At 54.4% G+C, this 57,671-nt stretch carries 47 protein-coding genes, 1 pseudogene and 1 other annotated feature (1 of these 49 running past the window's edge); of the genes and pseudogenes, 29 read left to right on the top strand and 19 right to left on the bottom strand.

Features of this window, described 5'->3' with window-relative positions:
- Positions 1 to 1,461, top strand: partial view of a sodium-extruding oxaloacetate decarboxylase subunit alpha gene (gene oadA / locus G462_RS0115030; protein WP_026959720.1) — the 3' portion only. 330 nt of this gene lie to the left of the window's left edge; the window shows 1,461 of its 1,791 coding nt (coding positions 331–1,791); its start codon lies off the left edge, out of view; its stop codon occupies positions 1,459 to 1,461.
- A gap of 10 nt (positions 1,462 to 1,471) precedes the next feature.
- Positions 1,472 to 2,605, top strand: coding sequence for a sodium ion-translocating decarboxylase subunit beta (locus G462_RS0115025; RefSeq protein WP_026959719.1), 1,134 nt, complete (start codon positions 1,472 to 1,474; stop codon positions 2,603 to 2,605).
- A gap of 68 nt (positions 2,606 to 2,673) precedes the next feature.
- Here G462_RS0115025 and G462_RS24685 read toward each other — a convergent pair whose 3' ends face one another.
- Positions 2,674 to 2,841 carry a hypothetical protein gene (locus G462_RS24685; RefSeq protein WP_169720175.1) on the bottom strand — a complete coding sequence of 56 codons (168 nt, stop codon included), beginning with the start codon at positions 2,839 to 2,841 and terminating at the stop codon, positions 2,674 to 2,676.
- Between the two features lie 572 nt (positions 2,842 to 3,413).
- Here G462_RS24685 and G462_RS0115015 point away from each other — a divergent pair.
- The 5 genes from G462_RS0115015 (at position 3,414) to luxS (ending at position 9,593) form a co-directional block, all read left to right on the top strand.
- Entirely contained in the window at positions 3,414 to 3,842 is a 429-nt protein-coding gene (locus G462_RS0115015) for a YqaA family protein (RefSeq protein ID WP_035477876.1), read from the top strand.
- Position 3,843: 1 nt separating this feature from the next.
- A complete protein-coding gene (locus tag G462_RS0115010) occupies positions 3,844 to 6,693 on the top strand; it encodes a M16 family metallopeptidase (RefSeq protein WP_035477873.1) in 2,850 nt (949 codons plus the stop codon).
- A 156-nt stretch (positions 6,694 to 6,849) separates the two neighbouring features.
- Positions 6,850 to 8,421, top strand: coding sequence for a glutamate--cysteine ligase (gene gshA / locus G462_RS0115005; RefSeq protein ID WP_035477871.1), 1,572 nt, complete (start codon positions 6,850 to 6,852; stop codon positions 8,419 to 8,421).
- A 16-nt stretch (positions 8,422 to 8,437) separates the two neighbouring features.
- Positions 8,438 to 9,052 carry a transglycosylase SLT domain-containing protein gene (locus G462_RS0115000; protein ID WP_035477867.1) on the top strand — a complete coding sequence of 205 codons (615 nt, stop codon included), beginning with the start codon at positions 8,438 to 8,440 and terminating at the stop codon, positions 9,050 to 9,052.
- Positions 9,053 to 9,083: 31 nt separating this feature from the next.
- The gene (gene luxS / locus G462_RS0114995) at positions 9,084 to 9,593 is read left to right on the top strand and encodes an S-ribosylhomocysteine lyase (RefSeq protein WP_026959714.1); all 510 of its coding nucleotides are present in this window, start codon (positions 9,084 to 9,086) and stop codon (positions 9,591 to 9,593) included.
- A gap of 57 nt (positions 9,594 to 9,650) precedes the next feature.
- Here the strand turns inward: luxS and G462_RS0114990 are convergent, their stop codons facing one another.
- A complete protein-coding gene (locus G462_RS0114990; protein WP_026959713.1) occupies positions 9,651 to 10,931 on the bottom strand; it encodes an HlyC/CorC family transporter in 1,281 nt (426 codons plus the stop codon).
- 148 nt (positions 10,932 to 11,079) lie between these two features.
- Positions 11,080 to 11,874, bottom strand: coding sequence for a cytochrome C assembly family protein (locus G462_RS0114985; protein WP_026959712.1), 795 nt, complete (start codon positions 11,872 to 11,874; stop codon positions 11,080 to 11,082).
- A 251-nt stretch (positions 11,875 to 12,125) separates the two neighbouring features.
- On the opposite strand from G462_RS0114985, the gene ffh reads away from it, so the two are divergent.
- A complete protein-coding gene (gene ffh / locus G462_RS0114980) occupies positions 12,126 to 13,526 on the top strand; it encodes a signal recognition particle protein (protein WP_026959711.1) in 1,401 nt (466 codons plus the stop codon).
- A 75-nt stretch (positions 13,527 to 13,601) separates the two neighbouring features.
- On the opposite strand, the gene G462_RS25125 is transcribed toward ffh, so the two are convergent.
- From G462_RS25125 to hpf, 4 genes and pseudogenes are all read right to left on the bottom strand, one after another.
- Complete coding sequence (locus G462_RS25125) at positions 13,602 to 13,952, bottom strand: CZB domain-containing protein (RefSeq protein ID WP_245579581.1); 351 nt, start codon at positions 13,950 to 13,952, stop codon at positions 13,602 to 13,604.
- Positions 13,953 to 14,027: 75 nt separating this feature from the next.
- Positions 14,028 to 14,240: pseudogene (locus G462_RS25120) on the bottom strand (methyl-accepting chemotaxis protein); the annotation flags it as partial.
- 688 nt (positions 14,241 to 14,928) lie between these two features.
- Positions 14,929 to 16,929: a 3-deoxy-7-phosphoheptulonate synthase gene (gene aroF / locus G462_RS0114970; RefSeq protein WP_026959710.1), complete on the bottom strand. Its 2,001-nt coding sequence runs from the start codon at positions 16,927 to 16,929 to the stop codon at positions 14,929 to 14,931.
- A gap of 15 nt (positions 16,930 to 16,944) precedes the next feature.
- Positions 16,945 to 17,067: a sequence feature (Phe leader region), on the bottom strand.
- A gap of 104 nt (positions 17,068 to 17,171) precedes the next feature.
- Positions 17,172 to 17,534, bottom strand: coding sequence for a ribosome hibernation-promoting factor, HPF/YfiA family (gene hpf, locus G462_RS0114965; protein WP_026959709.1), 363 nt, complete (start codon positions 17,532 to 17,534; stop codon positions 17,172 to 17,174).
- Between the two features lie 290 nt (positions 17,535 to 17,824).
- On the opposite strand from hpf, the gene G462_RS22945 reads away from it, so the two are divergent.
- From G462_RS22945 to G462_RS0114935, 7 genes are all read left to right on the top strand, one after another.
- Positions 17,825 to 20,023: a putative bifunctional diguanylate cyclase/phosphodiesterase gene (locus G462_RS22945; RefSeq protein ID WP_051326777.1), complete on the top strand. Its 2,199-nt coding sequence runs from the start codon at positions 17,825 to 17,827 to the stop codon at positions 20,021 to 20,023.
- An 83-nt stretch (positions 20,024 to 20,106) separates the two neighbouring features.
- Positions 20,107 to 21,339 carry an extracellular solute-binding protein gene (locus G462_RS22940; RefSeq protein ID WP_245579580.1) on the top strand — a complete coding sequence of 411 codons (1,233 nt, stop codon included), beginning with the start codon at positions 20,107 to 20,109 and terminating at the stop codon, positions 21,337 to 21,339.
- An 18-nt stretch (positions 21,340 to 21,357) separates the two neighbouring features.
- Positions 21,358 to 21,879 (top strand): periplasmic substrate-binding domain-containing protein, encoded by a 522-nt coding sequence (locus G462_RS24970; protein ID WP_245579579.1) that lies wholly within the window; start codon positions 21,358 to 21,360, stop codon positions 21,877 to 21,879.
- Positions 21,880 to 21,885: 6 nt separating this feature from the next.
- Positions 21,886 to 22,980 (top strand): microcin C ABC transporter permease YejB, encoded by a 1,095-nt coding sequence (locus G462_RS0114950; protein WP_026959708.1) that lies wholly within the window; start codon positions 21,886 to 21,888, stop codon positions 22,978 to 22,980.
- Positions 22,980 to 24,029, top strand: coding sequence for an ABC transporter permease (locus G462_RS0114945; protein ID WP_026959707.1), 1,050 nt, complete (start codon positions 22,980 to 22,982; stop codon positions 24,027 to 24,029). Before G462_RS0114950 ends, G462_RS0114945 begins: the two co-directional genes overlap by 1 nt.
- Before the next feature lies 1 nt (position 24,030).
- Positions 24,031 to 25,602, top strand: coding sequence for an ABC transporter ATP-binding protein (locus G462_RS0114940; RefSeq protein WP_026959706.1), 1,572 nt, complete (start codon positions 24,031 to 24,033; stop codon positions 25,600 to 25,602).
- A gap of 138 nt (positions 25,603 to 25,740) precedes the next feature.
- The gene (locus G462_RS0114935) at positions 25,741 to 27,666 is read left to right on the top strand and encodes a transglycosylase SLT domain-containing protein (RefSeq protein ID WP_026959705.1); all 1,926 of its coding nucleotides are present in this window, start codon (positions 25,741 to 25,743) and stop codon (positions 27,664 to 27,666) included.
- Between the two features lie 71 nt (positions 27,667 to 27,737).
- Here G462_RS0114935 and pdxH read toward each other — a convergent pair whose 3' ends face one another.
- Positions 27,738 to 28,391 carry a pyridoxamine 5'-phosphate oxidase gene (gene pdxH, locus G462_RS0114930; RefSeq protein WP_026959704.1) on the bottom strand — a complete coding sequence of 218 codons (654 nt, stop codon included), beginning with the start codon at positions 28,389 to 28,391 and terminating at the stop codon, positions 27,738 to 27,740.
- A gap of 185 nt (positions 28,392 to 28,576) precedes the next feature.
- On the opposite strand from pdxH, the gene G462_RS0114925 reads away from it, so the two are divergent.
- From G462_RS0114925 to G462_RS0114895, 7 genes are all read left to right on the top strand, one after another.
- On the top strand, positions 28,577 to 29,599 hold the full coding sequence (locus tag G462_RS0114925) for a LacI family DNA-binding transcriptional regulator (protein WP_026959703.1): 1,023 nt from the start codon (positions 28,577 to 28,579) through the stop codon (positions 29,597 to 29,599).
- 326 nt (positions 29,600 to 29,925) lie between these two features.
- On the top strand, positions 29,926 to 30,750 hold the full coding sequence (locus G462_RS0114920; RefSeq protein ID WP_026959702.1) for an SDR family oxidoreductase: 825 nt from the start codon (positions 29,926 to 29,928) through the stop codon (positions 30,748 to 30,750).
- A gap of 279 nt (positions 30,751 to 31,029) precedes the next feature.
- Positions 31,030 to 32,043, top strand: coding sequence for a low-specificity L-threonine aldolase (ltaE, locus tag G462_RS0114915; protein ID WP_026959701.1), 1,014 nt, complete (start codon positions 31,030 to 31,032; stop codon positions 32,041 to 32,043).
- Positions 32,043 to 33,344: a CinA family nicotinamide mononucleotide deamidase-related protein gene (locus tag G462_RS0114910; protein ID WP_026959700.1), complete on the top strand. Its 1,302-nt coding sequence runs from the start codon at positions 32,043 to 32,045 to the stop codon at positions 33,342 to 33,344. Before ltaE ends, G462_RS0114910 begins: the two co-directional genes overlap by 1 nt.
- Positions 33,345 to 33,433: 89 nt before the next feature.
- On the top strand, positions 33,434 to 34,438 hold the full coding sequence (gene msrP, locus G462_RS0114905) for a protein-methionine-sulfoxide reductase catalytic subunit MsrP (protein ID WP_026959699.1): 1,005 nt from the start codon (positions 33,434 to 33,436) through the stop codon (positions 34,436 to 34,438).
- A 17-nt stretch (positions 34,439 to 34,455) separates the two neighbouring features.
- Complete coding sequence (locus tag G462_RS0114900; protein ID WP_051326776.1) at positions 34,456 to 35,076, top strand: protein-methionine-sulfoxide reductase heme-binding subunit MsrQ; 621 nt, start codon at positions 34,456 to 34,458, stop codon at positions 35,074 to 35,076.
- 536 nt (positions 35,077 to 35,612) lie between these two features.
- Complete coding sequence (locus tag G462_RS0114895) at positions 35,613 to 36,743, top strand: extracellular catalytic domain type 2 short-chain-length polyhydroxyalkanoate depolymerase (RefSeq protein WP_051326775.1); 1,131 nt, start codon at positions 35,613 to 35,615, stop codon at positions 36,741 to 36,743.
- A 35-nt stretch (positions 36,744 to 36,778) separates the two neighbouring features.
- On the opposite strand, the gene G462_RS0114890 is transcribed toward G462_RS0114895, so the two are convergent.
- The 6 genes from G462_RS0114890 to G462_RS0114865 all read right to left on the bottom strand — a co-directional run bounded on the left by G462_RS0114890 (position 36,779) and on the right by G462_RS0114865 (position 41,106).
- Positions 36,779 to 36,982 carry a DUF2897 family protein gene (locus G462_RS0114890; RefSeq protein WP_026959696.1) on the bottom strand — a complete coding sequence of 68 codons (204 nt, stop codon included), beginning with the start codon at positions 36,980 to 36,982 and terminating at the stop codon, positions 36,779 to 36,781.
- 87 nt (positions 36,983 to 37,069) lie between these two features.
- On the bottom strand, positions 37,070 to 37,771 hold the full coding sequence (locus G462_RS0114885; protein WP_026959695.1) for a hypothetical protein: 702 nt from the start codon (positions 37,769 to 37,771) through the stop codon (positions 37,070 to 37,072).
- Positions 37,765 to 38,457, bottom strand: coding sequence for a M15 family metallopeptidase (locus tag G462_RS0114880; RefSeq protein ID WP_026959694.1), 693 nt, complete (start codon positions 38,455 to 38,457; stop codon positions 37,765 to 37,767). Before G462_RS0114880 ends, G462_RS0114885 begins: the two co-directional genes overlap by 7 nt.
- Positions 38,457 to 39,599 carry a succinyl-diaminopimelate desuccinylase gene (dapE, locus tag G462_RS0114875; protein ID WP_035477859.1) on the bottom strand — a complete coding sequence of 381 codons (1,143 nt, stop codon included), beginning with the start codon at positions 39,597 to 39,599 and terminating at the stop codon, positions 38,457 to 38,459. Before dapE ends, G462_RS0114880 begins: the two co-directional genes overlap by 1 nt.
- Positions 39,592 to 39,957: an ArsC family reductase gene (locus G462_RS0114870; RefSeq protein WP_026959692.1), complete on the bottom strand. Its 366-nt coding sequence runs from the start codon at positions 39,955 to 39,957 to the stop codon at positions 39,592 to 39,594. Before G462_RS0114870 ends, dapE begins: the two co-directional genes overlap by 8 nt.
- Before the next feature lie 117 nt (positions 39,958 to 40,074).
- Positions 40,075 to 41,106 carry an AbrB family transcriptional regulator gene (locus tag G462_RS0114865; RefSeq protein WP_026959691.1) on the bottom strand — a complete coding sequence of 344 codons (1,032 nt, stop codon included), beginning with the start codon at positions 41,104 to 41,106 and terminating at the stop codon, positions 40,075 to 40,077.
- Between the two features lie 288 nt (positions 41,107 to 41,394).
- Between G462_RS0114865 and ompW the strand changes: the two genes are divergently transcribed.
- A complete protein-coding gene (gene ompW, locus G462_RS0114860) occupies positions 41,395 to 42,030 on the top strand; it encodes an outer membrane protein OmpW (protein WP_026959690.1) in 636 nt (211 codons plus the stop codon).
- Positions 42,031 to 42,967: 937 nt separating this feature from the next.
- Positions 42,968 to 43,339: a DUF6232 family protein gene (locus G462_RS0114850; RefSeq protein ID WP_026959688.1), complete on the top strand. Its 372-nt coding sequence runs from the start codon at positions 42,968 to 42,970 to the stop codon at positions 43,337 to 43,339.
- Here the strand turns inward: G462_RS0114850 and G462_RS0114845 are convergent.
- The 5 genes from G462_RS0114845 to G462_RS0114825 form a co-directional block, all read right to left on the bottom strand.
- Entirely contained in the window at positions 43,336 to 44,082 is a 747-nt protein-coding gene (locus tag G462_RS0114845; RefSeq protein ID WP_026959687.1) for an ETEC_3214 domain-containing protein, read from the bottom strand. The two genes, G462_RS0114850 and G462_RS0114845, sit on opposite strands and share 4 nt — an antisense overlap.
- A 155-nt stretch (positions 44,083 to 44,237) precedes the next feature.
- Positions 44,238 to 45,356 carry a fatty acid desaturase gene (locus G462_RS0114840; RefSeq protein WP_211234228.1) on the bottom strand — a complete coding sequence of 373 codons (1,119 nt, stop codon included), beginning with the start codon at positions 45,354 to 45,356 and terminating at the stop codon, positions 44,238 to 44,240.
- A gap of 297 nt (positions 45,357 to 45,653) precedes the next feature.
- Positions 45,654 to 46,436: an FCD domain-containing protein gene (locus G462_RS22935; protein ID WP_035477855.1), complete on the bottom strand. Its 783-nt coding sequence runs from the start codon at positions 46,434 to 46,436 to the stop codon at positions 45,654 to 45,656.
- 527 nt (positions 46,437 to 46,963) lie between these two features.
- Positions 46,964 to 49,861: a beta-galactosidase gene (locus tag G462_RS0114830; RefSeq protein WP_026959685.1), complete on the bottom strand. Its 2,898-nt coding sequence runs from the start codon at positions 49,859 to 49,861 to the stop codon at positions 46,964 to 46,966.
- A gap of 218 nt (positions 49,862 to 50,079) precedes the next feature.
- Entirely contained in the window at positions 50,080 to 50,940 is an 861-nt protein-coding gene (locus G462_RS0114825) for an AraC family transcriptional regulator (protein WP_035477850.1), read from the bottom strand.
- A 186-nt stretch (positions 50,941 to 51,126) separates the two neighbouring features.
- On the opposite strand from G462_RS0114825, the gene G462_RS22930 reads away from it, so the two are divergent.
- The 5 genes from G462_RS22930 to G462_RS0114800 form a co-directional block, all read left to right on the top strand.
- On the top strand, positions 51,127 to 52,032 hold the full coding sequence (locus G462_RS22930) for a carbohydrate kinase family protein (RefSeq protein ID WP_157378631.1): 906 nt from the start codon (positions 51,127 to 51,129) through the stop codon (positions 52,030 to 52,032).
- 10 nt (positions 52,033 to 52,042) lie between these two features.
- Positions 52,043 to 53,557, top strand: coding sequence for an L-fucose/L-arabinose isomerase family protein (locus G462_RS0114815; protein WP_026959683.1), 1,515 nt, complete (start codon positions 52,043 to 52,045; stop codon positions 53,555 to 53,557).
- Between the two features lie 27 nt (positions 53,558 to 53,584).
- Complete coding sequence (locus G462_RS22925; RefSeq protein ID WP_051326773.1) at positions 53,585 to 54,424, top strand: class II fructose-bisphosphate aldolase; 840 nt, start codon at positions 53,585 to 53,587, stop codon at positions 54,422 to 54,424.
- A gap of 492 nt (positions 54,425 to 54,916) precedes the next feature.
- Positions 54,917 to 57,184, top strand: a complete 2,268-nt coding sequence (locus tag G462_RS0114805) for a beta-galactosidase (protein WP_026959682.1) — start codon at positions 54,917 to 54,919, stop codon at positions 57,182 to 57,184.
- Between the two features lie 266 nt (positions 57,185 to 57,450).
- Positions 57,451 to 57,671, top strand: a 221-nt coding sequence (locus G462_RS0114800; protein ID WP_026959681.1) for a transposase, incomplete at its 3' end; no start/stop codon positions are given.

Genomic DNA, 57,671 nt, shown 5'->3' with positions numbered 1-57,671 from the left:
ATGGACGTATTCCGTATCTTTGATGCGATGAACGACCCACGTAACTTCCAGGCAGCGGTTAAAGCGGCTATCGAAAACGGTGCACACGCTCAAGGTACCCTGTCTTACACCACCAGCCCAATCCACACGCTGGAGAACTGGGTAGGTCTGGCCAAGACTCTGGAAGACATGGGCTGCCACTCTATCTGTATTAAAGACATGTCAGGTCTGCTTAAGCCTTACGAAGCAGAAACCCTGATTAAGCGTCTGAAAGCAGAAACTGATATGGAGCTGGCACTACACTGTCACGCGACTACCGGTCTGAGCCTGCCAACCCAAATGAAAGCCATTGAAGCGGGCATCGACATTATCGATACCTCTATCTCTTCAATGAGCTGCACCTACGGCCACAGCCCAACAGAAACTGTTGTTGCTATGCTGCAAGGCACCGAGCGCGATACTGGCTTGGATCTGTCTAAACTGGAAGGCATCGCGGCTTACTTCCGTGAAGTACGTAAGAAGTACGCGAAGTTCGAAGGTAGCCTGAAAGGTGTTGATTCACGCATCCTGATTGCTCAAGTACCTGGCGGTATGTTGACCAACATGGAAGCGCAGCTTAAAGAGCAGGGCGCTGCCGACCGTATCGACGAAGTACTGGCTGAGATTCCTAAAGTTCGTGAAGACCTGGGCTACATTCCTCTGGTGACTCCGACCTCGCAAATCGTTGGCTCTCAATCGGTTATCAACGTACTGATGGGCGAGCGCTACAAAACCATCACTAAAGAGACCGCAGGCGTACTGTCTGGCCAATACGGTAAGGCTCCGGGTGAAGTAAACAAAGAGCTGCAAGCACGTGTTCTAGATGGCGCTGAGCCAATCACTTGCCGCCCTGCCGACCTGATTGCTGCCGAGATGGACCAGCTGCAAGAAGAGATCGTTAAGCTGTCTAAGGAAGAAGGCTTCAAACTGGCAGAGAATACCGTTGATGACGCTCTGACTTACGCGCTGTTCCCACAAATCGGTCTTAAGTTCCTGAAAAACCGTGGTAACCCAGATGCGTTCGAGCCAGTGCCAAGCGCTGACGACGTGAAGCCAGCCGCTGCACCTGCTAAAGCTGCTGCGAAAGGTGGCGTAGAGACTTACTCGGTACGTGTTGATGGCCAGCTGTACACCGTAGATGTAGGCCCAGAAGGCTCTATCGAAGGTGTTGCCCCAGCCGCCGCTGCTGCGCCTGCTGCTGCCGCCGCTCCAGCCCCTGCTGCAGGCGCCGGTGAGCCACTGAGTGCGCCAATGGCCGGTAACATCTTCAAAGTAATGGCCAAGCCTGGCGACCAAGTTCAGGAAGGCGACGTGCTGCTGATCATGGAAGCGATGAAGATGGAAACTGAAGTACGCTCCACCACTACCGGTGCAGTAAGCGAAGTGAACGTCAAGGAAGGCGATTCGGTTGCAGTGGGCGAAACCCTGCTGACCATCGCGTAAGGAGCGCTTTGTGGAAGGATTTAAGACCCTTTGGCTAACCACTGGTCTGGCGAACTTTGAGCTGGCCCAGTTGGTGATGATTGCAGTGGGCCTCGGCCTACTGTTTCTGGCCATTGCTAAGAAGTTTGAGCCGCTGTTGCTGTTGCCTATCGGCTTCGGTGCGGTGCTATCAAACATCCCGCTAGCAGGCTTTACCGATCCAGGCGGTGTGCTGTACTACGTGTACTACATGGGTGTTGATACCGGGGTATTCCCGCTGTTGATCTTCATGGGCGTAGGTGCACTGACCGACTTTGGCGCGCTAATCGCTAACCCACGCATGTTGCTGTTGGGTGCCGCAGCGCAGTTCGGTATCTTCGCCACCTTGTTTGGTGCGATCTTGCTGAACTACGTACCGGGCTTCGAGTTCACCCTGGCTGATGCCTCGGCGATTGCGATTATCGGTGGTGCAGATGGCCCAACCGCTATCTTCTTGTCGTCTAAGCTGGCGCCACACCTATTGGGTGCGATTGCGGTAGCGGCCTACTCATACATGGCGCTGGTGCCAATTATCCAGCCGCCAATTATGAAGGCCCTGACCACTGAAGAAGAGCGTCAGATCAAGATGGACCAACTGCGTCCGGTAAGCATGCGTGAGAAGATCATCTTCCCAATTGCGGTACTGACCTTGGCTATCCTGTTCTTGCCAACCGCTACACCGCTGGTAGGTATGTTCTGTCTGGGTAACCTGATGCGTGAATCGGGTGTGGTTGACCGTCTGAGCAAAACTGCGCAGAACGAGCTGATTAACATCGTGACCATCTTCCTAGGTCTGGCAGTGGGCTCTAAGCTGAATGCTGAGCAGTTCCTGACTTGGAACACCATCGGTATTCTGGTTCTGGGTATGATTGCCTTCGGTATCGGTACTGCCTCTGGCGTATTGATGGCGAAACTGATGAGCCGCTTGAGCGGTGGTAAGATCAACCCACTTATCGGTGCGGCCGGTGTATCTGCAGTACCGATGGCGGCACGTGTTGTGAACAAGGTTGGCCTTGAGTCTAACCCACACAACTTCCTGCTGATGCATGCGATGGGACCAAACGTTGCTGGGGTACTGGGTAGTGCCGTAGCGGCAGGTATCCTGCTCTCGCTGGTTGGCGGTTAAGCCGAAACCTGAAACGAAAAAACCTGGTGCGTGCACCAGGTTTTTTTATGTCTGAACGTCACAGAATGCTAACGGGTCAAGTACATCATCAAGCTGAAAAAGCCAATCAGAAAGGTGCTGCCACCGATGATGATGTAGTAGCCAAGCCGTCCATCCTTCATGCTTTTGCCAAAGCGAAACAAGATCAAGGTCCAAAAAACCGACAGAATCAGGGGCAGTAAGAAAAATCTGGCCATGGTGAATTCCTATTGTTTTTATTCAATTTTAGTTCTTTTATACCCGAATAACCTCAAGATGCAGGATTCAGAGGAACTCAATGTCTATAGGGCGGGGCGAAAGCATGAAGGAATGGTGAGCCATTTCAAATGATTTCAACGACGAACTATAGACATTGAGTTCCTCCCAAAGGGCGAGTTTTCCAAACCCTCATACTGCGTTACTATTCCTTGATTTAGACCACTAGATCTGCGGAACAGTGCCTTGTCTGAGGGCTTGGAAAATCTCGCTGAACAAGCATCTTGAGGCTATTCGGGTATACGAGCAAATTCGTCTGCTGGCTTCACAGCAACGGGCTTTCTTTCGCTTGTTGTCGCGGTTTATTCTAGTCGCAAAGAATATTGTGGGAAGCATGTGTGCTCGCGCTGATGGTATTTTAAGCGAATGCGCAGCGCGATAGGCAATCGGGTAGAACATTTTGCTCGCACCGTCGTCTAACTCAACAGCTAAATCAACATCTTGTCATTGAGTTCAGCGCTCGAAACTGGACAATGAGCTCGCCTTACGCTGTTTACAAGGAGTGGCCCATCGGATGTGGTGGTTGATGTTTTTTAGTGCGCTGTCGTCGGCAACGCTATTGCCCGGTAGCTCCGAGGTATTGATTGTCTCGTTGGCGGTACGTGAACCTGAGATGGCCCCAGCGTTGTTGGTGTCAGCGACGCTGGGCAACACCATCGGTGGCTATATCACCTTCTTTATGGGGTGGGGCGCGGTGGTGCTGGGCAGGCGCTATACCGGGTGGCTGCCCTCTGAAAAAGAGCAAGCCAGAGCGATGCCGTGGCTCAAGCGCTATGGTTGGTGGAGCTTGCTACTGAGCTGGACACCGGTGATTGGCGATGCGCTTTGCCTGTTGGCCGGAGCCGCCAAGCTACCCATTATTCAAAGTGGGCTGGCGATGTTAGTTGGAAAGGCGCTGCGTTACGCGGTGCTGTTGTATGTTGCGGGATTTTTGGGAGGATAGTATGCAACGATGGTGGAAGATTGGATTGTTGCTCGGTGTGCTTGCCGGATGTAGTAGTTGGCAGGACAACCCAGCGCAGTCAACGCTGCCATCGGGTGTGACGCTCCTAGAAGACCACCTACCGGAGCAAAACTCTCTCGGAGTACACTATCAAAAGTACCAGCTCGACAACGGCCTGACGGTACTGCTCTATCCTAACGATGACTCACCGCTAACCCATGTTGACGTGACCTACCATGTTGGCTCCAGCCGTGAGGTGCAGGGCAAGTCTGGCTTCGCCCACTTTTTTGAGCACATGATGTTTCAAGGCTCCAAGCACGTTGGCGATCAGGAACACTTCCGCATCGTTAACGAAGCGGGTGGCAGCATGAATGGCACCACCAACAAAGATCGCACCAACTACTACCAAACCGTGCCCTCCAACCAGCTGGAAACTGTGCTGTGGCTGGAAGCCGACCGCATGGGATTTTTACTGGAAGCGGTCAGCGAGCGTAAGTTTGAGATCCAGCGGAATGCGGTGAAAAATGAGCGCGCCCAGCGCGTCGACAACGCCCCTTACGGCTTGATGCTGGAGCGGCTCGACGAAGCGCTCTATCCCCGCGAGCACCCATACTCCTGGCAACCTATTGGCTACGTGGAAGACCTCGACCGGGTTGATGTGAACGACCTGAAGGCCTTCTTCCTGCGCTGGTATGGCCCCAATAACGCGGTACTGACCATCGGCGGCGACTTCGACACCCAGCAAACACTGGAATGGGTTATCCAGTACTTTGGCGGGATCCCGCAAGGCCCTGAGGCAGGCAAGCTGCCTCCGCAGCCTGCCGAGCTTGATGAAACCCGTTATATCACCTTGGAAGACCGCGTCCATATCCCGGTGCTGCTGATGAGCTACCCCACGGTCTATCTCGGCCATCAGGATGAAGTGGCGCTGGATATGTTCTCTGAGGTTCTCGGCGGCGGCAAAAGCTCGCTACTCTACCAGCGCTTGGTGGAGAGCGGAAAAGCCCTGTCTGCCAGCAGCTCCCATTACTGCCAAGAGCTGGCATGTACCCTGAGCGTGTATGTGCGGCTGAACCCGCAATCAGAATACACCCTGGCCGATATCGAGGCCGAGGTGGACTTGGCGATTGCCGAATTCCGCGAGCGCGGCGTGACCGATGAGGACCTCGCGCGGGTGCAAGCCTCGCTGCGCGCTTCGTCGATCTTTGGCATGGAAAGCGTGCCCGATGTGGTGCGCCAACTGGCCTTTGGCGAAACCTTCCTCGATGACCCGCTGTTTGTTGAATCGGTGATTGCACAGTTCGATGCGGTAACCCGCGAGCAAGTCGATAGCGCCTATCGCCACTATATCGAAGGCAAGCCGCGGGTGGTGCTGAGCGTAGTACCGCGCGGCAAGCTCGAGCTAGCCGCTGCACCAGTAAACTTCGAGCCTGAGCAGCGCCAGTGGCCAGAGCATCACACCATCGCCCCCGAGAGCTTGGCCTATCGTACGGTAGAGGATGATTTTGATCGCAGCGTGCAACCGCCAGCCGGTAAAGCGCCGCAGATGAACCTGCCAGAGCTATGGCAAGTGGAGCTGAGTAACGGCATAGCCCTACTGGGCACCTCCGAGCATAACAACCCGACGACGACCTTACGCCTACGGATGCCCGGCGGCGCCTTGTCGGAGTCACCAGAGCTTTACGGCATTGCTAAGCTCACTGCCGCGATGCTTAAGCAGAGCTCACAGGCACGCAGCGCTTCAGCGTTGACCGACCGCCTCGAAGAGCTGGGCGCATCGATTAGCTTTAGCGCCGGGCTCAGCGATCAGATCATCGAAGTGCGCAGCTTGAGTGAGAACCTTGAAGAGGTACTGGGGCTGCTAGAAGACCAACTTCTAAACCCAGCCTTTGATGAGCAAGAGTTCCAGCGCGAGCAGGCGCGCTACCTGCAAAGCATCGAGCAGCGTTTTAACCAGAGCCAATGGCTGGCCAGCGTGATGGCGCAAACTCTCACATTTGGGCAAGACAGCCGTTTGGGTAGCTCCAGTTATGGCACCCGCGAGAGCATCGCCAATATCACCTTAGACGATGTGAAGGCGTTCTGGCAGCAACACTATCAGCCAAGGCCGAGCCAGATGGTTGCGGTAACTAACCTCAGCGCCGAGCAACTGCAAGACAAGCTCAAGCCCTTGGTCACCAAGTGGCAGGGTGAGTCGGCTTCTGCCGGTAGCCTGAGCCAACAGAGGCAAGCCAAGCCGGGGATCTACCTGATCGATCGCCCGGGCGCGGTGCAAACCGCCTTACGGATCACCCGACCGGCCTTGGCCTATGATGCTACCGGTGACTTCTTCAAAGCCAATCTGATGAACTTTAACTTCGGCGGTAACTTCAACAGCCGGATCAACCAGAATCTGCGTGAAGACAAGGGCTACACCTATGGGGTGAGCTCCTACTTCTCGGGGTTTGAGCAAGGCGGCAGCTTTGTTATCTCCAGTGACATTCGCCGCGATGCCACCGCAGCAGCTATCTCTGAGCTGCTACAAGAACTGCACAGCTACATGGATAGCGGCCCCAGCGAGCAAGAGCTGGAGTACATGCGCAGCGCGGTAACCCAGCAGGAGGCGCTCTCTTATGCAACGCCAAGCCAGAAGGCGTCTTTCTTGATGTTGATGCAGATGTATCAGCTGGAGCCGGACTTTGTCGAGCAGCAGCAGCTGATCACCAACAGCATCAGCAGCGAAGAGCTGCAGGCGCTGGCGGCGCGCTTCTTCTCTCCCGAGGAGATGTGCATTGTGGTGGTGGGCGATAAACGTGCCTTGCTGCCGGATCTAGAGCGACTTGGCCTGCCGGTCCAAGAGGTAGAACTGTAAACGCTTTTCCCGCCGCGGAGCGTACCTATACGCGGCGGGATATTGCGGTGAAAAATCAGCCGTAGAGAGCGCTAAGCGGCCGTGAAAGTAGTAATTGCCCGGCATTACCGCTATTCTTGGCGGCACTAACAGCGAATTAACAATACGGATCAAATTTTGTCGCAACTGAAGCACTTAGAGCAATTGCAGTCGCTCTTAAAGGACACCGGCTTATGTGGCATTAAACGCGGAATCGAGCGCGAAGCATTACGCATCACGCCGCAGGGCGCGTTGGCCACCGATCCCCATCCCGCTGAGCTCGGCTCAGCCCTGACTCATCCGCTTATAACCACCGATTACTCGGAATCGTTGCTGGAGTTTATTACTCCGGTATCGGAGAACGTGGCGACATTGCTGTCGCGTCTGGCGGATATCCATCACTTCAGTGTTAAGCATATCGGTGAGCAGCGCCTATGGCCGCTCAGCATGCCATGCTACGTGGGCGACCCCGACGATATCAATCTGGCCGACTATGGTCAGTCCAATATCGGCAAGATGAAACGGGCCTATCGTGAGGGCCTTAAGCGTCGCTACGGTAGTCCGATGCAGATTATCTCGGGTGTGCACTACAACTTTTCGCTGCCGATGCACTTTTGGGAGATGAAGCAGAAGCTGGATGGCGATAGCCAGCCGCTGCAGGATTACATCTCTGAGCAGTATATGGCGCTGATCCGCAACTTCTATCGCTACGGCTGGATGGTCGCCTACCTTTATGGCGCCTCACCGGCGGTCTGTGGTTCATTTGTCGATGGCAAGGGCTCCAAGCTGCCATTCGAAACCCTAGGCCAAGGCACCCGCTATCTGCCGTTTGCCACCTCGCTGCGCCTCAGTGACCTTGGCTACACCTCCAACGAGCAGAATCACCTCGAGATTAACTACAACAGCGTGGCCGAGTATGTCAGCTCGGTGCAAGCTGCGGTGAATCGCCACTCCGAGCGCTTTGAAGAGTTGGGTGTGAAGGTAGACGGCGAGTACCGCCAGCTTAATGCTAACGTGCTGCAGATTGAGAATGAGCTGTACGCGCCGATTCGCGCCAAGCGGGTGGCCAAATCAGGGCAAACCCCCTCGCAGGCGCTGTCGCAGGGCGGGGTTGAGTATATCGAGATCCGCGCGCTGGATGTGAATCCATTCTCACCACAGGGCGTGACCGAGCAGCAAGTGCGGGTCATCGACAGCCTGCTACTGGCCTGCCTGTTGTTACCCTCTGCGCCAATGGGCCAGTTGGAGCTGCAAAACTGCCGCTACAACTTCAACCAAGTGGCGGTGCGAGGCCGTGACCCTCAGCTAAATCTGGCCATCAATGGCGAAGATGCGCCGATTGGCCAATACATCGAACAGCTGCTGGCCAAGATGGAGCAAGCCGCAGAGCTGCTGGATACCTGTCGACTAGAAGCCGATTTCGGCAGTGCCTTGGCAGAGGCGAAGCACGAAGTTGAACAAGGCCATACCTACTCAGCGCGGGTGATGGATACCTTGCTCTCTCAGGATCTGGATAACAGCCGTTGGGGATTGGAGCTAGCCCAGCAGTATCGCGAGCAATTACTCGACCATCAGGGGCGAAATTGGCAGTACAGCGACTTCGCTCAGATGACCCAGCACAGTTTTTCTCAACAATCTGAGATAGAACGCAACGATACGCTTTCTTTTGATGCCTTCTTAGAGCAATATTTTATCAACGCAAATCAATAGATTATCGAGACCTGACATGTTCAAACAGTGGTTGATTGTGGCGCTGACCGTAGTCAGCGTGAGCGCCTGTAGTAGCAAACCGCCAGCGCAGCCGGAAAACCTGTGCGAGATCTTCAAGGAAAAGCGCGACTGGTACAAAGCGGCCAAGAAGATGAACAAGAAGTGGGGCACCCCGGTACATGTGCCAATGGCGATGATGTATCAGGAGTCCAGCTTCAAGCACAACGCTCGCCCGCCGATGCAATACTGGTTTGGCTTTATCCCAGTTGGGCGCGCCAGTGATGCTTATGGCTTTAGCCAGGCTAAGACCATGACCTGGGACGATTACATCAAGGAGACCGGCCGCCGCGGTGCGTCGCGCACCAACTTCGGTGATGCCATCGACTTTATGGGTTGGTTTACCAACAAGACCTACCAGATCAACGGAGTGTCGAAATGGGATGCCCGCAATCAGTACCTCAACTACCACGAGGGTTGGACTGGGTATAAGCGCGGCACCCATCATCAGAAACAGTGGCTGATCAAAGTTGCTGGTCGGGTGGATGAGCGCTCTAAACGCTACGCTGCCCAGTACAACCAATGTAAAAAAGACCTCGATCGCAGCTGGCTGTGGCGACTATTCTTTGGTTAAATTGCCCGCTTAATTCACAGAGAGAACGACTATGCCTCTACTAGACAGCTTTACCGTGGATCACACCCGTATGCAGGCACCTGCGGTACGTGTGGCGAAGACCATGGCCACCCCGAAGCAAGATACCATCACGGTATTTGACCTACGTTACTGCCTGCCGAATCAGGAGATCCTGTCCGAGAGAGGTATTCACACTCTGGAGCACCTGTTCGCCGGCTTTATGCGCGACCATCTAAACGGTGATCAGGTTGAGATCATCGACATCTCGCCGATGGGCTGTCGTACCGGTTTCTACATGAGCCTGATTGGTCAGCCTGAAGAGCAAGCCGTGGCCGATGCCTGGCTGGCCTCGATGCACGATGTGCTTAAGGTTGCCGCGCAAAATGACATTCCCGAGCTGAACGAGTACCAGTGCGGTACTGCCGAGATGCACTCGCTGGAAGAAGCCAAAGCGATTGCGCAGAACATCATCGACCGCGGTATTGGCGTGAACAAAAACGACCAGCTCGCGCTGGGCGAAGAGATCCTAGGTAAGCTGTAGGCGTAACCGCGAGGGATTGAAAAAGCAGCTCGTGAGCTGCTTTTTTTATGCCCACCGCTAGCGGCTGCGCGGTTTGCGATAGTAGCTGGGGATGACCCGCGCGAGAGTCACGGTGTTGTTCTCCACCTCGATAATCTCCATCGGGTAGCCAGACAAGCGCACACATAGGTTGGCATCGGGAATATCTTCAAGGTGCTCCACAATCAAGCCATTAAGCGTTTTCGGCCCGTCGGTGGGCAGCTTCCAGCCCATCTCCTTGTTGAGGTCGCGGATGTTGGCGGTGCCATCAACCAGATAGCTGCCGTCGATCTGCGGGTGGATCTCATCGGAGGGATCCGGCGCCATATTGGTGGTGAAGTCACCGACAATCTCTTCCAGAATATCTTCCAGCGTCACTAGCCCCTGGATATCGCCATACTCATCGACAATCAGGCCGATACGCTCTTTCTTCATCTGGAAGTTAAGCAGCTGCACGTTGAGCGGGGTATTCTCGGGAATAAAGTAGATCTGCTTCAGTGCACGCAGCAGCGAGGTCTTATCGAACTGGCTACGCGATAGCAGACGCAGGGCATCTCGGGCGTGCACAAAGCCCACCGCATCGTCGATATTGTCGCGGTAGACCAGCACCTTGGTATGCGAGCTCTGGGTGAGCTGGCGCTGAATGTCTTCCCAGTCGTCGTTGACATCGATGGCGACGATCTCATTGCGCGGCACCATGATGTCATCCACCGTTACCTTCTCTAAATCGAGAATACCCAACAGCATATCTTGGTGGCGCTGTGGGATCATCGCGCCAGCTTCATGGACCACGGTACGTAGCTCTTCGCGGCTCAGGGCATCGCCCTGGCTTTGGTCTGGCTTAATGCGCAGCAACCACAGTACCCCGCCGGTCACGCTGTTGGTGACCCACACCAGTGGCATCAGCAGTTTCAACATAGGGGTATACAGCCACGACGCAGGGTAGGCGATCTTCTCCGGATACATAGTGGCCAGCGTCTTTGGTGTGACTTCGGCGAATACTAAGATCACAAAGGTCAGGGTAAAGGTAGCGATGGCGATCCCCACGCTACCGAACAGGCGCAAACCAATCACGGTGGCGATGGCCGAGGCCATAATGTTCACCAAGTTGTTGCCAATCAGGATCAGGCCAATCAGTTTGTCGGGGCGTTTTAGCAGCTTGTCGACCCGCATGGCGGCGCGATGCCGTTTGTTAACCAAGTTGCGCAGGCGATACCGGTTGAGTGACATCATGCCGGTTTCAGAGCTGGAGAAGAAAGCGGAACAACAAATGAGAAATGCGAGTATCAGCAGTAAGGTACTCGTCGAGAGCTCGTCCAAGAATGGCGATCCTTATGAAATTCAACCCGACTATTTAACTGGCCTTACCAATCACTGTCAAGTATTGCTAAGTGATAGCTAACTATGGGCAACAGCAGGTGATTTGCCGGCACTGGCAAGAGTGATTAGGCAAGCTAGATAACGCGGCCTAGCGACCGAGGATCAGCTCCCGGACGATGCGCGAGCCAAAGTAAGCCAGCGATAGCAGCAGCGCGCCCAATACACTCATGGTGGTCACACGGCGGCCGCGCCAGCCTTGCTGGTAGTGACCCCACAACAAGAGCGCATACACCAGCCACGCTAGTACGCTAAATACCGCTTTGTGGGCCTTACCGCTGGCGAACAGGTCGCCTAAGAAGAAGTAGCCCGACACCAAGCTCAGGGTGAGCAACACAAAACCCAGCGAGACTAAGCGAAACAGTTGGCGCTCAATTACCATCAGCGAGGGCAGGGCGGGGTGCAGCGCTCGTGCTTTGTGCTCTTTGAGGCTGCGGTCCAGGTAGGCCAGCTGCAAAGAGTAGAGCGCAGCAATCATCAGCACGGTAAACGAGGCCAGAGCGAGGCTGATATGAATCAGGATCTGCGGGCGTAGCTCGAGGTGGATGATGTAATGGCTGGGGATAAAATTAGCCAGCAGCAGCGCCAGAATCGCGAACAAGTAGATCACCGGCAATACGAACCACAACTTGAAGGTACGCGCTAGCACGGTGGTGGAGGTGGTGATCAGCAGGGCTATCAGGCAAGCGATATTGAAGATACTTAAGTCTTGCCCGCCAGCAAAGAACAGCTCTTGCCACAGCCAAATGGCATGTAGGGCGATGGCAGCACCGGCGCTCATCGACAGGGGAAGACTGGCTACTGTTTGCTTATCCTTCAACGCGCGGATACATACGTAGCCGGCAAGAACATAAAGGATGCAGATTGCGACAACCAAAACACTCATAAAAAACAGTAGCCTGGAAAATGAATTGCACCAGTATACGCATGCGGGCAGGGCTCTGCCATACCTAAGCTTTACAACATTCAATGCCTGTTGTCAGGTTGTGGGACAAGGACTCGCGCACTAACCGTGTGATGAAGTATCACCATGGGTGTTATTCTGTATATAATACCCCGCTAAACTTGAGGTGTTATCCTGTAGATAGCACCCCGTCAAATTCAAATAGTCGCTTTTTCGGAATCACAGGATAAGGCATGTTTCAAAATCTCTCAGACCGACTCTCCAAAACGCTGAAGAACATCAGCGGACGCGGTCGTCTTACCGATGACAACATCAAAGAAACCCTGCGCGAAGTGCGTATGGCTTTGCTGGAGGCTGACGTCGCCTTACCGGTGGTACGCGAATTTGTAAAAACCGTTAAAGAGCGCGCCCTCGGCCAAGAAGTTAACAAGAGCCTAAGTCCGGGCCAGGTATTCGTTAAGATCGTCCAGCAAGAGCTGGAAAAGGCGATGGGCGAAGCCAATGAAGAGCTGAACCTGGCCTCGCAGCCTCCTGCTGTAGTGATGATGGCGGGTCTGCAAGGTGCCGGTAAAACCACCTCGGTTGGTAAACTGGCGCGTTTCTTAAAAGAGCGTCACAAGAAGAAAGTAATGGTGGTGAGCGCCGACGTATACCGTCCGGCCGCGATCAAACAGCTGGAAACTCTGGCCGGCGAAGTGGGCGTTGAGTTCTTCCCAAGCAGCGTAGAGCAAAAGCCAGTTGATATCGTAAACGGTGCTATCGATGCTGCGCGTAAGCAGTTTGCTGACGTGCTGCTGGTGGATACTGCCGGTCGTCTGCACGTCGACGAGCAGATGATGGACGAGATCAAGGCCTTACACGCGGCGGTTGAGCCGGTGGAAACCCTGTTCGTGGTCGACTCGATGACCGGTCAAGATGCGGCCAACACCGCCAAGGCCTTCAACGATGCATTGCCGCTAACCGGTGTGATCCTAACCAAGGCCGATGGTGACGCCCGTGGTGGTGCTGCCCTATCTATTCGTCATATCACCGGTAAGCCGATTAAGTTCATCGGTATGGGCGAGAAGAGCGACGCGCTCGAGCCCTTCCACCCTGAGCGTATTGCCTCGCGTATCCTCGGCATGGGCGACGTGCTGTCGTTGATCGAAGAAGTTGAGCGCAAGGTTGATAAAGACAAGGCGCAAAAACTGGCGCAGAAGGTCACCAAGGGCGACGGCTTTGATTTGGAAGACTTCCGTGAGCAGTTGGCGCAGATGCGCGACATGGGCGGCATGATGGGCCTGATGGACAAGCTACCCGGTATGAGTAATATGCCTGCGCATATGAAAGACCAGATGGACGACAAGCTAACCGTGCGGATGGAAGCGATCATCAGCTCCATGACTCCCGGTGAGCGTGCCCGTCCTGACATTATCAAGGGCTCACGCAAGCGTCGTATCGCCGCCGGTTCTGGCGTGCAGATCCAAGACGTGAACAAGCTGCTGAAACAGTTTACCCAGATGCAGAAAATGATGAAGAAGATGAAGGGTAAAGGCGGCATGCGCAAGATGATGAGCCAAATGAAAGGCATGATGCCTCCCGGCGGAATGGGTGGCATGGGCGGTGGCTTTGGTGGCGGCCGCGGTCGCTTCTAAGCGACTGCTAATCCCTGATACTAAAAAACGCGCCTTAAGGCGCGTTTTTTGTTATTACAGTGCAAGTCAGGCTGGTTAGCTAGCTAATCGCGCAAAGCAGGCCATCACCTCATCGCTGGCGGTTTCTAGCTGTTCCAGCAATTGGTTGCGCTGGGACTGCTGCTCAGCGGCCAGCGCTTGCTCGGCCAAGCGATGGGCCTCTTGATGTGGGCGCTCTAAGGCGCGGAAGGCTTGGTTGTCGGCAAACTGGTCGCGACCTTGGCCTTGCAGCCACTCGCCCACGCCACAGGCGCTAGGGTCGCCAATCTCAGCCGAGCCACTATTTGCATCAATGGCCTCGTACACCCGCGCTTTCCACGCAAGATGCTGGGCGCGCGCCGCTTCGACACTGCCCAGATCGGCGTGCTGCTCGAGCACGCTCTGCATGCTTTTAGACAGCAGCATCGCTTCATCGATGGTTTCGGTGCCTTGGCCGGCTTGTTCGACCAGCTCGGTACAGATGCTGTGAGTCTCGCTCAGGTGTTGGTCGGTGGTTTCGGTGTCCGCTTCAATCTGCGATACCAGTGATGCGACCTCGCTACTGGCTTCGCTGGCGCGTTTAGCCAAGGCGCGTACCTCATCGGCAACAACTGCAAAGCCACGGCCCTGTTCACCGGCGCGGGCTGCTTCAATCGCTGCGTTGAGGGCCAGCAGGTTAGTCTGCTCAGAGATGTTGGCGATGATGCCTACGAATTGGGTGATGTTGCCGGCCACTTCTTTCAGTTTTGACAGGCTCTCCATACTTAGCGAGGCGTGCTCACTCAAGCGATCCAGCTCTTTGTTGATACTGGCAAGACTTGCCGAGGAGTAGTCAAAGGCGCTAGCGCTGTCGTTAAACTTCTGGCGCTGCTCTTGTAGCGAACCGCTCAGATGGCGCAGGTTTTCCTTAACTGCATCGACGCCTTGGAAGCTGCGCAGCAGCAGCTGGCTGTGCTTGTCCTGCTCTGGGTCGCCGAGGGGGCGGGCTGCCAGTGCTTGATTCTCTGCTTGAAGCTCGGCCACTTGCTGCTCAAGTTGCTGGTTCTGCTTTTCCAGCTCCAGCTGGCGAGCTTGTAATTCGTTTAGTTCCTTGGTGTTCTTCCAAAACATGCGTTTACCTATTAAAGCGAATAGTAATAACAGCGAGAATGTGGCGACATGCTACGCGGCGGATATGACGTTAGAGTTAACGTAAACAAACTGCCTTGATACTTTAAACAATGTCATGAGTAGCGCCTAGCGCTAATCCGCCAAAATGCCAAATTAAGCAGATTTATCAGAGGATTAAGTGAGGTAAAACAAGGCGAGGAGCCGTTTGGGGAAGTGTCGGAGCAGGCAAGGGAGTGCTGAGCCGCCGGCATGGCCGGCGACCCGTTCTCGCGAGTTAGCTGTATAGCTCACTCAAGGTGTGTGAGAACTGCGGGAAGCTAAGCGACTTGGCATTGTCGACTTTAGCTTGCTCCGGATCCGGATGTAGCCACAGCAGCAGGCCATCTGCCCCTAGCTGTTTGGCGGCCTTCGCCAGTGGCGCAATCTGCTCGCGACGCTCGATGGCTTCGCCCGGATTCACTATCACCGGCAGGTGGGTGCGTGAGCGCAGCAGCGGGATGGCGCTCAGGTCCAAAGTTGCCTTGCCTTGGCCCTCGAAGGTGCGTACCCCCGACTCACACAGGATCACCTGTTGGTTGCCCTGCGCCAGTATAAAGTCCGCGGCTTTGAGCCACTCATCCAGCGAGGCAATGTTGTTGCGCTCGAGTACCACCGGACGGGTGGTTTTACCCAGCTCGCGCAGCAGGTTGAAGTTTTGCATGTGGCGGGCGCGCACATACAAGATGTCTGCTTTGCTTGCCAACGTGGCGACTTGGTCGAGGTAGCTCACCTCGGTCATCACGGGTACGTGGTAGTGCTTGCCGGCTTGACTGAGGTAGCCCAAGCCTTCTTCGCCCAAACCTTGGAAGCTGTAGGGCGAGCTGCGCGGCTTGAAGCACCCGGCTTGCAAGATGGCGCCGCCGGACTCTTTAAGCTGCTGGGCACAGGCCATAATCTGGTTTTGGCTCTCGACTGCGCCGGGGCCTGCGATGGTAATAAACTCGCCGTCGCCAATCTGCACATCGCCAACTCGGATAACCGTGGAACTCGGCTTGTGGCTGCGGCTCGATAGCGCGCCATCGTCTTGCTCGGTATTGATCAAGGTGCTTGGCTGTTCGTCTTGCTTGCTGACCAGCGCGGTCAGTGGGATCTGAGTCGGATCGACATCTTCGCTAGGGTAGCAACCGAGCACCTTCACGTAGCGGGTGATGCGGCTTAGTTCCGCCAGCGCCGATTGCATCTGATCGGACCGTACATTGGCTGACACATCGATGTAGAACATCTCTTCCCAAGGGTTGCCCTGTACCGGGCGCGACTCCAGCTTGCTCATATTGATCTTGTGTTCACGCAGTACCAGCAAGGCCTCTACCAACGAGCCGGGCTGTTGGCTGGTGCTCATGATCAAGGTGGTACGCGCGGGTACCTGATCGGCCACTTCAATGGGCGAGGCCGATACCACGATGAAGCGAGTTTCGTTACGGGTTTGGTTAGCGATATCGGTCTGCAGGGCTTGCAGGCCATACATCTCGCCACCGGCTGAGCTACCTAGGGCGGCGATGTTCGGGTCATCGCTGTTAGCGACAATCTCCATCGCCTTGGAGGAGCTGTCGACAAACTCTACCCGTATGCCCGGCACGGTACGCAGGTAACGGCTGCACTGCTGATAAGGCTGTGGGTGGGCGTAGAGGGTAGTTAGCTGATCGATACGGCTACCGGGTTTGGCAAGAATGCCGTGATCGATGTTATTCGATAGCTCGCCGACAATCGACAGGCTGGTTTGCTGCAGCACATCGTACACCTCGTTGATACTGCCCGAGGAGGTGTTCTCTATCGGCAGGATACCGTAATCGGCCTGGCCGCTTTCTACGCTGTCAACAATCTCTTGGAAGCCCACACAACCCAGTTCCACCACTTGTTTTTGATAGCGGGAGAAGTAGCGATGAGTAGCGATGTTGCTGTAGGAGCCCTTACTGCCCAAAAACGCCACGCGTACTGCGCTTTGCTGTTGCTCGGGGTTGGTCAGTTCTTGTAGGAAGGCTTGTTGGGAGAGCACCGAGTCTTCAATGATGGTGTGGTAGAGCTGGGTCACGTAGTGAGCATCCAGACCTAACTCGCGGCCCTTATTGACCAGCCTAATCAGCAGCTGCTGTTCACGCTCTTGGTCTCGCACCGCCTTGGGGTTGGCCAGTTTGCTCTTGGCCACTTCCACACTTAGCTGGCGACGCTCGTTGAGCAGCGTCAGCAGGTTTTGGTCGAGCGAGGTTATGCGCTCGCGTATATGTTCTAGTGAAGACATCTTTTCATCCCTACATAATAAAAAACCTCCCGAGTGGGAGGCTTTAATTTGTTGTGTGCTTTCTTTTTTGCACCACCAAGGCCTCCCTAATTAGGTGGAGTAAAAAAGAAAGCAAACAAAAATCGAATCTGAACAGTTTTCATGCGTTTAAAATAAAAAGCTCGGAGAGATAAGTCAAGCGCCCCGGACAAGGGCGCTCGTATTAGGCAGTGTTAAGTGTGTTGTTTAGTTAAATGTATGGACTAAGCTACGTGGGTTTCAGCCTCCTGCTCTGGTAGCTCGTGGTTACGAATCTGTTGTTTGCCCGAACGGCTGGGGCGCTTGGCTAAAGGTTTGGATTGGAACTTATGTAGCTGCCGCTCGAGCTTGTGACCCATATTGTTGATGGCTACATAAAGATCTTCGTGTTCGTCACTGGCAAATAACTGGCCGTGGGGCAGATTGATAAGAGCTTCAATTTTCATCGAATTTTTACCTTCGATGATAATCACCTTGGGAGAGATAAGTGGGATTTGATTCTTTTCTAGTTTGCTTAATCGAGCCTCAATTGCAGTTCTCATGGAAGGGGTAATGGCAACGGTTTTACTGGTAATGTCTATAATCATAGGCCTCCCTCATAACGCCAGTGAATCTAGTTCCAGATTACGGTTTTGGCAGATAAATAATGTGATCCAGCTCGCTGGTTATAGCCATTTGTTCTCGTGCTTTAAGCATTTGTGACGCCCTCAGGGAAAACCCTTTCCCGATGCCAAAAAGTTCTTGCATCACCGCCACAGACAAGGCAAATTGGAATGGATAATACAGCGATTGACTATTCACAGGGCAGTGATACGACACCTAAAAGTGATGCAAATAGCAACATTTAGCAGATGCGGGTGTGACAAAAAATTGATGCATGGAAGGCAAAAACAACCTAGCTGAACGCTCCAGCTCCCCAGCTGAGCTACCTGCTAAATCCCTCCTTGAGCTTACCCAAGTGTTGGCAAATGCTGTCAGCGCCGATTTTCTGTGCCTGTTTGCCAAGACCATTGCGCAGATTACTGGAGCCAGCGAAGTATTGGTTGCGCCACTGCCTTCGCGCGCCAAACCCGCCAAGACCCTGGCATATTGGACCCAGCAGCAGGTGCTCGATGCCCGCCTCAGCCCAGTGACGGGTGAGCTGGCGAGCCTGATTGCGCAGCACGCTAGCCTGCGCATCGACGATTTTGCAACGGCCTATCCGGGCTATCGTCTGCCGGCAAGCTTGGCCAGCGAGCCGCTACATACCTTTTGCAGCGTGCGCTTAGACAATGAGCACGGTCAGCCTATCAGTTACATTGCGGCCAGCTATTCGCAGGGCACCCCCGAGCAGTTCGCCGGGCTATGCCAGCCCTTTATCGCTCGCCTGTTGGCCGAGTTCGAGCAACACAGTTTGAATCAGGATATGCGCCTGTCGGCCGTGGCCTTTGAAACCAATGAAGGCCTGCTGGTTACTGATACCGAGCTGACCATCGTGCGGGTTAACCAAGCGTTTAATCGCATTACCGGCTATCGCCAAGATGAGGTATTGGGGAGAAAGCTGTCTGAGCTGCTCCCCGGGATTGAGCTGGCAGGAGTACGCGGGGCGAGCGGTGAGCAGCGTTACCACGCTGAGGTGAAGCGCGAGCGGAAAAATGGCCAAACCTATTTGCAGCAGGAAACGCTGACGGCGGTGACCAACAGCGAGTCGCAGGTCACCCACTATGTGTTGTGCCTGCAAGATGTGAGCGCCCGCAAAGAGAGTGAGCAGAAGATTCAGCACCTCGCTTACTACGATGAACTGACCGGCCTGCCCAATCGCCGCAAGTTACGCGAAGAGCTGATGCGCTGCTTTGAGCTGGCGCGTGAGCAAGATAGCGTCGGCGCACTGCTGTTTATCGATCTGGACCATTTCAAGAACATCAATGACTCGCTGGGCCATGCTGCGGGCGATTGGCTGTTGCAACAGGTATCGAGCCGCTTGCAGAACCTGATTCGTCAGGGGGATGTGCTGGCGCGCCTTGGCGGTGACGAGTTTGTATTGTTGCTGGGGGAGCTGGGGCATAGCCCGCCACAGGCCGAGCAGCAAGCCAATATGGTGGCCAAGCGCCTGATTAAAACCGTATCGCGCCCCTATTCGCTGGATGGCCAGGAGCTACACATCGGTGCCAGCGTCGGGATCACCCTGTATCCCGGTAAACAGCAGCAAGCCGATGATCTGCTCAAGCAAGCCGATACCGCCATGTATCAGGCCAAATCAGCCGGACGACGCACTGCGGTGTTCTTTGAGCAAGGCATGCAGCGGCGCGCCGATAAACGCCTCAAGCTGCACAATGCCCTGCGTAGCGCCTTGGTTAACGATGAGTTTTTGTTGTACTTCCAGCCTCAGCATATGGTCTCCAATGGCGAGCTGGTCGGGGCTGAGGCCTTAGTGCGCTGGCAGCGAGAGGGCCAAGGCTTGGTCTCGCCCACCGAGTTTATTCCGGTTGCTGAGGAGTCGGACCTGATTATCGACATCGGCATGTGGGTGCTGGAGCAAAGCTGTAAGTCCATCGAAACATGGCGCGAGCTAGACCTTGAGCTGCCTGAGTTGTCGGTTAATATCAGCGCCAAGCAATTCCACCACCCAGACTTTGTGGATCGGCTAGAGGAGCTGCTGTGGCGCTACAAGGTCGACACCTCGATGCTCAATCTAGAGATCACCGAGGCGGTGATCCATGGCCACGCCGAAGACACTATTCAGAAGATGGAACAGCTCAAGGCCTTAGGATTACGCTTCTCCATCGACGACTTCGGTGCCGGTTACTCTTCGCTTAGCTACCTAAAACGTCTGCCGGTGGACGAGCTTAAGATCGACCGTTCGTTTATCCGCGATATCCCCCGGGATCGCCGCGATATGGCGATTGTTGAGGCGGTGTTGGCGATGGCCCGTCATCTTGGTTTTACCGTTACCGCCGAAGGGGTAGAGACTCCCCAACAGCTGGCATTCCTCAAGCAGCAAGGCTGCACCTTCTATCAAGGCTATCTCTCCAGCAAGGCAATCCCTGCCGACGCCATGGAGCGATACATCCGCCGTTTTCAGCGTAAATTTGCCTAAGCCCCTTATTTTTAAGGGCCTGCTCAGGTATAACTAAGTCCACAACCGGATACTTTGCATCTTATCAGGAGGATTGGCTGACTATGCTGCGGCTTTTCGTTTGGTGCTTCAGCGTGCTGCTTGGGGTGGCGCACGCTCAGGACTTTACTCGTTCTCACGCCCTTATTATGCATGGTGAACCGGCGCTGGCAGCCGATTTTGCCCACTTCGATTACGTCAATCCTGAGGCGCCCAAGCAAGGAACGGTTACCTTCGATGCTACCGGCACCTATGACACCTTTAACCCCTTTATTGTTAAAGGCAACTCGGTGGCTGGCATCGGCCGGATCTACGATACGCTGCTAACCTCCAACCCCGATGAAGCCTTTACCCAATATGGCTTGCTGGCTGAGACCATTGACTTGGCTGAGGACTACACCTGGGTGCGCTTTAACCTGCGTTCCGAGGCGCGCTTCCATGATGGTCACCCACTTCGCGCCGAGGATGTGGTGTTTACCTTCAACACCTTGATTGAAGAGGGCGCGCCGTTCTATCGCGCCTACTATGGTAACGTGGTTAAGGTGGAAGCCGAAGGCGAGCTGGCGGTGCGCTTTACCTTCAAAGACGGCAGTAACCGCGAGTTGCCGCTGATCTTGGGTCAACTGCCAGTATTGCCTAAGCACTATTGGGCCGACAAAGAGTTCAACAAAGCCGATCTAACCCGCCCCTTGGGCTCAGGTCCTTACCAAATAGACAGCTTCGATGCGGGCCGCAGTATCCGCTATGCCTTGGTCCAAGACTACTGGGGCAAGGATCTGGCGGTTAATATGGGGCGCAACAACTTTGCCCAGATTAACTACGAATACTACCGTGATTCGTCAGTGGCGCTGGAAGCCTTCAAGGCAGGGCGTATTGACTACCGCTTGGAAACCAGTGCCAAAGATTGGGCTACCGCCTACACCGGGCCGCAATTCGATAGCGGCGAGGTGCAAACCGTAAGCCTCGAGAATCATAATCCGCAAGGGATGCAATCCTTTGCCTTTAACACCCGCCGTGACAAGTTCAGTGATATTCGGGTACGTCAGGCCTTGGGCTTAATGTTCGACTTTGAATGGACCAATCAGCAGCTGTTCTATGGTGCCTACAATCGAAGCGAGAGTTATTTTGCTGCCTCTGAGCTGGCTGCCACCGGACTGCCTAGTGAGGGCGAGCTGGCACTGCTAAAGCCATTCAAAGCGCAACTACCCGAAGCGCTGTTCACCCAGCCCTTCCAACTAGACAAAACGCGCGGTGATGGCAACTTGCGGCCACAGATGAGAAAAGCATTAGCGCTATAGAAAGATGCGGGTTGGAATTTGCAACAAGGCAAGCTGGTGGATGCCCAAGGCGAGCAGTTTAAGATTGAGTTCCTACTATTCCAGAAGAACTTCGAGCGCATCGTGCTGCCTTATACCCGCAACCTGCAGCGTATCGGCATTGCCAGTGAAGTGCGGCTGGTGGATGTATCGCAGTACATCAATCGGGTGCAGAGCTTCGACTTCGATATGATGGTGGCAAGCTTTCCGCAGTCTTCCTCGCCGGGTAATGAGCAGCGCGAATTTTGGGGCTCCAAAGCGGCCGACCAAGTGGGCTCACGTAACGTGATTGGGATTAAGAGCGAGGTGATCGACAGCTTGGTCGAGACCCTGATCCACGCCCCGGATCGCCAAGCGCTGATCGACGCCAGCCGCGCCCTGGACCGAGTGCTACTGTGGTCCTACTACGTGGTCCCACAATGGCACTTAAGCGCCTGGCGGGTGGCCCATTGGAACAAGCTGCAGCGCCCCGAACGCAATCCTCAATACGATATTGGCCTCGATTCATGGTGGGTTGAATAAGCCTTTATGACCGCCTATATCATTCGACGTTTGCTGTTGATGATCCCCACCTTGTTGGGGATTATGACGCTGAATTTTGTAATTATTCAGTCGGCCCCGGGCGGGCCGGTTGAGCAAGCCATTGCCAAGCTACAAGGGCTGGATACCTCGGCAACCCGCCGGGTCGATGCTGGGGTGGATGGCGAGCTACTCTCCACCACCATTAGCAGCGGCAGCCAGAGCCAGTATCGCGGTGCTCAAGGTATGCCGCCGGAGCTGATCGCCGAGCTCGAAGAGCTGTACGGCTTCGATAAGCCGATGCTCGAGCGCTACGTAGACATGCTGTGGAATTATCTGCGCTTTGACTTTGGTGACAGCTTCTACCGCGACTCCAGTGTGATTGAGCTGATCGTAGAGAAGATGCCGGTCTCGATATCGCTGGGCTTGTGGACCACACTGCTGGTCTATGGCATATCGATACCCTTGGGGATCCGCAAGGCGGTCAGTCATGGCTCGCGTTTCGATATCTGGAGCTCGACGGTGGTCACCATTGGCTTCGCCATCCCCAACTTCCTGTTCGCGATTATGCTGATTGTGGTGTTTGCCGGTGGCTCTTACCTAAGCTGGTTCCCACTGCGCGGACTGACCTCGCCGGATTGGGAAACCTTTAGCGCCGGGCGGAAGGTGCTCGATTACTTCTGGCACTTGGCGCTGCCGGTGACCGCTATGGTGATCTCCAGCTTCGCCACGCTGACCATGCTTACCAAGAACTCCTTCCTTGATGAGATCAACAAGCAATACGTGTTGACCGCACGCGCCAAGGGGCTGACCGAGAACCGGGTGCTCTATGGCCACGTGTTCCGCAACGCCATGCTGCTGGTGATCTCCGGCCTGCCAGCGACCTTGGTCAGCATCTTCCTGACCGGCTCGTTTATGATTGAGGTGATCTTCTCCCTCGACGGTCTGGGGCTACTCGGCTTCGAGTCGGTGGTTAACCGCGACTATCCGGTGGTGTTTGGCACCTTGTACATCTCTACGCTGATTGGCTTGGTGCTTAAGTTAGTGAGCGATATCACCTATACCCTGATCGACCCTCGTATCGATTTTGAGAGGAGGGGCTAATGGGACTCGTTACACAATGGCAGCGCATCAAAGCCAGCCCAATCAACCAACGCCGTTGGTCGCAGTTTCGTGCCAACAAGCGCGGCTACTGGAGCCTGTGGCTGTTTCTGGCGCTGTTTCTACTCTCACTGGTCGCTGAGCTGATTGCCAACGACGAACCGCTGCTGATCCACTATCAAGACCGCTGGATGAGCCCGCTTATGAACGCCTACAGCGAGCTGGACTTCGGTGGGGATTTTGATATTCCGGCGGACTATCGCGACCCCTATATCGTCGATCTTATCGAAGCCGAAGGCCGCCTGTACTGGGCGCCGGTGCGCTTCTCCTACGACACCATTAACTTCGAGCTAACCGAGCCCGCGCCGTCGCCGCCGACCTCGGTAAACTGGCTCGGCACCGATGACCAAGGGCGCGATGTGTTCGCTCGGCTGATCTACGGCTTCCGCATCTCGGTGTTGTTTGCACTGGTGCTGGCCACGTCCTCGTCGGTAATCGGCGTGGCGGCGGGGGCGATGCAGGGCTATTTTGGTGGCCGTATCGACTTGCTCGGGCAGCGCTTTATCGAAGTATGGTCGGGCATGCCGCAGATGTTCTTGCTGATTATCCTCTCCAGTTTGGTTCAACCAAACTTCTGGTGGCTGCTCGGCATCTTGCTGCTGTTTAGCTGGATGGCGCTGGTGGACGTGGTGCGGGCCGAGTTTTTGCGTGGCCGCAACCTGGAGTACGTTAAAGCAGCGCGCGCGTTGGGCCTGGGCGATGTGGCGATTATGGCGCGCCATATTCTGCCGAATGCGATGATTGCCACCGTGACCTTCCTGCCATTTATCTTTATTGGCGGGCTAACTGCACTGACTGCGCTGGATTATCTTGGCTTTGGTTTGCCGCCGGGCTCGCCATCGCTGGGCGAGATGGTGGCGCAGGGCAAGAATAACCTGCAGGCACCTTGGCTGGGCCTGACCGCCTTTTTCTCCATGTCCGGGATCTTGGTTTTGCTGGTGTTTATCGGCGAAGCGGCCCGCGATGCCTTCGACCCTCGTAAGCGGATGTAGTATGAGCGCCTTATTAGAAATTAACGACTTACGGGTTCGCTTCGGCGATGGTGATGAGGTAGTCAAAGGGGTTAACCTGGCGCTAAACAGCGGCGAGGTGTTGGCGCTGGTGGGTGAGAGTGGTTCGGGTAAGTCGGTCACTGCTCTGTCGGTGCTCTCGCTACTGGAGCATTCGGCCAAGGTTGAAGGCGATATCCGCCTCGATGGCGAGGCCATCCTTAATCAGCCCAAAGAGATCATGCGCGCACTGCGCGGCGACAAAGTGGCGATGGTATTCCAAGAGCCGCTGACCTCGCTAAACCCTCTGCATACCGTAGAAAAGCAGATCGCCGAGATCTTATTTGTCCACCGCGGCCTAGCCCGCAAGCAAGCGCGCGAGCGGGTACTGGAGCTGTTGGAGCTGGTGGGCATTCCCGAGCCGGAGAAGCGGCTGGGTGCCTACCCCCATGAGCTAAGCGGCGGACAACGCCAGCGGGTGATGATCGCGATGGCCTTGGCCAATGAGCCAAAGCTATTGATTGCCGATGAGCCAACTACCGCCTTGGATGTGACCATTCAGCGGCAGATCCTCGACTTGCTGCGCGAGCTGCAGCAGCGTTTGGATATGGCGATGCTGCTGATTACCCACGATTTGAATGTGGTGCGCCACTACGCTGACCGGGTCGCAGTGATGCGCCATGGTGAGCTGTTAGAGGAACAGACCTGCCAACAGCTGTTTGCCAATCCACAACACCCTTACACCCAAGAGCTGTTGGATGCCGAGCCGAAACGCGGTGAACTGCCGGATATGCAGCCGCAAACCATCCTGACCGCCGATGAGGTCAAAGTGTGGTTCCCGATTAAGCAGGGCATCTTGCAGCGCACCGTTGATCATATCAAAGCGGTCGATGGGGTTAGCCTCAGTCTCAATCAGGGCGAGACGCTGGGAATTGTTGGTGAGAGTGGTTCGGGTAAGAGCACACTGGCACAAGCGCTGCTGCGTTTGATCGATAGTGAAGGAGAAATTCACTTCGAAGAGCAGCCGCTGCATAGCTACAACAGCAATCAGATGCGACGTATGCGTCAGCAGCTGCAGATCGTTTTCCAAGACCCCTTCTCATCGCTTAGCCCTCGGATGTCGGTGTTTGAGATTATCGCTGAGGGCCTGCGCCTGCACAGTGAGCTAAACGAGGACGAGTTGGTCGAACGAGTCAACCAAGCGCTGGTCGACGTCGGCCTTAGTGCCGATCTGGCCCACCGTTATCCCCATGAGTTCTCTGGAGGTCAGCGCCAGCGGATCTCCTTGGCCCGTGCGTTGGTGCTTAAGCCCAAGCTACTGGTGCTGGACGAGCCTACCTCGGCACTGGACCGCTCGGTACAGAGCCAACTGCTCGAGCTGCTGCTTGAGCTGCAGCAAAAATACAACCTCAGCTACCTGTTTATCTCCCACGACTTATCGGTGGTTCGCGCCCTTAGCCACCGGGTGATGGTGATGCAGCACGGCGTGGTAGTGGAGCAGGGCGACACCGAACAGCTGTTTGCTGCACCACAACAAGAATACACTCGCAGATTGCTACAGGCTGCACTAATCTAAGCCGAGGGCCTGCTTGTTATTAGGGGTCATATTTAATGAATCCGAATTAACAACAGACCCTTGTGGTTGGTTGGTGCTTACTGCTAGCCTAGCCATTCTCTTTCAAGCCAAGTGACTAGCGATTCTGGGAGTGTTCTAGTGAAAGGCTTTATTCGTGCAGGGATGGCGTCGCTGCTGCTGACGCTAAGCATTCAACCTCTGCAAGCATTTACCGAGCAGCAAATCGAGTATCAACAGGTCCGAGACTGGCAGCGCAACGGCAAGTGGAAACAGGCCGATAAGGCGCTGTCTGAGCTTGAAGACTATGTGCTCTACCCCTATCTCAAGTACTACCAGCTTAAGGGCAATCTCACCCGGGTAAAACGCCAAGAGGTTGAGTCCTTCTTGCAGGCATACCCCAATTATTATCTCAGTGACGCGCTAGAGCGGCGCTTTTTGCTAGAGCTTGCCCGGCGCAAAGACTGGGCCGGTTTTCTGGCTTTCTATCCGCGCCAGCCTGCCAGTACCGACCTCCGCTGCCATCACTTTGTTGCCCACTACCAACAAGGCAACTTGGAGCAAGCGTGGCAGGGTGCCGAGCAGATGTGGCTCTATGGCAAATCACGCCCTAAGGCCTGTGACCCACTGTTCGAAGCCTGGAAAAAGGCCGGCAAGTTAACGGATCAGCTGCGCTGGGAGCGGATGCTGCTGGCCTTCGATGCGCGCCAGCCGAGCTTGATGAACTATCTGGCAAGGCCTTTTGATGGCAGCTTAGCGGCTGATGCCAAGCTGCTTGAGCAGGCTTACAAGCAGCCTAATGGTTTGCTCGAGTCTTCCAAGCTCACCATGAGCAAGGCGCGCCACCAGCAGATCGCCAGCCTGGCCATCAAGCGCTTGGCACGCAGCGATGTGGAGCAGGCGATTGCTCACTGGCAGCGCTTCGATGCGCAGATCCAACAGCAGCCACCGCTCTATCAAGTCTCGACCCGCTATTTAGTGCAGCGGGTCATCGGTAAAAAAGCTGAGCCGCTGATGCCGTGGGCCGACAAGCAGTTGGCATGGCTGGAAGATAGCGACAGTATCGAGCGTCGGTTGCGTCTGGCGGTGACCCAGCAGCAATGGAGTGAAGTGCTGCGCTGGACCGCGCGTCTGCCGGATGAGGTGAAGAAGAAAGATCGCTGGCTCTACTGGGAGGCGCGTAGCTACGCCGAGCAAGGGCAGATGCCACTGGCACGGCGGATCTGGCAGCAGCTGGCCAATGAGCGCAGCTACTATGGCTTTATGGCGGCCCAGCAGCTGGATTTAGCGCCTAATCTGCGCGAGCAACGCCACGAGGTTAGCCCGCTACGTTTGCAGCAACTGAGTGAACATCCCCCGGTGCAGCGGGTGTCCGAGCTGTACAGCCTTAGCCAGATCGTCTCGGCGCGCAGCGAGTGGATGAGCTTGATGCGCAGCGTGCCCCCTTCGGTGATGCTCGATTATGGGCGAGTGGCCGAAGATAAGGGCTGGCATGATCTCAGTGTGCAATCGGCGATCGTCGGCAAGCAGTGGGACCAATTGGAGCTGCGTTTTCCGCTGAGTTATAGCGATGAGTTCCGCCGCTTTGCCGATATGCGCAAGGTCGACCATAGTCTGCTTATCGCAGTGGCGCGCCAAGAAAGCGCGCTCTATCCGCGTGCGGTAAGCTCGGCCGGGGCACGTGGACTGATGCAGCTGATGCCTGCCACCGCCCAAGAGACCGCCAAGAAGATTGGCTTCCGCTACGCCTCGCGCAGCCAGCTATATACCCCAGAGGACAATATTCGCCTTGGGAGCGCCTACCTGCAGCAGCTACTCAAGCGCTATCAAGGCAACCGGATATTGGCCACTGCCGCCTATAATGCGGGGCCGCACCGGGTGTCTCGTTGGTTGGATGAGCGCGGCGATGTGCCAGCCGATGTATGGGTAGAGAGCATTCCCTTCCGCGAGACCCGCTTCTACGTGCAGAATGTGCTGGCCTATCAGGTGATCTACCAGCATCGCTTGCAGCAGCGGCCGACTCAGGTGCTGCTCGATAGTGAGTTGAAGTATGCCTATGGCGGCTAGTGAACCGTTACTTTGAACACAAAAAAGCGAGCTGGTTGCTCGCTTTTTTAATCACAGCCTGTCTTACACGACTACGGACTTAACCTATCCGCCATCCACCCTTTAGCATCGAAGCTGTAACGGAAGCGGTCGTGCAGGCGGTCAGCCTTACCCTGCCAGAACTCGATATTGTCGGGGATCACGCGATAGCCGCCCCAGAACGAGGGCAGAGGCACCTCTTTGTTCTCAAACTCTTTGGTGTATTGCACCACCTGACGTTCCAGCGATTCGCGATCGGCGATCACCTGGCTCTGGTGGCTGGCCCAGGCGCCGATCTGGCTACCGCGGCCACGGCTGTGGAAGTATTCCTTCGACTCTTGATGCGACACCCGCTCAACCCGGCCCTCAATGCGCACCTGACGCTGCAGGATATTCCAGTGGAAGGTCAGACAGGCCAATGGGTGGGCCTCCAACTCTTCGGCCTTACGGCTGCCGTAGTTGGTGTAGAACACAAAGCCGCGTTCATCGAAGCCTTTTAGCAGCACCATTCGGGCAGAAGGGCGCCCATCTGGGCCAACCGTGGCCACATTCATGGATTCAGGCAACACAATGCCTGAGCGTTTGGCATCTTCAAACCACTGGCCGAACAGGGCGTACGGGTCTTCATTACCGGTGGGTTCCGGCATATCTAACAGTACCCCTTGACCAAGGGTGAAGGCACAACGAATTTTGCTTAATAAAGACATAACGATGGAGTTCAACAAATACCAAAAATTTGACTTAGTCTAGTTGCATGGACTAGCTAAGTGCTTGGAAGTTCTTTACAGTTTACACTCAGTTAAACGATCAGACTATGCTGATTTCTATACCCTTGGTATCATGTCGCATCGTTTTTTATAGAGAAATATCATGGGCATCGAGGGAGTACTCTGTGGCAACCATTAAAGACGTTTCGCAACTAGCTAACGTGTCTATCTCTACTGTTTCACGTGTTATCAACAATACCGCTCAGGTTGCTCCTGAGAAAAAGGAAGCGGTATTGCGCGCCATGGAAGAGCTGCACTACCGTCCTAACAGCTTTGCCCAAGCCCTGGTCAGCAAGCGTTCCGATTGTATCGGTCTGGTTGTGGGTGATTTGGGTGGCGGCCCCTTCTTCGTGCAGATGATGAAAGGCATTGAAGATGTGGTGGCTGAGTCTGGCAAGTACGTTATCGTGATGTCAGGTCGACACGACGCCGACAAAGAGCGCCATGCCATCGAGATCCTGCTGCAACGCCAGTGTGATGCGGTGATTGTGCACTCTATGGCCCTAAGTGATGAGGAGCTGCAGGAGATTGCCGACTGCGATACCCCATTTATCTTTATCAACCGCTTGGTGCCGGGCTTTGAAGACCGTTGTATCCACCTGAACAACAACGAGGGCTGCTACAAAGCGACTCAGTTCCTGATTGAGAAGGGCCACCGCGATATCGCATTTGTAACCACCGATGACTTGGCCTTTAGCGATGGTACCCATCGTTACAACGGCTATGTGCAGGCGCTGGAAGATGCCGGGATTTCACTTAATGAGCAGCTGGTGGTTCGCGCTTTCCCTGATGAGATGGGTGGTAGCCGAGCCGTTGAAATGCTACTCGAACGCGATACGCCGTTCACCGCGGTGGTTGGCTACAACGACTCGATGGTAGCGGGGGCGCTTTCGGCGCTGCGTGACCGTGGCTACAACATTCCGCAGCAAATCTCAGTGGTTGGCTTCGACGATAACCACTATGCACGCTTCGTACATCCGAAACTGACGACCGTACGTTACCCCATCGAAGACATGGGCAAGCGCGCCGCGCAGCTGGCATTGGATATCCTCGACACCAAGGATAAAGAAGGTCAAATGCCAAATATCATGGACTTGGAGTTCCATCCACAGCTGATCGTGCGCGACTCCGCAGTCACCAAAGCTTGATATTCATCATCTAATTAATAAAAGGTATGTTCTGCCTTTTATTTTCCTCTTGCTTTGAAAGCCTTTTCTGGTATCGTTTTCAACACAAATGCATCATATTAGCCGCATTTGTTGTCGATGAAGCCTCGGCTTTATCGCTACTTTCCCGCTGTTTGGAAACGCGTTACCGACTCAGCGAAAGCTGTTTGCGTTTCTATAACATTTATCACGACCTAAATTTATTTAGGTCGTTTTTTTGCCTGTCACTTTATCCTCAACAGCGCCTCTATCTCTCTGTTATAGTTCTATGCTTGCGCGCCACATAGGCCGACTCAGGGAGTGTAAGGATGTCCATTAACCGTATCAGCATTGTTGGGCTTGGCTGGCTGGGCATGCCTTTGGCTAGCCGCTTAATCGAGCTTGGCTACCAGGTGGTGGGCAGCAAACGCGCCGCCGCCGAGGTCGAGCAGGCCCGTTCGCTGGGGATAGACGCCTATCCGCTGGAGCTGGCTCCTCACATTATTGGCGACACGCCTGCCGAGCTGTTCAACGCCGACTTGCTGATTATCAATATTCCCCCCGGACGCAAACAGCACAGCGCTGAGTGTCATCAGGCGCAGATAAGCGCTCTGCTGGATGCCGCCAAGCAGGCTGGTGTGGCCAAGGTATTGTTTATCTCTTCCACATCGGTGTATGGCCCGCAGCAGGGTATCGTTACCGAGCAAAGCCCTGAACAGCCCGATGTAGGCTCGGGTACCACCTTGTTACATATCGAGCAGCAACTGTTGCCGAATGGGCCTTGGCAGGCCAGTTGTCTGCGCTTTGGCGGCTTGGTGGGTGGTGAGCGCAAGCCCGGACGCTTTCTTTCTGGCAAGACCCTTTCTGGTGCTAACAGTCCGGTCAACCTTATTCATCGTGATGACTGTATCGGGGTGATTAGTGCGCTGATCAAGCGTGATATCTGGGGGGAGACCTTTAACGTATGCGCCGATGGCCATCCTTCTCGTCAGCAGTTTTACACCCGTGCAGCTGAGTGCTTAGCGCTGCCGCCGCCACAATTTAATGACCAGCCAGGGAGCAACAAATGGGTGGACAATGCCCTTATCAAGCAAACCCTGGACTACCAGTTTGTATTCCCCGACCCGATGCAGTGGCTCAGCGCCACTAAGTAGTTATAGGGCCTGTTTACCTTTGGTATTCGTTTTTGCAGCGATTTCTAGGTCAAGCAGGTAAGGAAAAGCCTGTGCAGTGTAGTAATCTACACAAACAGGCTTTGACGCTGCATGGTTGGCTTAGAAACGCTTCCCTTTGGGTTCATTTAAACGGCATCTGCGCAGCATCCTTCGCTTCTTACATAGAGTAACTATGAGCAAAGCTCACTCCTTGCTCAGATGCCGTTTAAAGTGAACAAAAGTCGAATACCAAAGATAATCAGGCCCTAGAGGTAAACCATGATAGATTTTCGCAGTGATACCGTCACCCAGCCTTGTAATACCATGCGCCAATTAATGGCCGATGCTCCCGTCGGCGATGATGTGTATGGCGATGACCCCACGGTAAACGCTTTAGAGCAGTATGCGGCGGAGCGCATGGGTAAGGCCTCGGCGCTGTATTGCAGCTCTGGCACCCAAGCCAACTTGCTGGGGATCATGGCGCATTGTGGGCGCGGTGATGAGTACCTGTATGGCCAACAGGCCCACAACTACAAATATGAAGCTGGCGGTGCAGCGGTGCTGGGCAGCATTCAGCCTCAGCCGCTGGCCAATGCCGCAGACGGCTCTATCCCGCTAGAGCTGCTAAAAGGCGCGCTAAAGCCGGATGATTTCCATTTCGCGATGACCCGCATGCTGTCGCTGGAGAACACCATCGGCGGGAAGGTGTTGCCGCAGTCCTACGTGTTGGAAGCGGCGACCTTTGCCAAGGCGCACCAGCTCAAGTTCCACCTCGATGGCGCGCGCATCTTCAATGCGATCGTTAAATCGGGTATCGATGAGCGTGAAGCAGTCGCCCCTTTCGACAGCTTTACCATCTGCCTCTCCAAAGGCCTGGGCGCGCCAATTGGCTCGCTGCTATTGGGCGATGAAGCGTTTATCCAGCGGGCCAAGCGCCTGCGTAAAATGCTAGGAGGCGGCATGCGTCAGGCGGGCATTATTGCCGCGGCTGGTCGCTATGCGCTGGAGAACAATGTGGCGCGGCTGGCTGATGACCATAACAACGCCTTGCTGCTGGCCGAGCTGCTGTCGCAAATTGACGAGCTGGAAAGCGATCCAAGTCAGGTGCAAACCAACATCGTCTACGCCCGTTGCCGTATGGGTAAGGCCAAGCAGCTGTCTGCGGCCTTGGCGGAGCAGGGCATCTTGGTCAGCGCGGGCGAGCCGATCCGCTTTGTTACCCACCTGAATGTGGATGAGCAAGCGGTGCGTACTCTGGTGAATGCCATCAAACAGTTCTATCGGGAGGCCTAGTGCTAAAGATTGAAATGCTGAGCACCGGCGATGAGGTGCTCCAAGGCGATATTCTTGACAGCAACGCTGGCTGGCTTGGTCAGCAGCTGGCTGAGTGCGGGCTGAAATTCAGCCGTCGCCAAACCGTAGCGGATGACCTTGTTGATATCATCGATGCCATGGACCAAGCCGCCAAGCGCGCGGATTGGGTCATCGTTAACGGCGGGTTGGGGCCGACCTCGGACGATCTTAGCGCTGCGGCCGCAGCCAAGTTGGTTGGTAAGCCACTAGTCTGCTTTGATGATTGGCTGGACAAGCTGCAGGGCTGGTATGACGCGCAGGGCAAGAGCATGCCACAGAGCAACGTTAAACAAGCCATGCTGCCTGAGGGGGCAGAGCTGGTGGACAACCCCATCGGCACTGCCTGTGGCTTTGTGGTCGGGCACCATGGCGCCCGCCTGCTATTCACCCCGGGGGTGCCGAGCGAGTTTAAGCGTATGCTAAGCGACTACTGGTTCCCGCTGCTCTCTGCGTATCAGCAGCAAGAGCAACAACAGCAGCAAGGCCAGCAGTTGGGAGTGAAGCGCTTCTACACCTTCGGCCTGTCCGAGTCGTCGTTAAGCGATCGTTTGGATAGTATGGCGCTGCCACAGGGCATGCGTTTGGGCTACCGCTCCGCCCGACCCACCATCGAGGTTAAGCTGTTTGGTGATACTAACCAACCCGAATTCGCGACCACTGCCCAGCAGTTAGCCGAGGAACTTGGTAGCCATGTGTTTAGCGAAGACCGCGGTGATTGGAGTAAGTACCTTGGCGAGCTGCTGATTGCTGCCAAAGCTAAGCTGGCCTTAGCCGAGTCATGCACCGGCGGGTTGATAGCCAGCGAGCTGGTGGCGATCCCCGGCAGCTCCGCCTATCTGGAGCGCGGCTTTGTTACCTACAGCAATCAGGCCAAGATGGAGTGTTTGGGTGTCGACGAAGCCTTGCTCGAATCCTTCGGTGCGGTTTCCATCGAGGTGGCGCAGGCCATGGCCAAAGGTGCGCTAACCAACAGCGGGGCGGATATTGCCCTGTCGGTCACTGGTGTGGCAGGCCCTGGTGGTGGCTCGGATGAGAAGCCGGTCGGCACGGTGTGTTTCGCGCTGGCTACCCCTGATCAATGCTTTAGCCAGCGGCTAAAACTGGCGGGTCGTTCGCGCTCGGCGGTGCGACTGGTATCGGCCTATGTGGCGTTGGATATGCTACGCCGTTACCTCACCGGCCAAGAGGTGTGCGCCGTTTACGACAGTATGCAAACGGTGGATAGACAGCAATCTCATTGAATTAAATGAAATGTTCTCCCTGACTGGCAGGTCTAAGCTATTACATATACCCGTATAGCAATGTAGACACTGACCAGTTTGGGAGCCCTATGTTTATTAAAAAGAACCGTCCCTGGGAAGAGCCGGAGTTGGCCGTTACCCCTGAGCACATCTACAAAGAGCGGCGTAGCCTGCTCAAATCCATGGGCTTTTTAGGCGCGGGTACCTTATTAGCGCAATCGGCTCCTGCCAATGCCTTCTTGTTCGGCGGCGGAGATGACCAAGCAAGCTTTGTCCGCCAACCGCTGCAGTTCGATGATATTCCTCCAGAGCATAAAGACGGGTTAACGCCCGAGAGCAAAGCCATCTCCCACAATAACTTCTACGAGTTTGGTACCGCCAAGAATGACCCGGCTGAGAATGCCCAAGGCTTTAAGGTCGAGCCCTGGACGCTACGCATCGACGGCTTAGTGGATAAGCCGTTGACCCTGGATTACGACGACTTGTTTGCTCGCCCGCTAGAGCAGCGGATCTACCGGTTGCGCTGTGTGGAGGCGTGGTCGATGGTGATCCCTTGGGTGGGCTTTTCGCTCAGTGACATACTGGCCCAAGCCAGCCCTAAGAGCGATGCCAAGTATGTGGCCTTTGAAACCCTCTACGATCCAGAGCAGATGCCCGGGCAGAAGAGTCGACGTATCGGTGGTGGTATTGACTACCCCTATGTGGAAGGGCTGCGTCTCGATGAGGCGATGCACCCGCTAACCATGCTGGCCGTGGGCATGTATGGCACAACCCTGCCACCACAAAACGGCGCGCCAATCCGCTTGGTAGTGCCGTGGAAGTATGGCTTTAAGAGCATCAAGTCGATTGTACGGATCCGCTTGACCGACCGCCAGCCAACCACCACCTGGAATCTGCTAGCGCCCCATGAATATGGCTTCTACGCCAATGTAAACCCGGCGGTGGACCACCCGCGCTGGACTCAGGCAACTGAGCGGCGCATCGACGACTCAGGTTTGTTGGGGCGCACCCGTATTCCCACCGAGCCATTTAATGGCTACGGCCATTTGGTGGCTAACCTATACAAAGGCATGGACTTAACCAAGTTTTACTAGCGCAGGTTAATCGAGGTATGAAGCAGTTTAATCAGCATCTGGCCAAGCATACCTTGGCCTACAAAGTTGGCCTACACACCCTGTTGTTGTTGCCCCTGTTGTACATGGTACTGGCCGTTACCAGCCAAAGCTGGGGCGGCGACCCGGTACAGGCGATCATCCACTTTTTGGCAGAGACTGCGCTACATGTGTTGATACTGACACTATTGCTGGCGCAATTGTCGCGCCGCTATCGCTTGCCAGCACTGCTGAAGTTTCGACGGATGATTGGTCTGTATGTGGCGTTCTATGCACTGGCCCATGTGTTGGCTTATTGGCTGCTTGAGTTGGGCTTATCGCTACAACTGTTTATCACCGAACTCGCCAAACGCCCCTATATCTGGCTGGGAATGCTCTGCTTTGTGGTATTGCTGGCGCTGAGCCTCACGTCGTTCCGGTCGATTCAATCTAAGTTGGGCAAACGTTGGCTGCAGTTGCATGGCTTGTTGTTCCCTACCGCGTTGCTGGTGATCTGGCACTACTGGTGGTCACTGAAATCCGGCTGGCAGGAACCTGCTCTGTATCTCGTGCTGGTGGTGGCACTGCTGCTGTGGAAGCGGCTACAGGTGCAGCGTTGGCTGCTCAGTTTTCGCTCTTAAATACTAACTTTCGATCTTAAATAGTCGTGCGGTAGGGCTTTAGGCCCTATCGCCAGCTCACACCTGGTAGCACTTCTGCTAGTTACTCTTCCGTTTAGCCTTTTCTCTTCATCGCTCTCTCGCTGGGCATGTCGCTCGATTAATTGAGTCTGATTCGCTTTATCTAACTACAAGTTCGCGAAAGAGTTCACAAAAATGCAGGCTGTGCAGCAAAACGTAACTATCAAATAAGTTAATAATTGCAGCCTAAAGACGTGCCAACGATTGCAACAGCCTCGCAGTGGACAGGTCGTAGTGGCTAACGATTAGAAGTTTGCGAGGTTGGTTAGTTAGTCTTGCCGTGAACCTGTCCCCATTCGTCCTTTGCCAGTCTTCAGCCTATCGGCTGAAGACTGGTATTTTTCTTTTAGTCCGGTGCTATCCATCGCTTTATAAGCCCGCCGTTTGCTGCGGTATCTACCACGCTTTGATTAAGTGGTAACAAGGTCAATATAAGCTGGCTTTAGTGGGTGACTTCATTAAAAAGGACTGCCCAAATGGAACGCTCGAACTTAGGCTTTACCCGAAATGCAATTTCCTGCTTGTTGCTGAGTGCCGCGATAGGCACGTGGCAAGCCAATGCCAGCCCCGCTATGTTGCCGCAGATGGGGGCCGATACCCAGGGCACTTCAGTGTCAGGCTTATCCTCGGGCGCTTTTATGGCGGTGCAGTACCACGTGGCATTCAGCGCCGAAACCATCGGTGCAGGTGTTGTTGCGGGTGGTCCGTGGAATTGTGTGAACGGCGATAGCAGCTTGCTGCCGACCCTGACCAAGGCCCTGCAAAACTGCATGTATCTAAGCAATGGTGGCAAGGTGCCGCCCACCCGTGCGTTTCTCGACCTATCAAAGCGTGCTGAGAAGAAAGGGGAGATCGATCCTACCAGCAACCTGAGCAAGGATAGGGTCTACGTGTTTACTGGCATCGACGATAAAACCGTGAAGCCACCAGTGGTGGTGGGCACCAAAGAGCTCTATCTGGCCTTTGGGGTGGATGAGCAAAGCATGCAGTTTGTCCAAGACCTACCTGCCGGGCACGCTTTTATTACCGATTTGCCGGATAGTGAGGTCAACAACCAGTGCGAGATTACCCAATCGCCCTATATCAACTACTGCGAGCAGGACGACTACTATCAAGCACAAGCGCTGCTGGATCATATCTATCAGCAAACCAATCCCCCCTCTGAGTCGCCCCAAGGCGAGTTGATCGCCTTTAACCAGTTCGAGTTTGTCAAAGACTCGGACTTAGCCCGAGATAAGAGCAGCTTTAGCGAAACCGGCTATGTGTATGTGCCGCCGAGTTGTCAGCAAAGCGCCGAGAACTGCAGCATTCACGTGGTGTTCCATGGCTGTAAGCAGGGCGTCGAGTACAGCGATACGCAGAATGGCACCTTCGGCATGAAGTATATCGAGCACACCGGTTATCGCCGTATGGCCGATACCAACCAACTGATCATGCTCTATCCACAGGTGAAGGCGCGGGCTGGCTCAAACCCGAATGGCTGCTGGGACTGGTGGGGCTATACCGGCAACCATAAGAGTTTTTACCGCAAAGACGCAGTGCAGTTACAGGCGGTCAATCAGATGGTGAAGCGGCTACAGGAGTCGGTTGAGTTGGCGAGTCAGTAAGGAAGTTCGGGTATATCCAAATAATAAGAGAGGGCCTAGTCCCTCTCTTTTTCATCTTTGTCCCAATCATCCTTTTCCCAATCGTCGGCCTTTTTATTGTTTGACTGGATCTTTTTTTTCAGCTCCGGGGTGATGCGAAATCCACCCATGCGGCGAAGTGCCATGATATTGCTGAGGATAACCCCAATCACTACCACAATAATTAGCAGTGCTTGCCAAAGGCTGAACGGCTCTTCCATGTTGCCTCCTGAATGATGCCAATCTACATAAGTAACTGAACATTAACTTATCCAGATTGGTATGGGCGGGTGTTGCCCCTGTACCGGCTAGCTTAACAGGTTTTGCAGCTGTACGGTGCTGGCAAGGGTGCCCAGCATGACCACCACCAAGGCACTGGCGGCGGGTTTGATATCGCGAAACATCGGCAGCAGCCATAGCAGCACGCTGGAGAGCAGCAACACCGCGAAGATCATAAAGCCTTGCTGGTACTCGGCCATCGCCGCGCGATCGGCACCCAACCATAGCGCCAGTGCTGCGCTGGACATGCTGAGCATACCAAACAGAATCCCGGCAAAGGGCAGGATCTTGTCGAAGGCGCTCAAGCGATGCTTGGCCTTAACGAGCAGCCAATGACCGAGGCTGGCACCGCTAAGGGCAAAGGCGAACAGTAAAAACGGATTGGCAACTACCACCGCCAAGGCATTTAGGCACAGCGGCGCGCCCAGCAGCCACCACCAGTTTTGGTCGAGGCTTTGCTTGATGCGCAGCTTAGAGAGTTTCCAGCTCATGCCCCAGCCCATTACCGCGGCCACAATCAACAGACCGGTTTGCCAAAAGGCTTGGCCCGCCTCAAAGGCACACAGCGCGCCCAAGGTGGCGCAGCTGGTAATGGTGGTGAACTGACCCTGTACCCGGGCGCGTTGGCCGGCGCACAGCTCACCATGTCTCAGTACCACCATCTGCAGTAAAAACGCCACGGCGGCACTGCCGCTGAGGGCAACAAACAGGCTGGGGTAAAGATTTAGCATGATGGCTCCGGTAAACAGATATTGGTGATATAACGCGTGAAAATCGTGCTTAGCTCAGCGGCAACCAGCTCGCTGCCCTCAATCGGATGGCTGGTAAGTACCTCGGCTAACAGCTCGGGGGTGAGCGCCGCTAAGTAAGATTGGGCGCAACTATAATGGCTAAGGTGCCAAGGCTCAAATGCTACGCCACCCAAATCGCGCTGATAGGGATAAAAGAAGCCGTACTCTGCGGCATGTTGCTCCAGCCAGCGGGCCAATGGTGATTGGCAGCCGCCAGCTTGATACTCAGGTTGAATTAATTCCAAGCGCTCACCTTCAGCCAGTAGTGCCGGCGAGTAGAGGTCGAAATCGGTGCCCCAATGGTGGCGACTGGCCCCGGGCAGGGCCGACCAGCGTAAAATGGCGTGTAAGCGCTCGCTCTCGCTAAGGCTGCTGTAATCCAAAGCTTGGCTTTGGTCATCGAGCAGGGTGCGCTGGCCCAGCCATTTGGCGTTCCAGATCCGCGCCTGAGCATTAAAGTCGCGAAAGCCACTGAATACCTCAAGTGCTAAGCCATCGCGACGGGCGGCTTGGCGCAGCCTGCGTAGGTCATCGATAACTGCACGGTTGACCCAGCCCAGTTCGGCGTCTTCCAGCAGGTGTTCGCGGTGTAATCCGGTTAAGCTGAGTGGGTCAAGTGTGTGCATTAGCCGAGTACCTTCACCAATAATTGGTAATACATCTCTTCAAGCTGCTCCAAGTCGGCCACTTTGACGCACTCATTCACCTTGTGAATGGTGGCGTTTACTGGCCCCAGCTCAACCACTTCGGTGCCCATCTTGGCAATAAAGCGACCGTCGGAGGTGCCGCCAGTGGTTAAAAACTCTGGCTGCTGCTTGGTGACGCTATAGACCGCATCACCGACTGCAGACAGGAATGGGCCCTCTTCGGTGAGGAAGGGGCGGCCGTTGTAGGTCCAGTCGATGTCATAGTCCAAGCCATGGGCATCCAATACGTTCAGCACTCGCTTGATCAGCTGATCTTCAGTCGATTCGGTGGAGTAGCGGAAGTTAAACTGCACCTTCAGCTCACCGGGGATCACGTTGGATGCGCCAGTGCCAGCGTGGATATTGGCAATCTGGAAGCTGGTAGGCGGGAAGAAGGCATTGCCATCATCCCAATGAGTGGCAGCCAGCTCGGCCAGTGCCGGAGAGGCGAGGTGCACCGGGTTGCTGGCCAAGTGCGGATAGGCCACGTGGCCCTGCACGCCTTTTACCACCAAGTCGCCGGTTAGCGAGCCGCGACGGCCGTTTTTCACCACATCGCCAACTTTGTGGGTGGAAGAGGGCTCGCCCACTAAACACACATCAATAAGCTCGTTGCGCGCCATCAGGGTGTCGACCACGCGGGTGGTGCCGTTAATAAACGGGCCTTCTTCATCGGAGGTAATCAAAAAGGCAATCGAGCCTTTGTGGTTGGGGTAGTCGCTAACAAAGCGCTCGGTGGCAACTTGCATGGCGGCCAGCGAACCTTTCATGTCGGCAGCGCCACGGCCGTGTAGGTAGCCATCGATAACCGTTGGCTCAAACGGTGGTGTGTGCCAGTGCTCAGCCGGGCCGGGCGGTACCACATCGGTGTGGCCGGCAAAGCAGAACAGTGGCTTCTCTTTACCGCGGCGGGCCCACATATTGGTGGTGTCTTCAAAGATCATCGGCTCAATATGAAAGCCATGCTGAGACAGGCGCTCGCCCATCATATCCTGTAGGCCACAATCTTCCGGAGTGACCGAAGGGCGTGAGATCAGCTCTTTGGCCAGCGTCAGTACTGCGCTATCTGCTTGCTTAGTCATTGGCAACCTCGGCGAAAAACTGCTGGTACTGGTCGGCCTTAAAGCCGAGTAGCTGCTGCTCGCCTGCTACCAGCAGCGGGCGTTTAATCATTGCCGGGTGCTCCAGCATCAGGGCAATCGCCTTGGCTTGGTCCAGACCGGCCTTTTGCTCGTCGCTCAGTTGGCGGAAGGTGGTGCCGCGCTTGTTCAGTAGCGCTTCCCAGCCCAAGGCTTCGCACCACTGGGTCAGTTGGGCTTGTTCCAGACCGTCTTTGCGGTAGTCATGGAAGCTGTAATCAATGCCGTTGTCACTCAGCCAACGGCGCGCCTTACGGATGGTGTCGCAGTTGCTGATACCAAAAACAGTCGGGTGTTGCATGTTTCATCCAAGTTGAAAGAGTTGCAGGCATGATAGCAAAGACCTGGGCCGCGCTGTAGCAACTTCACGTTAACAACTGGCCTGATCTGGCTAACAAGTTCAATAGACGCTGAGACTTTAACCAGCCTCACTCTTGTGCAAGCTATGTTGCAACGGTCGCTTAAACAGCGCGGGTGCCAGGTTGAGCAGGGTTAAGCGCATTACATGGCTGATGGCTACAAAGGCTGGCTCCAGCCCCAGCAGTAGCCCCACTGCTGTCATCGCCTCGACACTGCCGGGTGCCCAAGCCAGCAACAGCGCCTGCCAAGGCTTGTCGGTCACTAAGGTAAACAGCAGGGCAAAGCCGAGGGTGATTAGCACGCCTTGTAAGGTAATCAACAGTCCGGCGCGGGCGTAGCGGCCTGCTTCGCGCCAGCTGGCTTGCACCAGCCGAGAGCCCATCAGCACGCCCAGAATCGAGGTCGCCATGCTAAGCAGAGGAACTGGCACCAGTACATTGCCGCCCATCACATAGCTGTTGTATAAAGCCGCAACCAACAGCGCGGTCAGCATATACGGGGCAGGGATGCCTAAACGCACCGCCAGCTTGCCTGCGAGTATGGCCAATGCGCCGAGCACTAAGAGGTGGGGGATATCTTGCTGCAGTAGCTGATGGCTTAGGTTGTCGGCGGCCTCGCCACCGCTGGCAATAAAGCCAGCCATCAGCATTAACAGCAGTAGCCGCACTGAATGGGCGAAGGCAACTCGGGGGGAAGGGTTCTGTTGGGATTCGCTAATCATCAGCACTACGCCCAGCGCGCCGGGCACTGCGCCTAGCATCGCCTCGAACGAGGGCCATTTTTCGCGCCGCACCAACCACAGATAGTTGGCGGTGGTTTGGCTCAGCATACACAGCATCAAGCCGCAGAATAACAATAGTGAGAAGGAGCTAAGAAGCTCTTGCACGCCAATCGACAGACCAATGCTGATGCCGAGGATGATCTGCACTACGGTGATTAAAGGCCGTGGCAGTCGCACTTGCTGCCGGGTCAGTTTCAGGAACACCACTACCGCGCTAGAGGCCCCAAACAGCTCCCCCATCGGCAGGGCGAGCCACCTGCCAATCCAAGCGCCTAATAAACCCACCATCAAGGTGACCACGATCATCATCAGCTACCACTCTACAACTACTGCCGGTAGCCAATAGGTTACCACTAAAGTAATAAACCAAGATGAACAACTGTGCAGGCGAGCCAATGCCGTGGCGTGACTTGCCGAGACGCCTGAGGGCGTATCGTGGCGATCGCTGGCGCTTACTTACTGCTGGAGCGAGAGCGGCCTTAGACAAAGGTCTAAACTGCTGGTCGCGCATGATTCAGATCAAAATATTGCGTTAACAAATGTCACATTGCGGTCACGCTATTGAGAGGTAAATATAACAATCAAAGGATGGCAAGGATGAAAAGAACGTTAATTGCAGTGGCAACCCTCAGCACCCTATTGGCAGCCCCCGCTTTCTCCCATGAACAAGGCACATTTCTGTTTCGCTTCGGCGCGGCAGGCATGCTGCCCAATGAGGGCCGCGACGACGTACTCGGCGCAGGCGAGTTTAAGATCGATGACAACTACCAACTGGGCCTGACCTTCGGCTATATGCTCACCGACAATATCGCGGTCGAGCTGCTCGCCGCCACGCCGTTTAAGCACACCGTGTCGCTAAATGGCGTGGGCGATATCACAGAGATCAAACACCTGCCACCCACCTTGATGCTGGAGTACTACTTTGGCAATGCCCAAAGCCAGTGGCGCCCGTATGCGGGGATCGGCCTCAACTACACCACCTTTTTTGATGAGAGCTTAAGCAGCACTGCGCAAGGCTTAGGACTATCGGATATCTCTCTGGATGACTCTTGGGGTGTTGCCGTGAACGTGGGGCTGGACTATCAAATCAACGACCGATGGTTTGTCGGTGGCTCGCTATGGTGGGCGGATATCAATACCGATGTGAATGTGAAGGTCGGCGGTACTCCGGCGAGTATTAGTACTGAGGTAGACCCTTGGGTGGTGATGTTGTCGGCGGGGTATAAGTTTTAGCTGCAGTAACGAAAGCCTTTGATAAAAAGCGGCCACGATCTTGACCGTGCGTGACGAAATCGTGGCCCTTACTCACACTTGGGCGCTATCGTGGCGCCAACTAGGCAGATAGGTTTATCGATGTCGCCGCATCCACCGAGCTACGTCCAAGTTTATCAATCAGTGACGTTTGTCAATTAGGTAAGGGCTGTGGTAATAGCTTGAGCTTGCTGGTCAAAGATAGCCAACACCGAGTTTATGTTAGATTTAGCGACACTGATCCATTGAAATCCCGTCTCATCGGAATGTCGAAACTCAATTTGTAGCTCATAGCGGTAGCTGGTTAGTAGTGCTCCTATCACACCAAGGCAAAATGATAGCGGTCCGAAAAATCTGCCAAAGCCTTCGGGGCAGATCATCCAGACAATGCTGGATACGATTAGGCCAATGGCAACGATTCGAACAATTGAACTTGCTAAGGAGTTTTTCACGAACCGGGCATTGCGAATTCTGTTTAGATTGTACTCGTCATCTCTAAACGATAACTTGTTGTCTTGGATGATATAATCATACAGCTTCCTTGTCATACCTTATGAGAGTCCATTCAGGTAGGTACTTGCCTAACGATATAAACAATCATATCAATATATTGCTATGACTTCGACAACGTCTTGCCGCAGTTAGTTGCTGCACAGCATAGTTAGCAAGGGTTCTGATGCTCACAGTTTCATCCTTTCTTCACCAGCCTGACTATTTTTCCATCACTATCACTAACTCATTGATTTCATATTGAAGTCGCCGCTTTGGGCTGCCTACATTGATGATATCCGGCATCTTGCTTGGGCGTTGTGCGTGGTCTTGAGCATGCCTTTAAGCAGTGATGCCAATCCGTTAGTGGGGGCTTGCCGCCCTTGGTGTATGACGGAGTCGTCATAGTGATAAGCCAGAGGAAACAGCGATGGAAGAGAAGGTCATTCTTGATAAGGGTAAGGTCTGCGTCTCGAACAATAAGTTTGTGGTGGATGACCAAAGCTACGATATGGCGGCGATTAAGTCGGTCAAAACCACGGTGACAAAAGGCAATAAGCTTCCTGGTGTGGTGATAGGTTTTGCGGGCCTGATGATTATGTTGGCCGCCAAACAGCTAATCATCGGTTTGGCAGTCGCCGCGGCGGGGATCTACTTAGCAATTAATGCCAAGGACCGCTTCTCGGTGGTGCTCAGTACCGAGTCTGGCGATGACAATGCCCTCACCAGCAGTAACCGCGAGCATATCGAGAGCATCGTTGCGGCGCTGAATGAGTCGATTTTGAGTCGGGTGTATAACTAGCTTCCAGAAAACAGATAAAGCTCGCTGCGGGTTAACAGCATGCGGCTAAGCTGACTTTGGCTTAGATTGCCAAACCCCAATAAGTTAGGGCTAAGGGCATGCCGTAACGCTCGTAGGTCATTGAGAGGGTCGCTGTCCAGTAGTTCATCGTCGTAGACTTGGCAGATCAACCCTTGCAGCTCGGAGTCCAGGTTGTTGGTGACTACCCCTTGATAGAAGTCGAAAAACAGCCCCGACGAGTAGAGTTCTTGCTGTTCCAGGTAGTAGGTTTGGTTGCGTGAGCAATCGAGCACATAGTCTTTGAACTCTTCGGTGAGCCCGGCGATTCGTTGATCGCCCAGTGATATCCGCTCCTTTGAGGGCAACACAAACTCAGGTCGAAAGTCATCGCTGAGGGCTTGCACGTAGTATCCACGTACGCGTTGGTCATCATGGGCAATGGCAACCACATGGCTAGGCCAAAAGTAATAATCGGCAGATAAGTCGCTATCAATCGGCTTGGAAATCTGCGCTGCGCCGAAGGTGTCTTCTACATGGGCAAGGGTAGCGTTTACGTGTAAACGCTCGATACGCTCGTAATCGGGGTCGTAGGTAAAGTTGCTGCGAATAGCCTCAAAGGCTTTGGTGACGACGTCGATGGTGTCGTTAAACTGCCCAATGGCAATGCACCCAAGAAATAGAGGTGTTAGCCAAGCCAGAGTACGCTGTGTGAATCTACCAACAAGGCTTTTCTTCAGTTCCATTACTATCAATCATCCATGAAGATACTAGTTAAGATATCAATATATACCTTAATTCTATGAAAAAAATGGATATATATCAGATGGATGAACGAGGTGAGGAGGAATCGAAAGAAGCAGCGCCAGATCTGAGAGGCGCTGCTGTGCGAATGGTGTGTTTAGGCGTACTGATGGGCAAAGCTGCGCCACATGCGTTTTTGCTGGGCCAGCCGCGCTTTTGCCATACGGTAGCGGGCTTTTAGGATAGCCCGCTCATAGCGTTGGCCGATGTCCTGTTTCTTCAGCTCCATCATGCGCTTTTTCATGTCGTAGTACTCCGACATATTGCTGAGTAGCTGCTCGTAGTGCCCTTGCAGCTTAGTGGCGAGCTGGCCGTAGTCGGCGCGCTTGCTGAGCTTTTGCTTTAGCCCCTCCATTTGCTGGCGGTAACGCGCCTTCTCAATCTTGTCGCGCGATACCGTGCGTAGCTTGCTGCATAGCCCGATCATCGCCCCACTTTTAATCAACCATTTAGTGGGATCGTACTGCCACCAGTAGATGCCGTTACGATAATCGTTTTCGAACAGGTGGTGAAAATTGTGGTAGCCCTCGCCAAAGGTGAACACTGCTAGTACGGGATTGTCACGTGCCGTGTTGTTGCTGGTAAAGGGCTGAGATCCCCAGAAGTGGGCCAGCGAATTGATAAAGAAGGTGGTGTGATGGGTGAGCACCAAACGCAGCACGCCAACCACCAGTACCATGCCCAAGACATCACCGTAGATAAGCCCCAGACCAATCGGCAGCGCCAGGTTGGTGGCAATAGCCAGCAATAGATAGTGGCGATGCTGCCACATCACAACCGCATCTTTTTGCAGGTCGCGGCAGTTGCTGTAGTCGTTGCTCTGCTGGCCATGGTAGTTACGCAGCATCCAACCGATATGGCTGTACCAAAGTCCGCGCTTGGCCGAGTAGGGGTCTTTATCGTTGTTATCGACATGGCGATGGTGGATTCGGTGATCAGAAGACCAGTGCAGCACGCTATTTTGCAGAGCGAGGGCACCACCGATGGCAAAGATTACCCGCAGCACCGGGTGGGCTTGATAGGCCTTGTGTGACCATAGGCGGTGATACCCCGCGGTGATCGATAAGTTAGCAAAGCTGAAGGCAGCAAGTAGCCACCACCAATGGGCGGCGCTGTAGCCATGGCTAAGCCCGTACCAAGGAACGGCTATCGCCGCAACGAGAAAGGTGGCAACGAACAGAATCAGGTGGGTCCAAATCAACGGGGGTTTTTGCATCTCAGCCATGGCAAATAATTCAGCGTACAAGTGTGCGCTTAATGTAGTCAGCGTACACGTGTAAGTCAAGATTCGTTTAACGTTTGAACTTGCATCGGCACGCCTAACTCATCACATCTCGTATTTCATATCGGAGGAGTTATGTAGTGGAACAAAAGTATAGGCACGAATTGCCGAGTGGGGAGGGGTAAAGGAAGGGAATGAGAAGATGGGGCGAAGCAGAAAGGTAGGGAAACCACAACTTGCAGGCACAAAAAAAGGCAGGTGGTTAACCTGCCTTTTCGAAACATTAAGCGCTTATGCTTCTGGTGTATTGAAGTCCGGATCGAAGGACATGGCGAAGAAGTAGTCGTCGTCACCGGTGTCGCCCGCTTCGATATTGGCGATCTTCATCAGTTGGCGCTTACTGTTCTCAAGGTGCTGCCATACCGCATGGCGCGCTTCGTCGGCAGAGCGTTTTTGCAGTGCCGCCAAGATTGCCTTGTGATCGTTCAACCACTGATTTTTAAGGGTATCTTCGTGCAGGAATTGAGAGTTCAACTCTTTCCACAGTGGGTTAGTGGTGCGCACTGAACTCCACATATCAACCGCTTGGTTAATTAGTACGCGGTTTTGAGTGGATTCTGCAATAAGCATATGGAACTGTTGATCCAGCGCTTCAAACTTTTGGCTATCGCCACCGAGTTCTTGTTCTTGCTGGTTTACCACGCTCTTAAGCTCGCGCAGCTCGTTAAACTTAATTTGGGTGGCGGCGAAAGCGGCTATATTGCTTTCTATTAATTGGCGGGCCTGTAGTAGCTCAAAGGGACCGATATCGCTTTGTGGGACTATGGTTCGGCTAGTGACCTTTTCCGGGGAGTCGATGAAGAAGATCCCCGCGCCTTGCTTCACCACCACTAAGCCCTTGAGCTCCAACATAATTATCGCTTCGCGAATAGTGGCTCGGCTGGTTTCGAAACGTTCGCTTAGCTCGCGCTCTGATGGCAACCTTTCGCCCGCGTTGAAGATGCCAGAGAACAGCATTTCCTCAATTTGCAGACCAATGTCGTAGTAGCGACGTTTATTCTTAACTTTGTCCATCGATGGGCCCCAAACAGGTAAATCTTTTTTTAGGTAAATCGTTGCAATCAATTACCTTTTTTCATCTCCTGCACTCTAACAAGAGCCTGTTTTGTAAACAAGCATTTAGCCGGATTCGCGAATGTAAATATCAGCTTTTTGAGTAATTGCTATACAAGTCGCGAAAATAGATTTACCAATTAGTGACATCTGTCATGGTAAAGGTAAACCAATATGTCTATTATGTGGATATTGGTTGTCCAGATGGGAGCCAATGTCGTAGGTATTGGGGTGCTGTCTCGCTTGATAGGCCATTTGTAGGTGGCTTATTGAGAAAACCCTTTCATTCCTGCATGGGTGGTTGAAGGTACTTAGGTTCACTCCTCCTTCACCATCCACGACCAAGCATAGCGTTTTTGCCCCAGTTTTTACTGGGGCTTTTTTTGCCTGCGATATATTGTGTTGATAGATTAAGTAGTTATTGCATCGTTACGAAATAAAAAAGGGCCCGAAGGCCCTTTTGCGATATTTAGTTTTTACTTAATGGCTTACTTGCCAAAGCGACGTTGGTACAAATCTTTGTGAGTGTCTCTCGCATACTCAACCAAAGTCTCGTATGGCGTGTCGGTCACGGTAACAAAGCCGTTGTTGTAGTTCTCGCCGTCCCAGGCACGTCCGGTGGTTGGAGAGTCTAGATATTGGAACCAGTGGGCACCGACGAAGTATGGGTTCTCTACAATGCTTTCTAGGAAGTGTACGTAGCTTTCGCCGCGCCACTCTTGGGTATCACCGCCCATAGGTCCGGGGTGGAACATACCGCTGTCAGTCGCACCGAAGGCGAACTCACCGATAAAGGCTGGCTTGTCATGACGCTCCAACATGCTCCAGTCACCTTTGGCGTAAAGGTCGGTGGCGTATTGGTTGTAGCTCATGACATCGGTGAACTTGGCCGCCGCATCGATTGCTTCAGGCGTCATACCCCATACCGAGAAGCGCGCACCCATGTAGAGGTGGTTTGGCATGGCTTCTTTCACTTCCTGCTGCACGATGGAGAAGAACTCTTCTGCCACGTCGGTCAGGAACTGGCTGAAGTCAGCTCGGCTAGCATCGTTGTAGTTACCATCGAAGGTAAAGCCTTTGGCGAAGGCATCCCAAGACTCAGCATCGCTGCCCCAGGCCTTGTTCAGCGCACCAATCTTCTTGTATTTGGCTTTCAAGGTTGCAACAAAGTGCGCCTTGGCAGGGCTTTCTGCCGCGTCGGCACGCAGCGCTCCGGTAGCCAGTGAGTAGTGGTTGGCTTCAAAAGCGGTGTTACCCCAGGTTAGCTCGTTGTCGATGAAAACACCGATACACCATGGCGAGTTGTTAACCTCTGCCGCGACGCTCTGCGCGGTGGCTTTCACCGAATCGCGGAACACTGGGTCGAATGGGTCATGCAGTGGGCCCCAGTAGTCGTTACCGGTGACGATGCGTTTGTGGCCGCCAGTGATCCAGCCGTGAGCGGTGTAAGGGATCTTGTCGTTGCTGTAGAACGACGGATTAGACCAGTTACCCAACGAGCTGAAGCCCCAGTCCATCATCCGCGCGATAACCAAGTCATGCCAAGTCTCGGAGGCTTTCTCGAAAGACTCTGGGTTGAACTTACGTTGCAGGTTGGCACCGTAGAAGCTGAATACCTCACCATGGTTAAGTGGGCCAGCGTGCATAGTCGGTGCATACTGGAAGTTTTGCGCCAGTGCATCGTCAAACTCAGGCAGCCAGTTAAACATGCTGTGACGCAGCTCCGACATTACCGCGCGCTCTTTGGTCTCTTCAAGGTATGGCACATCAGAGATTTCACTTGGGCGGAACGAAGCATGGTCAAAGCCCGCATAGTCGGTGAAGGCTCGGCCGGTGGTGGTAAAGGTGTCATCCATACGGATGTTGTCCAGACCGGTGGCGAAGTACAGGTAGCCCTCTGGGTCAACAAAGGCCCACTTGCCATCGACTTTCTCGGTGCGGAAGAAGCCAGTACCTTCCAGTTTTGGTCCATCTTTCCAGCCACCGAACTTGGCGCGGTCATCCGCCAGCTTAGCGTTGGCAATCAGCTCAAGGTCTGCTTTGGCGCGTGCCGCCAGTTCTTCATCGTCGTGTACTTTCTCTGGCCAATCGGTTTCGGCGTACTGACCATATTGGTCAATCAGTCCGGCAAAGCGAGAGGTGTCGTTGCTCAGGTTTGGAATCAAGCGCAGTGAATCGATAACAATCGTTGCTTCTTCGGCAGGCTCCATCATATATAGCTGGATGCTCACGATGTTGCTTGCATCAAGCTCTTGCTCACCCCAGGCCAGACCAACTTGCTGCGCGGCGTAAGACTTACGAGGAGGCAGGCCGCGCATGCCGGGATCCAGCAGTTTGTTCGCCTCAGACATAGTGAAGTAGTAGGTGCCCGACTCGCCTTTTGGCAGCTGGAAGTAACCAGTACGGCTATTTACCACACCACTGGCGGTGCCGCCGAACTTCTCATCGATGGCATCATCGACACGAATAAACAGGGTGGCAGTGCTGTCGCCAATGTTGTCCAGATCGAAGGCCAGTGCAAAGTCGCCATGGCCGCTCCAATCGAATGGCTTCTTCGGTGCAAACTTAACGGTTGGGTAAGCTTCTTCAGTGCCGTAGTGCACTTTCAGGCCGTGGCCCTCATCGCGCTTGATCACCTCAATCTCGCTGCCGGTGTGCAGCTCAATCACTTCCTGCTTACCGGGCTTGAAGGTCACCGCTTCGGCAATAGTTGGCACGCCATCGGCAACAATCACTTCGGCAAGTACTTCTGATTTCACCAAGTCACCGGTACCGGCAATGAACTCTACATCGTGAACCTTGACAACTTGCTCACCAATAGGGCCTACGGCGTAGAACTGCAGCTCGGCCAGGTTACGCAGGTCCAGCTCGTCGCCGCCACGGTAGCCGGGGATCTGCATTTGCGAACCCAGGAAGTAGAAGTCGATGGTTTCCGTTGAGTTGGCATCCATCTCCACAGGCAGGTCTAGCTGGTGGGTGGCTGCGCCCATGATGCCGAGGTTATCGGCCAGTTTGATCTCAAAGCGGATTGGCTGATCGCTAGGGTTTTCAAAGGTAAAGCGTAGGCCACCTTTGGTGTTCCAGTCCCAAGTGCCCTCAGGCGCTGCGATCTTCACGTTTGGCCATTTGCTGTTGGCCTCTTCTTCCGAGATGGCGTCGAAATCGAGGGTGAGCGCGTCACCTTCAACATCGTAGCCAGCATCAGAGCTGTTCATGTAGTCGAGTTGTTGTTCCGAGGTGAGTACCAGCTTGGCAATCTCGTTCGAGTTGCTAGCGTTTATTTCGCTGTCCTGTGCCTGCGCAACGGCATGGCTGGTCGTATAGCCGGTAGACAACAGCAGGGCGCTACAAATGGCCATGCTGAGTGTGTTTAGTCGTAGCTTCACGGTGACTCCTTGGGTGTCTGGTGTTATTGGTACACGAAAATCTTTTCGTTGGTTAACCATTGATCGAAATGGTACACCTGTGGAAGGGGTGGAGTGTGATCCAGCAGGTAATTTGACAACTTAGTCATCGAGATAAGGTGGTTACTGCGAATCCGATCACACTAATTTCTGGCGGGGTTAACACTGCTGGAACACAGCGTTGGTGTTTACTTACCAGCCTAAGGAAGTTGACTCAGCAAATGGTACTGTTTGCGGTATTGGAGCGGGGTCTGGCCGATCTGCTGGCGGAACTGGCGGTGGAAAAATGCCATGTTGTTATAGCCGCAGCGGAAGGCGACTTCTTCAACATTATGTTCGTCTTGAATCAACAGGGCGCAGGCGCGACTAATGCGGTATTCATTTAAATAATTGGTAAATGTCTTATTAAAAGTACGTTTAAAATACTTGGAAAAAGAGACGGTGGTCATGTTGGTGAGGTTGGCCATATCGTCGGCGCTGATTTTGGTTTGGTAGTGCTCGGCCACAAACTCCAAGATCGCATCAATCCGTTTCGAGGCGCCACTCATTTGCTGCGGTGTGACCTGCTCTGCCAGACGCTGGCGGGGGCTGCTGGCCAATTGCTGAAGAATGCCCAGTAGGTTAATTAGTCGTTCAAACGGGCTTTGCTCCGGAAACTGGCACAGCTTACGGCCGATCTCCAAGCTGAGCTCCCGATCAAAGCTCAAGCCGTTTTGGCTGTCTTCCAACAACTTGGCGATGGCCTTAAATTCGCGCCCCGCTATCCAGTTCTCGCCCAGTAGCTGCTCGTCCCACTGAATAAACAGCGATTTGGCGTTATCGCCGCGGCCTTGGTAGCTCTTCCAACAGTGCGACACGTTCGGCCCAATCAAACACAGTTCGCCAGCACTGAAGTGGCGGATGGCATTGCCGGTATAAGCGGTGCCCGATCCTTCAATGATATAGGTGAGCTCCCACTGGGGGTGGTAGTGCCAAGGGGCGTTAAAGGTGGTGTCGCTATATTGACCCAAATAGAAGGACTGTTGGCTGTTGCTGGGGATGTGTTCTAGTACTGGTCTCATGGTGCAAATCTGGGCAATCGTGGAACAAACAAGAAAGGTGATATTCTTCTAAATTTCTCGAAAATGCACTACCTAAACGCGTATATAGGAAAAATAGTACACAAATAGTTTAATTCCGCATTTACCCCCATTTCAAGTGCCGCGCTAACCTCCAAGCATACTAAAGCTAAGAGTTAGGAGAGAGCGTTGAAATTTGACGTATTAGTTTCAGGCATGAACGTAGTGGATTTGCTACTAACCATGCCCGCCTCATACAAAGCGGGGCATAAGCATCAGGTAGATGAAATCCTGATTCAGGGAGGAGCGCCAGCGGGCAACGCGGCGTGCGGTATGGCGTCACTCGGCTTGAATACTGCTTTCTTGGGTTTCTTGGGGAACAACCCCCAAAGCAACATCGCCAAGGGTGAGTTGGAGCGCTGCGGCGTGGTGACCGACTTAATGCTGCGTGATGACACTGCAGTGCCAGCAACCGCGCTGGTGCAGGTTGACCCAGACAACGGCGATCGCACCGTGTTCTACACCACCAATGGCTACCGCGCACTGTCGCCGATGGATATCGATGACGGCTGGCTGGCTAGCACCAAGCTGGTGTTGGTCGATGGCTACGACATCGAGGGCAACCTGGCGCTGTTGGAGAAAGCCAAAGCGTTGGGCCTGCCATCGGTGGTGGATATGGAAGCCGGCGATCGCGGCCAACTGATGCACATGCTTAAACTTGGCGGCCACGTGATCTTGCCGCTCGAAGCCGCGCAATTCCTTGCCGAAGAACAGCTTCCCGAAACCTGCCTGCGCAAACTCAGCGCCCTGACCGACGGCCAAGTAGTGATTACCGATGGCGCTAACGGCAGCTGGGCGCTTGACGGCGACGAGCTGGTTCAACAGCGCTGTTTCCCGGTTGAGGTTGTCGATACCACCGGCTGTGGTGATGCCTACCACGCCTCTTACGCCTATGGCCTGTTGAAAGGCTTTGACTTGGCCAAGCGCATGCAGTTTGCCTCTGGCTTCGCGGCGATTGTTGCCACCCATTTTGGCGGTCGTACCCGTTTCCCGAGCGAGGAACAGGTGTGGCAGTTTATTCAGAATTATTCATAAGGAACCTTCCATGAGCATAGATTTTACCCAACGCCAAGGCGTGGTTGAGCAAGCGATGAGCGAGCTGGTTAGCCCTCGCACTGCCCGCAAAGATGTACCGGTTGGCTTTATCGGTATCGGTTTTGAGCTGCATTTCGACTGGGCCAAGGCCAAGCAGTCTTACACCCAAGCGGTGGGCGATGTAAAAGGCGTATTCAGCGAATACAACTCGATGCTGGCTGAAGAAGAGCCCATCCAAACCAAAGACGACATGCTGAAGCTGCTGAACGCCTACCGCGCTCAGGGCATGCAAGCATTGGTGGTGTACCAAGCCTCATACATCTCAGGCGATATGGCGCTGGCCTTGGCCACTTGGTTGGCCGAGCACGATGTGCCGGTACTGAGCTGGTCGCACACCGAAACCACCGGTGGCAGCCTGACGGCTAACCGCCTGTGTGGTCAAAACTTCCTGCTGAACATTCTCTCTTCGATGGATGTGCGCTACTCGTGGATCTTCGAAGAGCCGGGCGCCGACAGCTTGGGCGAGTCACTGGGCCGCTTTATCGATGCAGTATCAGCCAAAGCACGCCTTAAGCACGCCAAGATCCTGATGGTAGGCGGTATGCGCGTACCGGGCTTCTACGACTGTGAACTCAACGAGATGTCGATTGCCAAGCACTTCGGCCTGGCGGTGGATCGCATCGATATGCAAACCATCTGGAAGCACGGCGAAGAGAACTTTGCCGAAGCGCAGGTAAATGCTGTGGTCGACAAGCTGCTGTCTTCGCCTTCAGTAGCGGGTAACGGCGTATCGGATAACGAGCTGTTCTTGTCGGTACGTTTGGCGCTGGCGATTGCCGATTACGCCAACAGTAACGAGTACGTGGGCGTGGCCCTGAAGAACTGGCCAGAGCTGTTCGATAACTACGGCATCGCCGGTGATGGCGCAGGCGCACTGGTACAAGATCTGGGTATTCCAGTGGCCGATGAATCTGACATGGGCGCGCTGCTGACCATGGTGGCCTTTAACGAGCTGACCATGAGCAAAGGCCTGCCAACGCTGATGGACTTCTCCTTCGTTGACCACGCCAACAACAAAGTGGGCATGTGGCACTGTGGCGGTACCTCCACCAAGCTGATGCGCGAAGGCACCCAGTTTGAGATCCGCAACCACAGCATTCTGGACAACTACGATCCAGAAGACTCCTACGGCATGCTGTTTGAGTTCCTGCAAGAGCTTGGTCCGGTCACCATTGCCAAGTATCAATACCCTCACGCATCAACCATCTTCGCCTTCGAAGGTGAGCTGGTGGACTCGCCAATGCGCTATCGCGGCTGTTATGGCGAAGTGGCACCCAAAGCGCTGTGCTCTAAGCAGATTGCCGGTTCGGTGATGAACTATGGCATGGACCACCACTGGGTGATGGCCCGCGGTGAGCTGCTGGAGCTGCTACGTGAATTCAACTTCTGGGTGGGCATCGAAGAGCTGGCACCTACCGAAGCGAAAACCTCTGGTCGCAGCATCCCTAAAAAGATGGACTTTTAATTAACCGACAAGCAATTGGGAAACATTATGTCTCAGGCATTATCTTCACTGTTGAATCAATACCGCGCCAACCAACGTTGTCTGGCCGGCTTTAACATCAACGACATCTACGATCTGCATGCGGTTGCGTTGGCGGCCAATGAGCTGGACCTGCCGTTTATGGCAATGACCTACCCACCGGTTGCCGAGCTAAACGGCACCTGGCTGTGCCGCAAGATGGTTGACGGTTTTGAGCGTATCGCGAAAAACAAGATCTACCTGCACCTGGACCACAGCACCTCGGTAGATCTGTGTAAAAAAGCCATCGATGATGGTTATGATTCGGTGATGATCGACGGCTCGCACCACGACATCAAAACCAACATCAAGATGACCCAGGAAGTGGTGAAATACGCCCGCAGCGCTGGCGTCTGTGTGGAAGCGGAGATCGGCAAAATCATGGGCCGTGACGTGGTAGTGAAATCAGAAGACGACTACCTGGCCTCGGTGGCCGATGTGGTGGCGCTGTGCGAAGAAGCCGGTCCTGACATCGTCGCCGTTGGTATCGGTACTGCCCATGGCTTTACCCCAACCACGCCGAAGATCCACTTCGAGCGCCTGAAGCAGATTGCTGATGCCGTGCCAAACCCGCTGGTATTGCACGGCGGCACCGGGATTGCCGATGAAGATATCCAGAAATCGATCACCATGGGTATCGCCAAGATCAACATTGGCACCATCGTGCATACCACCTACATGCGCGAAACCCACAACGAGATCAGCAAAGACGTGAAAGCGGCCTACCCGCCGTTCATCATGAAAGACGTGATCCCACGTGTGCAAGAAGTGGTAGTTGACCGCCTGAAAGCGGTAAATCCACACCTGTAATAGCAAACGCCCCTGGCATGTTCGGGGGCGGTCTTAACTGCTAACAGTAACAGTTAACAGTGGCCGGCCTACCTTCACCTGAGCCAAGTTGCTTCTTGGGATAACGCGATGGTTTAGCCTACTTTCTTTCGTGTTATTCCGAAATGCGCATGCACTTAAGGCTCTATGTCGATTGCAAGCCGAGTGTGTGGAGTGGGTCGGCCATTTTTCAGTGTTTTCAAGCGTGTAGTTAGCATCTTTTCAGCCCCCATCGCAGTACCCTTCTAGTAAGCTTCCAAGAGAAATAACGAAATAGTGGTACGGGTCACATTGGTAGAACCAAAATTTCAAATTGGTTGACCAGAAAAACAGGGGCGGGGATACTACACGACAGCTAGAAATGGAATGACAGCAGGCGCTGTCACTGCAGACTTAGAGTAACGCTCGCATCGGTTTAAATGCAAGGTGGCGTGGCGAGCACGACAAGACTACAACCTTTGAAGAGGATTCAACATGAACGCCAAGTTTTCGCCAGAGCAGGTAGTGGCGGTATCGGATCAGGAACAATCTATTCTGATTTACGATTTCTCCGGCGACGCCTTACCTTCGGCTTTTTCCTTCAACAATATCGATGCTGAGTTGGTAAGCCAAGGCGCAGGGATTACCTGTGGCGAGCAAGCCCTGAAGATCCACTGCAACAGCGCAGAGAACATGTACACCTCGGTGTATATCGAACCGGAAACGCCGTTTGACTGGAGCAAACTGGCTGACTTTAGCTTCGCCTTCGACACCACCAACACCGGCAGCCGTTGCACCCAGATCTTTATCAACATCTTCGACCACAAGGGTCAGATGCATAGCCGCAGTGTGAATGTGGCAGCTGGCGTAACCCAAACCAACCTGGTAGAGCTTAAAGGCGAGTTCCTGCGCAATACTACTAGCTGTGAATCAGGCTTGCGCTCCGATCCCGCATCGTTCGAGACGCCCTTTGAGTATGCCACTTGGATGTGGGGTCTGATGAACATCGACCTGACCGCCATCGCCAAGATTGAACTGAGCATTCACGGCTCCTTGATCGACCACGACATGGTGCTGGATAACTTCCGCCTGATCATGAGCCCAGAGCACAATCGCGACTTCTTGAAAGCCAGCATCGACCGCTTCGGCCAAGACGCCAACACCGAATTCGCCGAGAAGGTACAAAGCGAGGAAGACTTGCTCAAGCGCATGGACGACGAGCTAAGCGTGCTTGAAGAAGGTGCTATGGCCGACCGCTCGCGCTTTGGTGGCTACACCGCAGGCGAGCGCTACGAGGCCACCGGTTTCTTCCGCACCCAAAAACTGGGCGACACCTGGGCACTGATCGACCCAGAGGGCTACCCCTATTTCGCCACCGGTATCGACATCCTGCGTCTGGCCAACTCCTACACCATCACCGGTGTGGACTACGACCACAGCCTGGTTAAGCAGCGTACCTCTGATGACCTAACCCCGGAAGACTCCATGGAGAAACTGGTGGTAAGCAAAGCGGCCATGGCCAGCGGTAAGGTTATCAACCAGTGGCGTCGCGACTTCTTCCAGTGGCTGCCGGATATCGATGATCCGCTGGCCGAGCACTACAGCTACGCCCGTGAGGTGTGGGAAGGCCCGGTTGAGCAAGGCCAGATCTTCAGCTTCTACGGTGCCAACCTGCAGCGTAAATACGGCAAAGACTACATGGAAACCTGGCGCAAGGTGACCATCGACCGCATGGTGAACTGGGGCTTCACCTCGCTGGGTAACTGGACCGCACCTGAGTTCTACGAGAACGAAACCGTACCGTTCTTCGCCAACGGCTGGATTATCGGCGACTTTAAAACCGTGAGTAGTGGTGATGATTTCTGGGCCGCACTGCCAGATCCCTTCGACCCGCTGTTCCGCACCCGCGCCGAAGCGACCGTGGCTCAAGTTCGCGAAGAGATCAAAGACACCCCATGGTGTGTCGGTATCTTTATCGACAACGAGAAGAGCTGGGGCCGCATGGGCACCATCGAAGGTCAGTATGGTATCTCGATCCACACCCTAGGTCGCGACGCTGCAGAGTGCCCGACCAAGGCGGTATTCGTTGAGCTGATGAAGGACAAGTACAGCAGCATCGATGCGCTGAATGCCTCATGGGGCACCACCATCGCCTCGTGGGACGCCTTCGCCAAAGGGGTCAAAGACCTCGAGCACAACGACGCGCAGCTGGAAGACTACGCCATCTGTTTGGAAGCCTATGCCAGCGAATACTTCCGCGTGGTTAACGAGTCGCTAAAAGCGGTACTGCCAAACCACCTGTACCTTGGCTCACGCTTCGCCGACTGGGGGATGACTCCAGAGGTGGTGCGCGCCTGTGCCAAGCATGTGGATGTGGTGTCGTACAACTACTACAAAGAAGGTCTGCACCCGCAGCCTTGGAAGTTCCTGGCCGAGATCGATATGCCAAGTATCATCGGTGAGTACCACTTCGGCGTGAAAGGCGAAGGCTTGCACCATGCAGGTCTGGTTACCGCGAGCTGCCAAGAAGAGCGTGGCAAGATGTACGAAGCCTACATGCACTCGGTTATCGACAACCCGTACTTTATCGGTGCCCACTGGTTCCAATACATCGACTCCCCAGTCACTGGCCGCTCCTACGACGGCGAAAATTATAACGTTGGCTTTGTCACCAACGCCGATATCCCTTACCAGCCAATGGTGGATGCCGCTAAGCGAATTCACTCCAGCATGTATCAACGCCGTTTCGGTGGTAAGAAGTAACGATTAATCACGTTGTGATTAAATTGAGCGTAAGAACAAGCCCGGCGTAAGTCGGGCTTTTTTGTGTCATTAGTCGAAATTGCTCTTCGTGGTTAAGGAGGCGCAGAGACTTCGGGGTAATCTCTTCAAATTACTTCTGCCCCATTACGTGTTAGGGAAGCCTGCATAACCACTGGCATGATAAACTCAGTCCTTGCCGTTTCTGATCCGCTCCGGTAGTTTTGGACACCACGCTAAGCGAGTAAAATCGTTTAACGAGGTGAACAATGACATCAAAAACCAAACGCCAAACCTATACAGCTGAGTACAAAGCTGAAGCCCTTAAACTGGCAAAAATCAAAGGGGTAAGCGCTGCCGCTAAAGAGCTCGGAATATACGAATCTCAACTCTACAACTGGCGTAGCGCTGCTGAGAAGAAAACGAACACCACCCAGCGCGAAGCTGAGCTCGCGGCTGAAGTGGCGCGACTCAAACGCCAACTCGCAGA

This window comes from Aliagarivorans taiwanensis DSM 22990, from assembly GCF_000429505.1.
Classification (GTDB): Bacteria; Pseudomonadota; Gammaproteobacteria; order Enterobacterales; family Celerinatantimonadaceae; genus Aliagarivorans; species Aliagarivorans taiwanensis.
The sequence above is the reverse complement of the archived record's forward strand: the minus strand, read 5'-3'. Positions and strand labels throughout refer to the sequence as shown.

Bases quoted from the DNA above. Each gene is read 5' to 3' on its own strand.
- G462_RS24685 (WP_169720175.1), bottom strand. From the start codon at position 2,841: ATGGCCAGATTTTTCTTACTGCCCCTGATTCTGTCGGTTTTTTGGACC.
- G462_RS0115015 (WP_035477876.1), top strand. From the start codon at position 3,414: ATGTGGTGGTTGATGTTTTTTAGTGCGCTGTCGTCGGCAACGCTATTG.
- G462_RS0115010 (WP_035477873.1), top strand. From the start codon at position 3,844: ATGCAACGATGGTGGAAGATTGGATTGTTGCTCGGTGTGCTTGCCGGA.
- G462_RS0115000 (WP_035477867.1), top strand. From the start codon at position 8,438: ATGTTCAAACAGTGGTTGATTGTGGCGCTGACCGTAGTCAGCGTGAGC.
- luxS (WP_026959714.1), top strand. From the start codon at position 9,084: ATGCCTCTACTAGACAGCTTTACCGTGGATCACACCCGTATGCAGGCA.
- G462_RS0114985 (WP_026959712.1), bottom strand. From the start codon at position 11,874: ATGAGTGTTTTGGTTGTCGCAATCTGCATCCTTTATGTTCTTGCCGGC.
- ffh (WP_026959711.1), top strand. From the start codon at position 12,126: ATGTTTCAAAATCTCTCAGACCGACTCTCCAAAACGCTGAAGAACATC.
- G462_RS25125 (WP_245579581.1), bottom strand. From the start codon at position 13,952: ATGCAGAGCGTGCTCGAGCAGCACGCCGATCTGGGCAGTGTCGAAGCG.
- aroF (WP_026959710.1), bottom strand. From the start codon at position 16,929: ATGTCTTCACTAGAACATATACGCGAGCGCATAACCTCGCTCGACCAA.
- hpf (WP_026959709.1), bottom strand. From the start codon at position 17,534: ATGATTATAGACATTACCAGTAAAACCGTTGCCATTACCCCTTCCATG.
- G462_RS22945 (WP_051326777.1), top strand. From the start codon at position 17,825: ATGGAAGGCAAAAACAACCTAGCTGAACGCTCCAGCTCCCCAGCTGAG.
- G462_RS22940 (WP_245579580.1), top strand. From the start codon at position 20,107: ATGCTGCGGCTTTTCGTTTGGTGCTTCAGCGTGCTGCTTGGGGTGGCG.
- G462_RS0114950 (WP_026959708.1), top strand. From the start codon at position 21,886: ATGACCGCCTATATCATTCGACGTTTGCTGTTGATGATCCCCACCTTG.
- G462_RS0114945 (WP_026959707.1), top strand. From the start codon at position 22,980: ATGGGACTCGTTACACAATGGCAGCGCATCAAAGCCAGCCCAATCAAC.
- G462_RS0114940 (WP_026959706.1), top strand. From the start codon at position 24,031: ATGAGCGCCTTATTAGAAATTAACGACTTACGGGTTCGCTTCGGCGAT.
- pdxH (WP_026959704.1), bottom strand. From the start codon at position 28,391: ATGTCTTTATTAAGCAAAATTCGTTGTGCCTTCACCCTTGGTCAAGGG.
- G462_RS0114920 (WP_026959702.1), top strand. From the start codon at position 29,926: ATGTCCATTAACCGTATCAGCATTGTTGGGCTTGGCTGGCTGGGCATG.
- ltaE (WP_026959701.1), top strand. From the start codon at position 31,030: ATGATAGATTTTCGCAGTGATACCGTCACCCAGCCTTGTAATACCATG.
- msrP (WP_026959699.1), top strand. From the start codon at position 33,434: ATGTTTATTAAAAAGAACCGTCCCTGGGAAGAGCCGGAGTTGGCCGTT.
- G462_RS0114900 (WP_051326776.1), top strand. From the start codon at position 34,456: ATGAAGCAGTTTAATCAGCATCTGGCCAAGCATACCTTGGCCTACAAA.
- G462_RS0114895 (WP_051326775.1), top strand. From the start codon at position 35,613: ATGGAACGCTCGAACTTAGGCTTTACCCGAAATGCAATTTCCTGCTTG.
- G462_RS0114890 (WP_026959696.1), bottom strand. From the start codon at position 36,982: ATGGAAGAGCCGTTCAGCCTTTGGCAAGCACTGCTAATTATTGTGGTA.
- G462_RS0114885 (WP_026959695.1), bottom strand. From the start codon at position 37,771: ATGCTAAATCTTTACCCCAGCCTGTTTGTTGCCCTCAGCGGCAGTGCC.
- G462_RS0114880 (WP_026959694.1), bottom strand. From the start codon at position 38,457: ATGCACACACTTGACCCACTCAGCTTAACCGGATTACACCGCGAACAC.
- dapE (WP_035477859.1), bottom strand. From the start codon at position 39,599: ATGACTAAGCAAGCAGATAGCGCAGTACTGACGCTGGCCAAAGAGCTG.
- G462_RS0114870 (WP_026959692.1), bottom strand. From the start codon at position 39,957: ATGCAACACCCGACTGTTTTTGGTATCAGCAACTGCGACACCATCCGT.
- G462_RS0114865 (WP_026959691.1), bottom strand. From the start codon at position 41,106: ATGATGATCGTGGTCACCTTGATGGTGGGTTTATTAGGCGCTTGGATT.
- ompW (WP_026959690.1), top strand. From the start codon at position 41,395: ATGAAAAGAACGTTAATTGCAGTGGCAACCCTCAGCACCCTATTGGCA.
- G462_RS0114850 (WP_026959688.1), top strand. From the start codon at position 42,968: ATGGAAGAGAAGGTCATTCTTGATAAGGGTAAGGTCTGCGTCTCGAAC.
- G462_RS0114845 (WP_026959687.1), bottom strand. From the start codon at position 44,082: ATGGAACTGAAGAAAAGCCTTGTTGGTAGATTCACACAGCGTACTCTG.
- G462_RS0114840 (WP_211234228.1), bottom strand. From the start codon at position 45,356: ATGCAAAAACCCCCGTTGATTTGGACCCACCTGATTCTGTTCGTTGCC.
- G462_RS22935 (WP_035477855.1), bottom strand. From the start codon at position 46,436: ATGGACAAAGTTAAGAATAAACGTCGCTACTACGACATTGGTCTGCAA.
- G462_RS0114825 (WP_035477850.1), bottom strand. From the start codon at position 50,940: ATGAGACCAGTACTAGAACACATCCCCAGCAACAGCCAACAGTCCTTC.
- G462_RS0114815 (WP_026959683.1), top strand. From the start codon at position 52,043: ATGAGCATAGATTTTACCCAACGCCAAGGCGTGGTTGAGCAAGCGATG.
- G462_RS22925 (WP_051326773.1), top strand. From the start codon at position 53,585: ATGTCTCAGGCATTATCTTCACTGTTGAATCAATACCGCGCCAACCAA.
- G462_RS0114805 (WP_026959682.1), top strand. From the start codon at position 54,917: ATGAACGCCAAGTTTTCGCCAGAGCAGGTAGTGGCGGTATCGGATCAG.